The organism is Marivita sp. S2033 (assembly GCF_046592965.1).
In the GTDB taxonomy this organism is placed as follows: Bacteria; Pseudomonadota; Alphaproteobacteria; order Rhodobacterales; family Rhodobacteraceae; genus Marivita.
In genome coordinates, this window is record NZ_JBISBV010000010.1 from 1 (window position 1) to 57082 (window position 57082).

General features: G+C 64.2%; 54 protein-coding genes (1 of these 54 cut by a window edge). 28 read left to right on the forward strand and 26 right to left on the reverse strand.

Translation table 11 applies throughout. The features are described from left to right. Positions 1–113: 113 nt before the first annotated feature. From ACGKZZ_RS14530 to ACGKZZ_RS14560, 7 genes are read right to left on the reverse strand one after another with little or no spacing between them, the layout of a single operon-like run. A complete protein-coding gene (locus ACGKZZ_RS14530) occupies positions 114–1025 on the reverse strand; it encodes a DMT family transporter (RefSeq protein WP_411224305.1) in 912 nt (303 codons plus the stop codon). 1 nt (position 1026) lies between these two features. Next, entirely contained in the window at positions 1027–2553 is a 1527-nt protein-coding gene (locus ACGKZZ_RS14535; RefSeq protein ID WP_411224306.1) for a carboxypeptidase M32, read from the reverse strand. Further along, positions 2550–3569 carry an ABC transporter ATP-binding protein gene (locus tag ACGKZZ_RS14540; RefSeq protein ID WP_411224307.1) on the reverse strand — a complete coding sequence of 340 codons (1020 nt, stop codon included), beginning with the start codon at positions 3567–3569 and terminating at the stop codon, positions 2550–2552. Before ACGKZZ_RS14540 ends, ACGKZZ_RS14535 begins: the two co-directional genes overlap by 4 nt. Next, complete coding sequence (locus ACGKZZ_RS14545; protein WP_411224308.1) at positions 3566–4531, reverse strand: ABC transporter ATP-binding protein; 966 nt, start codon at positions 4529–4531, stop codon at positions 3566–3568. The genes ACGKZZ_RS14540 and ACGKZZ_RS14545 overlap by 4 nt, the downstream gene beginning before the upstream one ends. After that, the gene (locus ACGKZZ_RS14550) at positions 4528–5466 is read right to left on the reverse strand and encodes an ABC transporter permease (RefSeq protein WP_411224309.1); all 939 of its coding nucleotides are present in this window, start codon (positions 5464–5466) and stop codon (positions 4528–4530) included. The genes ACGKZZ_RS14545 and ACGKZZ_RS14550 overlap by 4 nt, the downstream gene beginning before the upstream one ends. Continuing rightward, complete coding sequence (locus ACGKZZ_RS14555) at positions 5463–6437, reverse strand: ABC transporter permease (RefSeq protein WP_411224310.1); 975 nt, start codon at positions 6435–6437, stop codon at positions 5463–5465. The genes ACGKZZ_RS14550 and ACGKZZ_RS14555 overlap by 4 nt, the downstream gene beginning before the upstream one ends. A gap of 55 nt (positions 6438–6492) precedes the next feature. Continuing rightward, complete coding sequence (locus tag ACGKZZ_RS14560) at positions 6493–8067, reverse strand: ABC transporter substrate-binding protein (RefSeq protein WP_411224311.1); 1575 nt, start codon at positions 8065–8067, stop codon at positions 6493–6495. Between the two features lie 164 nt (positions 8068–8231). On the opposite strand from ACGKZZ_RS14560, the gene ACGKZZ_RS14565 reads away from it, so the two are divergent. The 6 genes from ACGKZZ_RS14565 to ACGKZZ_RS14590 are packed head-to-tail and all read left to right on the forward strand — an operon-like array spanning position 8232 to position 13500. Next, positions 8232–9233 (forward strand): GntR family transcriptional regulator, encoded by a 1002-nt coding sequence (locus tag ACGKZZ_RS14565; protein WP_411224312.1) that lies wholly within the window; start codon positions 8232–8234, stop codon positions 9231–9233. Then, on the forward strand, positions 9230–9931 hold the full coding sequence (locus ACGKZZ_RS14570; RefSeq protein ID WP_411224313.1) for a creatininase family protein: 702 nt from the start codon (positions 9230–9232) through the stop codon (positions 9929–9931). Before ACGKZZ_RS14565 ends, ACGKZZ_RS14570 begins: the two co-directional genes overlap by 4 nt. Then, positions 9928–10944 (forward strand): ketopantoate reductase family protein, encoded by a 1017-nt coding sequence (locus ACGKZZ_RS14575; protein WP_411224314.1) that lies wholly within the window; start codon positions 9928–9930, stop codon positions 10942–10944. Before ACGKZZ_RS14570 ends, ACGKZZ_RS14575 begins: the two co-directional genes overlap by 4 nt. Continuing rightward, a complete protein-coding gene (locus ACGKZZ_RS14580; protein WP_411224315.1) occupies positions 10935–11684 on the forward strand; it encodes an SDR family NAD(P)-dependent oxidoreductase in 750 nt (249 codons plus the stop codon). Before ACGKZZ_RS14575 ends, ACGKZZ_RS14580 begins: the two co-directional genes overlap by 10 nt. Beyond that, positions 11681–12580 carry a polysaccharide deacetylase family protein gene (locus tag ACGKZZ_RS14585; protein ID WP_411224316.1) on the forward strand — a complete coding sequence of 300 codons (900 nt, stop codon included), beginning with the start codon at positions 11681–11683 and terminating at the stop codon, positions 12578–12580. Before ACGKZZ_RS14580 ends, ACGKZZ_RS14585 begins: the two co-directional genes overlap by 4 nt. Further along, positions 12577–13500, forward strand: a complete 924-nt coding sequence (locus tag ACGKZZ_RS14590) for an isoaspartyl peptidase/L-asparaginase family protein (RefSeq protein ID WP_411224317.1) — start codon at positions 12577–12579, stop codon at positions 13498–13500. The genes ACGKZZ_RS14585 and ACGKZZ_RS14590 overlap by 4 nt, the downstream gene beginning before the upstream one ends. 40 nt (positions 13501–13540) lie before the next feature. Here the strand turns inward: ACGKZZ_RS14590 and ACGKZZ_RS14595 are convergent, their stop codons facing one another. The 3 genes from ACGKZZ_RS14595 to ACGKZZ_RS14605 are packed head-to-tail and all read right to left on the reverse strand — an operon-like array spanning position 13541 to position 16279. After that, complete coding sequence (locus ACGKZZ_RS14595) at positions 13541–14413, reverse strand: oxaloacetate decarboxylase (RefSeq protein WP_411224318.1); 873 nt, start codon at positions 14411–14413, stop codon at positions 13541–13543. A gap of 13 nt (positions 14414–14426) precedes the next feature. Continuing rightward, positions 14427–15587: a 2-methylaconitate cis-trans isomerase PrpF family protein gene (locus ACGKZZ_RS14600; protein ID WP_411224319.1), complete on the reverse strand. Its 1161-nt coding sequence runs from the start codon at positions 15585–15587 to the stop codon at positions 14427–14429. After that, positions 15584–16279, reverse strand: a complete 696-nt coding sequence (locus tag ACGKZZ_RS14605) for a GntR family transcriptional regulator (RefSeq protein WP_411224320.1) — start codon at positions 16277–16279, stop codon at positions 15584–15586. The genes ACGKZZ_RS14600 and ACGKZZ_RS14605 overlap by 4 nt, the downstream gene beginning before the upstream one ends. 191 nt (positions 16280–16470) lie before the next feature. On the opposite strand from ACGKZZ_RS14605, the gene ACGKZZ_RS14610 reads away from it, so the two are divergent. Continuing rightward, positions 16471–16620, forward strand: coding sequence for a hypothetical protein (locus tag ACGKZZ_RS14610; protein WP_411224321.1), 150 nt, complete (start codon positions 16471–16473; stop codon positions 16618–16620). Between the two features lie 7 nt (positions 16621–16627). Next, a complete protein-coding gene (locus ACGKZZ_RS14615; protein WP_411224322.1) occupies positions 16628–17701 on the forward strand; it encodes an AbrB family transcriptional regulator in 1074 nt (357 codons plus the stop codon). A 36-nt stretch (positions 17702–17737) separates the two neighbouring features. On the opposite strand, the gene ACGKZZ_RS14620 is transcribed toward ACGKZZ_RS14615, so the two are convergent. From ACGKZZ_RS14620 to ACGKZZ_RS14650, 7 genes are all read right to left on the reverse strand, one after another. Further along, complete coding sequence (locus tag ACGKZZ_RS14620) at positions 17738–19270, reverse strand: tripartite tricarboxylate transporter permease (RefSeq protein ID WP_411224323.1); 1533 nt, start codon at positions 19268–19270, stop codon at positions 17738–17740. Beyond that, a complete protein-coding gene (locus ACGKZZ_RS14625; protein ID WP_411224324.1) occupies positions 19270–19728 on the reverse strand; it encodes a tripartite tricarboxylate transporter TctB family protein in 459 nt (152 codons plus the stop codon). The genes ACGKZZ_RS14620 and ACGKZZ_RS14625 overlap by 1 nt, the downstream gene beginning before the upstream one ends. A 69-nt stretch (positions 19729–19797) precedes the next feature. Next, positions 19798–20808: a Bug family tripartite tricarboxylate transporter substrate binding protein gene (locus ACGKZZ_RS14630; RefSeq protein ID WP_411224325.1), complete on the reverse strand. Its 1011-nt coding sequence runs from the start codon at positions 20806–20808 to the stop codon at positions 19798–19800. Positions 20809–20860: 52 nt separating this feature from the next. Continuing rightward, entirely contained in the window at positions 20861–23590 is a 2730-nt protein-coding gene (gene acnA, locus ACGKZZ_RS14635; RefSeq protein WP_411224326.1) for an aconitate hydratase AcnA, read from the reverse strand. A 2-nt stretch (positions 23591–23592) separates the two neighbouring features. After that, entirely contained in the window at positions 23593–24264 is a 672-nt protein-coding gene (locus ACGKZZ_RS14640) for a GntR family transcriptional regulator (RefSeq protein WP_411224327.1), read from the reverse strand. 134 nt (positions 24265–24398) lie between these two features. After that, positions 24399–25985, reverse strand: coding sequence for an ABC transporter substrate-binding protein (locus ACGKZZ_RS14645; RefSeq protein WP_411224328.1), 1587 nt, complete (start codon positions 25983–25985; stop codon positions 24399–24401). Between the two features lie 41 nt (positions 25986–26026). Beyond that, positions 26027–26632, reverse strand: coding sequence for a helix-turn-helix domain-containing protein (locus tag ACGKZZ_RS14650; RefSeq protein ID WP_411224329.1), 606 nt, complete (start codon positions 26630–26632; stop codon positions 26027–26029). Positions 26633–26774: 142 nt separating this feature from the next. On the opposite strand from ACGKZZ_RS14650, the gene ACGKZZ_RS14655 reads away from it, so the two are divergent. The 11 genes from ACGKZZ_RS14655 (at position 26775) to ACGKZZ_RS14705 (ending at position 36525) form a co-directional block, all read left to right on the forward strand. Then, the gene (locus tag ACGKZZ_RS14655) at positions 26775–27821 is read left to right on the forward strand and encodes an ABC transporter permease (protein ID WP_411224330.1); all 1047 of its coding nucleotides are present in this window, start codon (positions 26775–26777) and stop codon (positions 27819–27821) included. Between the two features lie 10 nt (positions 27822–27831). Continuing rightward, positions 27832–28728, forward strand: a complete 897-nt coding sequence (locus tag ACGKZZ_RS14660; RefSeq protein ID WP_411224331.1) for an ABC transporter permease — start codon at positions 27832–27834, stop codon at positions 28726–28728. After that, positions 28725–29561, forward strand: a complete 837-nt coding sequence (locus tag ACGKZZ_RS14665) for an ABC transporter ATP-binding protein (protein WP_411224332.1) — start codon at positions 28725–28727, stop codon at positions 29559–29561. The genes ACGKZZ_RS14660 and ACGKZZ_RS14665 overlap by 4 nt, the downstream gene beginning before the upstream one ends. Beyond that, complete coding sequence (locus ACGKZZ_RS14670; protein ID WP_411224333.1) at positions 29558–30292, forward strand: ABC transporter ATP-binding protein; 735 nt, start codon at positions 29558–29560, stop codon at positions 30290–30292. Before ACGKZZ_RS14665 ends, ACGKZZ_RS14670 begins: the two co-directional genes overlap by 4 nt. Positions 30293–30309: 17 nt before the next feature. After that, complete coding sequence (locus ACGKZZ_RS14675) at positions 30310–30804, forward strand: GAF domain-containing protein (RefSeq protein ID WP_411224334.1); 495 nt, start codon at positions 30310–30312, stop codon at positions 30802–30804. 135 nt (positions 30805–30939) lie between these two features. Next, positions 30940–32115 (forward strand): substrate-binding domain-containing protein, encoded by a 1176-nt coding sequence (locus ACGKZZ_RS14680; RefSeq protein ID WP_411224335.1) that lies wholly within the window; start codon positions 30940–30942, stop codon positions 32113–32115. 76 nt (positions 32116–32191) lie between these two features. Continuing rightward, positions 32192–32956 (forward strand): ABC transporter ATP-binding protein, encoded by a 765-nt coding sequence (locus ACGKZZ_RS14685; protein ID WP_411224336.1) that lies wholly within the window; start codon positions 32192–32194, stop codon positions 32954–32956. After that, entirely contained in the window at positions 32949–33671 is a 723-nt protein-coding gene (locus ACGKZZ_RS14690) for an ABC transporter ATP-binding protein (protein WP_411224337.1), read from the forward strand. Before ACGKZZ_RS14685 ends, ACGKZZ_RS14690 begins: the two co-directional genes overlap by 8 nt. A 4-nt stretch (positions 33672–33675) precedes the next feature. Continuing rightward, positions 33676–34707 (forward strand): branched-chain amino acid ABC transporter permease, encoded by a 1032-nt coding sequence (locus tag ACGKZZ_RS14695; protein WP_411224338.1) that lies wholly within the window; start codon positions 33676–33678, stop codon positions 34705–34707. Between the two features lies 1 nt (position 34708). Beyond that, positions 34709–35761, forward strand: coding sequence for a branched-chain amino acid ABC transporter permease (locus tag ACGKZZ_RS14700; RefSeq protein ID WP_411224339.1), 1053 nt, complete (start codon positions 34709–34711; stop codon positions 35759–35761). A 2-nt stretch (positions 35762–35763) separates the two neighbouring features. After that, positions 35764–36525, forward strand: a complete 762-nt coding sequence (locus tag ACGKZZ_RS14705) for an alpha/beta fold hydrolase (RefSeq protein WP_411224340.1) — start codon at positions 35764–35766, stop codon at positions 36523–36525. Between the two features lie 8 nt (positions 36526–36533). Here the strand turns inward: ACGKZZ_RS14705 and ACGKZZ_RS14710 are convergent, their stop codons facing one another. From ACGKZZ_RS14710 to ACGKZZ_RS14740, 7 genes are all read right to left on the reverse strand, one after another. Continuing rightward, positions 36534–36890 (reverse strand): phosphate acetyltransferase, encoded by a 357-nt coding sequence (locus ACGKZZ_RS14710; protein ID WP_411224341.1) that lies wholly within the window; start codon positions 36888–36890, stop codon positions 36534–36536. Next, positions 36887–37243, reverse strand: a complete 357-nt coding sequence (locus ACGKZZ_RS14715) for a MaoC/PaaZ C-terminal domain-containing protein (RefSeq protein WP_411224342.1) — start codon at positions 37241–37243, stop codon at positions 36887–36889. Before ACGKZZ_RS14715 ends, ACGKZZ_RS14710 begins: the two co-directional genes overlap by 4 nt. After that, on the reverse strand, positions 37236–38723 hold the full coding sequence (locus tag ACGKZZ_RS14720; protein ID WP_411224343.1) for an AMP-binding protein: 1488 nt from the start codon (positions 38721–38723) through the stop codon (positions 37236–37238). The genes ACGKZZ_RS14715 and ACGKZZ_RS14720 overlap by 8 nt, the downstream gene beginning before the upstream one ends. Beyond that, positions 38716–39486 carry an enoyl-CoA hydratase/isomerase family protein gene (locus ACGKZZ_RS14725; protein WP_411224344.1) on the reverse strand — a complete coding sequence of 257 codons (771 nt, stop codon included), beginning with the start codon at positions 39484–39486 and terminating at the stop codon, positions 38716–38718. Before ACGKZZ_RS14725 ends, ACGKZZ_RS14720 begins: the two co-directional genes overlap by 8 nt. Continuing rightward, positions 39483–40091 carry a TetR/AcrR family transcriptional regulator gene (locus tag ACGKZZ_RS14730; RefSeq protein WP_411224345.1) on the reverse strand — a complete coding sequence of 203 codons (609 nt, stop codon included), beginning with the start codon at positions 40089–40091 and terminating at the stop codon, positions 39483–39485. The genes ACGKZZ_RS14725 and ACGKZZ_RS14730 overlap by 4 nt, the downstream gene beginning before the upstream one ends. A 139-nt stretch (positions 40092–40230) precedes the next feature. Then, positions 40231–41343, reverse strand: a complete 1113-nt coding sequence (locus ACGKZZ_RS14735; RefSeq protein ID WP_411224346.1) for a ParB/RepB/Spo0J family partition protein — start codon at positions 41341–41343, stop codon at positions 40231–40233. 46 nt (positions 41344–41389) lie between these two features. Continuing rightward, entirely contained in the window at positions 41390–42718 is a 1329-nt protein-coding gene (locus tag ACGKZZ_RS14740; RefSeq protein WP_411224347.1) for an AAA family ATPase, read from the reverse strand. 500 nt (positions 42719–43218) lie between these two features. Between ACGKZZ_RS14740 and ACGKZZ_RS14745 the strand changes: the two genes are divergently transcribed. The 9 genes from ACGKZZ_RS14745 (at position 43219) to ACGKZZ_RS14785 (ending at position 54164) form a co-directional block, all read left to right on the forward strand. After that, a complete protein-coding gene (locus ACGKZZ_RS14745; protein WP_411224348.1) occupies positions 43219–43905 on the forward strand; it encodes a hypothetical protein in 687 nt (228 codons plus the stop codon). Positions 43906–43986: 81 nt separating this feature from the next. Further along, a complete protein-coding gene (locus ACGKZZ_RS14750) occupies positions 43987–45003 on the forward strand; it encodes a GSU2403 family nucleotidyltransferase fold protein (protein ID WP_411224349.1) in 1017 nt (338 codons plus the stop codon). A gap of 194 nt (positions 45004–45197) precedes the next feature. Further along, on the forward strand, positions 45198–47405 hold the full coding sequence (locus ACGKZZ_RS14755) for a serine protease (RefSeq protein ID WP_411224350.1): 2208 nt from the start codon (positions 45198–45200) through the stop codon (positions 47403–47405). Then, the gene (locus ACGKZZ_RS14760) at positions 47393–47632 is read left to right on the forward strand and encodes a hypothetical protein (protein WP_411224351.1); all 240 of its coding nucleotides are present in this window, start codon (positions 47393–47395) and stop codon (positions 47630–47632) included. Before ACGKZZ_RS14755 ends, ACGKZZ_RS14760 begins: the two co-directional genes overlap by 13 nt. Beyond that, complete coding sequence (locus ACGKZZ_RS14765) at positions 47626–48426, forward strand: transporter substrate-binding domain-containing protein (protein ID WP_411224352.1); 801 nt, start codon at positions 47626–47628, stop codon at positions 48424–48426. Before ACGKZZ_RS14760 ends, ACGKZZ_RS14765 begins: the two co-directional genes overlap by 7 nt. Before the next feature lie 85 nt (positions 48427–48511). Next, entirely contained in the window at positions 48512–50323 is a 1812-nt protein-coding gene (locus tag ACGKZZ_RS14770; RefSeq protein WP_411224353.1) for a di-heme-cytochrome C peroxidase, read from the forward strand. Positions 50324–50332: 9 nt separating this feature from the next. Next, positions 50333–51580 (forward strand): cytochrome P450, encoded by a 1248-nt coding sequence (locus tag ACGKZZ_RS14775; protein ID WP_411224354.1) that lies wholly within the window; start codon positions 50333–50335, stop codon positions 51578–51580. A 61-nt stretch (positions 51581–51641) separates the two neighbouring features. After that, on the forward strand, positions 51642–53546 hold the full coding sequence (locus ACGKZZ_RS14780) for a trypsin-like serine protease (RefSeq protein ID WP_411224355.1): 1905 nt from the start codon (positions 51642–51644) through the stop codon (positions 53544–53546). Positions 53547–53603: 57 nt separating this feature from the next. Further along, entirely contained in the window at positions 53604–54164 is a 561-nt protein-coding gene (locus ACGKZZ_RS14785; protein WP_411224356.1) for a hypothetical protein, read from the forward strand. Positions 54165–54205: 41 nt separating this feature from the next. Here ACGKZZ_RS14785 and ACGKZZ_RS14790 read toward each other — a convergent pair whose 3' ends face one another. Both ACGKZZ_RS14790 and ACGKZZ_RS14795 read right to left on the reverse strand, forming a co-directional pair. Next, positions 54206–56203: a CocE/NonD family hydrolase gene (locus tag ACGKZZ_RS14790; protein ID WP_411224357.1), complete on the reverse strand. Its 1998-nt coding sequence runs from the start codon at positions 56201–56203 to the stop codon at positions 54206–54208. A gap of 33 nt (positions 56204–56236) precedes the next feature. Continuing rightward, positions 56237–57082 carry the 3' portion of an ABC transporter ATP-binding protein gene (locus ACGKZZ_RS14795; RefSeq protein WP_411224358.1) on the reverse strand. It continues 795 nt past the right edge of the window, so only the last 846 of its 1641 coding nucleotides appear in the window; its start codon lies off the right edge, out of view; it ends in the stop codon at positions 56237–56239.

The window sequence follows — 57082 nt, forward strand, 5'->3', positions numbered from 1 at the left end:
CCCGCAGAGGTCTTCCGAGAAAAGATGATGGAAGAGATGGGTCGATGCCCCTACCCTCAAAAGGCATAGGAGTCGCAGTTCAGGTATCGCTCACACAGGGGCAACGCCAGCGCTCACCGATGCGGCGCGGTCAGCCCCTGGCGCATTTCATGGCGTACCGCAAAGATCGACGCCGCGACCACCAGAGCGGCGCCGAGCAGAAGCGCCGTGCCCGGCATCTCGCCGAAGAAAACCATGCCGACCACGGCGGCGACGACAAACCGGGTGTAGGGCACCGGAGCAAGCGCGCTGACCTCTCCGACACGGTAGGCCTCGATCGTCAGAAACATCCCGCCCGCGCCAAACAGGGCCGTCAGACAGACCAGAGCGGTGTCGCGCAGTGCAAGCGGTTCCCAGAAAACCCAGGCAAACGGTGCCGATCCGAGCGTGGTGACCACTCCGATCCATGCCATGATGGCAATCGTGCTTTCGGTCCGTCCCAGCAGCCGGTTCAGGATGACGATGGCCGCGCCGCCCGCCGCGGCGATCAGGCCGATGCCGACTCCGGTGATCGACACATCGGCGGCGGGTCCGACCGCAATGGCTATTCCGGCGAACCCGATGATCGTCGCGCCCCAGCGGACCCGTCCCACATGCTCGCCCAGTATGGGCGCCGCCAGCGCCACGACAAACAGCGAGGTGGCGAATGTCAGTGTCGTCGCGAGCGCGAGGTCGAGCATGCGAAAGCTGGTGTAGTACAGTCCCCACATCGCCAGACTGGTTAGTCCGCGCAGGATGTGCAACGCGGGCCGGGATGTCGCGAGGCGCGACCAGTTGCCGATCCGCCAGACGATCAGCACCGAGAGGACGAGCTGTGCCGCAGATCTGAAGAACACGATCTGCGCTTCGTTCGCCACCGGCGCAGAGACCCGCACGAGCGTCGCCTCGGCGGTGAACAGAACCGCAGCCAGAGCCAAAAGGATCGCGCCGCGCAGATTGTCTGCGGTGGCGATCCCCGCATCCGCGTTCGAGGGCGCGTCCGGCATGTCAGACGCTGACGGAAGACATGGCCGGGGCAAATTTCCCCGAAAGGTAGGCAAGATAGGCTGATGGATTGTTCGGTGCCGCGCCGATGGATTTCAGGATGTCTCCCCTGCTGCGCGACCGTCCGTGACGCCAGACCAGATCGCAAAGCGCCTTGCGCAGCGCCGCTGTGTCACCAAGGTCCAACGCCTGCCGGATCTCGGGCCGCGTTGCGTCAAGATGCGCCATGATCTGTGCCGCGGTGACATTGCCGATGGTGTAGGTGGGGAATGATCCGATATAGCCCGAGGACCAATGCACGTCCTGAAGACAGCCCATGTCATCTGCGGGCACTGTCAGACCGAGATCACGCTTGATGGCGGCGTTCCAGATTTCGGGAATGTCGGCCACGTCAAGTGAGCCGTCCATCAGCGCCATCTCGATCTCGACGCGCAGCACGATGTGGATGTCATAGCTCAACTCGTCTGCCTGCACGCGAATGAAGCCCGGCTCGACCCGGTTCACCGCCGCGACGAATTCGGCCTCGCTCACATCGGCAAGCTGGTCGGGGAAAGTATCGCGCAGCCTTGCGTAGTTCCGCGCCCAGAAGGCCGGGCTGCGGCCAACGTGGTTTTCCAGAAGGCGCGACTGGCTTTCATGCATGCCGAAACTGGTTCCGGCCACCGCGTAAAGCCCGATCATGTCGGTCGCATGCGCGGTTCTGGTGAGGGCCGGGTCTGCCCCCAGTTCATAAAGCGCGTGGCCGGTTTCGTGGATCGAGCCGAAGATCGACATCGGCAGATAGTCGCGAACCCAGCGCGAGGTGATGCGGACATCGTTGCGGGTAAAGCTGATCTCGAACGGGTGCACCGTGGTGTCGAGGCGGCTGCGACTGTCATCAAGCCCCAAGAGGCGCGCGGTTTCGGCGGCAAACGCCTTTTGATCCTGCTCGGGATAGTCCCGATAGAGAAAATCGGTGCGCGGCTTGGGCCGGCCCTTGGCTGCGTCGAGGATGGGCAGGATGCCGCGGCGCAATTCCTTGAAGAACGCGCCGAGCGACGCGGCGGTCTCTCCCGGCTCGAAGATCGCCACCATCGGGTCATAGGGATGGTCCTCATACCCAAGTGCGGCGGCCTGCTCGCGGGCCAGCGCAACCGTGCGTTCGAGATAGGGGCGGAAGATCGTGAAATCCGCCGCCGCACGGGCCTCGGCCCAGGCCGCCCCGGCCAGTGTGCTTTGCTCGGCCTGAGCGCGCAGCAACTCGGCCGGAATGCGCTCGTGATGGGTGATGGCGGCCTGCACCGCCTCGGCGGCACGGCGCTCGGGGTCGAAGGGATCGCGGTCGGCTGTCCGCTCCAGCGCGGCGGCGACCGCGTCGCGCATGTCGGGTGCGAGGATCATCGTTCGGGCGATGCCCTTGAGCGTCGCGATCTGGTGCCCGCGCGTTTGCGCACCGCCTTTCGGCATCATGGTGCGCGAATCCCAGACCAGCGTGTTCACGGCGCACAGCACGTCGTTCACACGGGCCACGAGGGTGGTCAGATCGCTCATGCCGCAGCCTCCTTGCCGACACCGCCATCGTTCAGGTGACACGCCACCGTGCGCCCTGATCCGGCGTCGGTGAGACGGGGAATCTCGACCCGGCATCGCGGCCCGGCAAACGGACAGCGCGGGTGAAACGCGCAGCCCGGTGGCGGGTCGATGGGCGAGGGAATCTCGCCCTCGATCGGGTGAAAGTCCCGCCGTCCGGTGCCAAGCGACGGGACCGAGGCGAACAGCGCCTGCGTGTAGGGATGCTTGGGATCGGCATAGAGCCGTTCCGCGCTGGCGAGTTCCACCACGCGCCCCAGATACATGATCGCCACCCGGTCGCAGACATGGCGCACAACGGACAGGTCATGGCTGATGAACAGCGCCGTCAGGCCAAGCGACTGGCGCAGATCGAGAAACAGGTTGAGCACCTGCGCCTGAATCGACACATCGAGCGAGGCCACCGCCTCGTCGAGAACCAGCAGATCGGGTTGCATCGCCAGCGCGCGGGCGATGGCGATGCGTTGCCTCTGACCACCCGAGAACTGGTGCGGCAGACGGTCGGCGTAATCGCCTTGCAAGCCCACCTGTTCCAGCAGTGCCCGCGTCTGCGCGCGCACCTCGGAAGCTGGCACGAGGCCGTGGGTGCGCGGCCCTTCGGAGATCGTCTCGCCGACCTTCATGCGCGGGTTGAGGCTTGCGAAGGGATCCTGATGGATCATCTGAACCCGCGTCGTCAGCTTGTTGACATGCTCCTCGCGGCCATCGGCGACCGGCTTTCCGTCAAGCGTGACGCGTCCTTCGGTCGGCGCATAGATGCCCGACGCGATCCGCCCGAGGGTGGATTTCCCGCAGCCGGATTCACCGACGATGCCCACCACCTCGCCGCGATCCACGCTCAGCGTTACATCGGTGACGGCATGCACCGCCCCACCGGCACGACGCCCGCCAAGCCGCGCCGCCAGTTTGTCGGCCAGGGTCGGCTTGAGCGCGAAACGCTTGGAAACCTGGGTCAGTTCAAGAAGCGGCGCGGTCATTGTGTCTCCAGCGGGTGATGGCAAAGGGCGGTGTGATCGCCGAACCGGACCAAGGGCGGCGCAGTGGCGCAAATCTCGGTCGCGCGGGGACAGCGATTGCGGAACGGGCAGCCCGAGGGCAGATGCGACAGTTGCGGTGTCGAGCCGGGGATCTGCGGCAGACGGGTGCCCGGCTCGTGTTGCCCCGGCACGGAATCCAGCAGGCCGCGCGTGTAGGGATGGCGCGGCTGGCCGATGACCTCCTCGGCGGTGCCGCGCTCGACGATCTTGCCGGCATACATCACGCAGATGTCGTCGGCGAGAGAGGACACCACCGCAAGGTCGTGGGTGATCCAGACAATCGCGGTATGGGTCTCGTCGGCAAGGCGGCGCACCTCGGCCAGAATCTGACCCTGGATCGACACGTCGAGCGCGGTTGTCGGCTCGTCCGCGATAATCACCGCCGGGCGGTGCAGCAATGCGATGGCGATCGCCACGCGCTGACGCATCCCGCCCGACAATTGGTGCGGATAGGCGGCAAGCCGTTCGCCGGGCGACGGGATGCCGACGGTGCCAAGCGCGTCGCGCGCGCGTTCCAGCGCCTTAGACTTGGACATCGGTTCGTGCACCCGCACGGCCATCGCCATCTGATCGCCGATCCGCAACACCGGATTGAGCGTCATCATCGGATCCTGAAACACCATCGACACCTTGCGCCCGCGCATCGAGCGCAAGTGATCCGGCGACAGGCCGCGCAGGTCCGTGCCCTCGACCATCACCCGACCGGCGGCCACGCGGCCCGGTTCGTCGATCAGACCGAGGATGGAAAAGCCGGTGACGGATTTTCCCGACCCGCTTTCGCCAACCAGCCCCATGATGCGCCCCCGGTCGACGGAAAAGCTCACGTCGTCAACGGCGGTCACGGTGCCGCGGCGGGTGTCAAAGCGTGTGGTCAGCCCCTGAATATCAAGCGCAGCGGTCATCGCGCGTGCCTTGGATCAAGAACGGTGCGAACCTGATCACCCACCAGATTGATGGCGACGACAGTGATCATCAGAAAAATCCCCGGATAGATGGACAGCCAGTAGCGGTCGGAATGGATATACTTGAACCCGTTCGAGATCAGCGATCCCAGCGACGGCTCGGTCAGCGGCAGGCCGACGCCGAGAAACGACAAGGTCGCCTCAAGCGCGATGGCCGAGGCCACCTGAACCGTCGCCACCACGATCAGCGGCGGCAGCACATTGGGCAGAAGATGCTTGAACAGCACCCGCCATGTCGGCAGCGGCGTCGCGCGCGCGGCCTCGATATAATCCTTGCCGCGCTCGACCGTGGCGGCCCCGTGGGTGGTGCGCGCGAAATAGGCGTATTGCGCCACCACGAGGGCGAGGATGATCTGGATGACCCCCTGCCCCAGCACCGCGACCAGAACGAGGGCCAGCAGGATCGCGGGCATGGAGAGTTGCAGATCCACGATCCGCATCAGCAGCGATTCCAGACGGCCGCCGAAATAGGCCGCCGTCAAGCCGACCGTTATCCCGATGACAAGCGCCAGCGCCCCCGCCGACAGACCGATGATGAAGCTGGTGCGCAGCCCGTAGAAAATCGCCGAGAGCATATCGCGACCGGCATTGTCCGTGCCCAGAACATGAACGTACCCGCCGGTTCCCACCTCGCCGGGACGCAGAAACGCGTCCAACCAGTCGAGCATCGCCATGTCATAGGGGTCTTGCGGTGCAACCAGCGGCGCGCCGAAAGCCAGCACGAGCAGTGTCAGGATCACCACCAGCGCGACGACGGCGACCTTGGACGCGCGGAAATCCGACCAGAAATTCCTGAGCCGCATCGCGCGGGTCTCGATCGGCGCGGCGGCCGGTTCGGCAAGGGTTTCGCCGGTGGTTGTGGCAACGTCGCTCATTTCGATCCTCCCAGCCGCACCCGCGGATCAAGCCGGGCGTAGACGATATCGACGGTGAAGTTGATGATGACGAACAGGATGACGACGAGGATCAGGTAAGTCACCATCACCGGGCGGTCGAGTTGCAGGATTGAATCGATGATCAGCTTGCCCACCCCCGGCCAGTTGAACACGCTTTCCGTCACCACCGCAAAGGCCAGCGTCGAGCCAAGTTCAAGCCCGAACACCGTGACAATCGGGATCGAGATGTTTCGCAACACGTGGCGGAACACGATCTGCCGGTCAGGCAGCCCCTGGGCGCGGGCGAACTTGACGTAATCGGTCTGCATCGCCTCGACCATCCCGGCGCGCGACAGGCGGATCATCAGACCCATCTTGAACAGCGACAGGTTGAGCGCGGGCAGGATCACGTGGCTCCAGCCATTCGCGGTGGCCAGCGAGGTGGAAATGCCAAGGATGGTGCCCTCGTCGCCGCGCCCGCCCGAGGGCAACCAGCCCAGCTCGACGGCAAAGCCCATGATGAGCAACATGCCGATCCAGAAGGTCGGCACCGAGAAGCCCAGAATGGACAGCGCCATGATCGCCTTGGCGGCCACGCTGTCCGGGCGGTATCCGGCATAGACGCCCGCCGGGATGCCGATCACGCTGGCAATCGTGATCGCCACCAGCACCAGTTCGAGCGTCGCGGGAAGCCGCGAAAACACCAGCCCGGTCACCGAGGTGTTGTAGACCATCGACCGGCCAAGATCGCCTTGCGCGACATTGGTGACGAAGGTGATGTATTGCCGCCAGAGCGGCTGGTCGAGGCCGTATTGCCGGATCAGGTTCTCGCGGATTTCTGCCGTCGCGCCGGGGTCGATCATCACGTCGATCGGGTTGCCGATGGCATAGACGCCGACAAAAACGATGACCGACATCGCAAAGACCACGACAATCGCCTGCAAAAGCCGACTGATGATAAATCCGAGCATGGGACCTCGCTAAAGTGAAGGGAAGCGCCCCGAGACGGGGCGCTCGCTTGATATATCAGTTGCCGGCAGGCGTGATTTCATACGCGCGGGTTTCCTGATCGACACGCGGTGTGAAGGACAGCGTGTCGGCCTCGGCGGCCCAGACGGATTGCAGAATGACCGTCGGGATCAAGGCCCGGTCTTCCATCGCGATGAACGACGCTTCCTCGTAGAGCTTCCGGCGCTCGTCGGCATCGAGCGTCTGGGTTCCGCGCACGAACACTTCATCGAACTCGGGGTTGGAATAGCCGGTGCGGTTGAAGTTGCCAAAGCCCTTTTCCGGGTCCTTGCTGTGGATCATCGCGCCGTAGGTATAGGCGGCCTCACCCGTCAGCGTGCCCCAGGCGGACATCGCCATCGTGTATTCCTCGTTGGCTGCCGCCGGAAAGAACACCGTGCCGTTGAGCGCCTGCGCGTTCACCGTCAGGCCAAGGCGCGACCACATCTGCGCCAGCGCCTCGCAGACCACGGCATCGCCGGGCACGCGGTTGTTGGTGCAGGTGAAATCAACCTCGAACCCGTCGGGATAGCCGGCCTCGGCCAGCAAGGCGCGGGCCTGTTCGATGTCGTATTCCTTGGCCCCAAGCTGATCCGTATAGCCGAAAAAGCCCTCTGGCATCAGCTGGTTGGCCGGTGTGCCAAGCCCTTCGAGCACGACATTGACCAGCACGTCACGATTGATCGCGAGGTCAAGCGCCTTGCGCACGCGCAAATCCTGAAGCGGGTTGCCCTCGACCTCTTCACCATTGACGCGGATCGGCTGCGGCTCCTCGTCCTTGACCGATGGCTGGACGTTCAGGATGTAGACCGAATCCGAAATGAAGGTCTCGATATCCGGGTTGTTCTGCATCGACAGATAGTCGGTCGCGGGCACATAGTTGATGAGATCGACCTGCCCCGAACGCAGCGCCGCAACGCGCGCGGCATCGTCCGGGATTTCCTTGCGCACGACGCGCTCCCACGGGGTTTCGCCGCGCCAGTGATCCTCGAAGCGCTCGAGCACCAGATCGCCCTTGGGCTCCCACGAAACAAACTTGTAGGGTCCGGTGCCGATTGCCGCATCACCGGCGTTGAACTCCTCGTTGCCGACCCCTTCGCCGGTTTCAGACGGCACGACGAACAGGCGTGTGAAATCGTTCGGCAGCGCCGGGGCAATGCCCTTGGTTTTCACACGCAGCGTGTAATCGTCGATCACTTCGACCGAATCGACGTATTTGGTGTAAAGCGTCATCGACATCGGGCCGGTGACTTCGGGGATACGGTCGATCGAATACTTGGCGTCCTCTGCTGTAAAAGGCGTGCCATCGTGGAACGTGACGCCTTCGCGCAGCTTGAAATCCCAGGTGGTGTCGTCGACGGCTTCCCAGCTTTCGGCAAGGCCCGGCTTGAGTTGGAGGGTTTCATCGACATCGACCAGCGTGTCGTAGATGTGGCGCAGCGCTTCGGCCTGACTGCCAAGCGTGGACCAGTGCGGGTCAATCGAATCAGGACCGGCACGCAAGCCGATCACCAGTTCCTGCGAGAAAGCCGCGGGCGCCAAAGACAGCAATACCGCGGTGGCGACCCCGGTCTTGAGTGTATATCTGAGCATGTTTCCTCTCCGCTGAAATGTTATAGTTGTATGATACACTACGGAAGCATCTGGCCCAATCCGTCAACCAAAATCTCGAAATAAAGACATAAAAAGCCATAAATTCGCAGCTTCACGACATAAATTTGCTTGAGCGGTCAACTGTTATCCGTCAATGATACAGTATGGATCAGAGCGCGACATATATTGGCAATACGTTCGAGCGGTTGGCGCTGGCGCTCGACAAGACGTCATCGGTCTCTGTCTCGGTCCAGCTGCGCGGTGCGCTGGAATACGGAATCGCGACGGGCGATTTTCCCCCCGGCACCCGCCTGCCCTCGGTGCGGCGTCTGGCGAGCCACCTGGGATTGTCGCCCGTCACGGTGAGCAATGTCTATGCCGCGCTGCAAGAGGCCGGCCATGTTCAGGGGCGCGTCGGCACCGGCACCTTCGTCGCCGATGGCGGCGTATCGCATCACCAGGCGAAATCGCTGCGAGAGGTCGAACGGCTGATCGGCGATCTCGTCCGTCTCGGCGCCGATGTGGGTCTGTCGCGGGCGGAACTCGCCTACCGCGTCTCGACCGCGACGGAGCGGTCGGGATCGGTCCGGCTCCTCATGCTGGGGACGTTTCCGGACGCCACCGAAGCCTATGCCGACGACATTCGGCCCTACCTGCGACCCGGCGACGAGATCATCGCGCGCACGACCGACCAGATCGTCCGCGATCGGCCGGACGGGATCAGCCTTGTGGTCGCGCCGCGCACGCTGCGGGCCGACGCGCAGTCCCAGTTTCCGGGCCTGCCGGTTCTTGGCATCACGCTGATTCCGAAAGAGGCGACACGGATCGCGCTTGCGGCGATCTCGCCGCAGTCGGAAGTGGCGATTGTATCGTATTTTCCCGAATTCCTGCCGGTCATGCGGGCCGGCATCCTGCGCTTTGCGCCGCATGTGACGCGGATCAATTCGGCCGTCTGGAAAGACGAGACTGTTGCGGCGGTGATTTCCCGCGCCAATGTGGTCATCCACTCGACCGGGACCGAAGAGTTGCGCCGCGACCTGCGCCCCGATCAGACCGCCATCGAATACCGGCACACGCCGGACAGCCACGCCATTGAAACCGACCTGTTGCCGGCCATCGAGGCCTGCCGCGGGCGGCCACCAGGCCATAGGGGGCACATATCTTGAAAATTTCCCAAAGCAACTGGTTCGAGATCGAGAAATATCTGGAGACGGATGACCGCTGCGTCCTGCCGCTGGGATCGACCGAGCAGCACGCCTATCTGTCGCTGTCGGTCGATTCGATCCTGTCGGAAAAGGTCGCGGCCGATGCCGCAGAACCGCTTGGCGTGCCGGTGTTCCCGGCGGTCGCCTACGGTCTCACCCCGTATTTCATGACGTTCCCCGGCACCGTGTCGCTCAAGCTCGCGACCTATGCGGCGCTTCTGCGCGACATTCTCGACAGTCTTTATGCCACCGGATTCCGCCGCATCCTCATCGTCAACGGGCATGGCGGCAACAGCCCGGTCCAGCCCGTGACGATGGAATGGATGGAAGCGCATGAAGGCGCGCGCTGCCGGTTCCATGACTGGTGGCGCGCACCCAAGACCTGGGCCTGCGTGCAGGAGATCGACCCCGTCGCATCGCACGCATCCTGGATGGAGAATTTCCCCTGGACACGGCTTCCGGGCCGCGACCTGCCGGACACGCAAAAGCCCTTTGTGCCGTTCGACCGCCTGCGCGACCGCAATGCAGCCGGAGTGCGCGACCTGATCGGAGACGGCAATTACGGTGGTGTGTATCAAAAGCCCGACGCCGACACCGAAAAACTCTGGGCCATCGCGGTAGAGGAAACGCGCGCCCTGCTTGAGGGCGACTGGGCATGAGCGAACCGATCCTGATCTGGGGGGCCGGAGCCATCGGTGGCATCCTCGGTGCCTATCTCGCCCGCGCCGGTCATGCGGTTCATATGGTCGACATCGTCGAAGATCATGTCGTCGTCATGCGCGAAAGAGGGCTGCACATCGAAGGCCCGGTCGAGACCTTTACCCAGGTGCTGCCGGCCAGCACGCCAGAGGAATTGTCGGGGCAGTTCCCCTGCATCATCCTCGCGGTCAAGGCGCATCACACCGAAGCGGCGCTCGACATGCTGGTGCCGCATCTTGCGCCAGGCGGCTATGTCGTCTCGGCCCAGAACGGTCTGAACGAGGTGGTCATCGCCGAACGGATCGGCGCGGAAAACACGGTGGGGTGCTTTGTCAATTACGGGGCCGACTGGCTGGAACCCGGGCGCATTCTCTATGGCAACCGGGCCGCTGTCGCCGTCGGCGAACTCGATGGCCGGATCACCGACCGCGTGCGCGAGATCCACGCGCTGCTGCGCATTGTCGAGCCGAACGCGGTGCTGACCGACAACATCTGGGGTTATCTCTGGGGCAAGCTGGGTTACGGCGCCCTGCTGTTCGCCACCGCGCTCACTCCGTTGTCGATGTCGGACGCGATGGCGCAGCCTGACCACCGCAGCGTATATCAGGCGCTGGGGCACGAGGTCATGCGGCTTGCCGATGCGCAGGGTATCCGCCCGCTGGGCTTCAACGGATTCGACCCGGAGGCGTTTCTGGCGGCAGACCGGGCCGGGATGGACGCCTCCCTGGCCGCGATGGTCGAACACAACCGCCACACAGCCAAGACCCATTCGGGGATCTGGCGCGATCTGGCGGTGCGCAAACGGCGCACCGAGGTCGATGCGCAGGTCGGCCTTCTTGTCACGCTTGGAAAGAAACATGGCGTGGACACTCCGGCGCTGGCACGGCTTGTGGAGTTGATCCACGACATCGAGGACGGCCGCCGCGCGCAGTCGACCGATCTTGTCGATCTGATGGTGCCGCTATGCAGTTGAGCTTTGAAAACCGGGTCTTTGCCGTCACCGGCGCAGCGCAGGGGATCGGGCGCGCCATCGTCGCCACTCTGGCCGATGCCGGTGCCACCGTGGCCGCCATCGACATCGACGCCGACGGTCTTGAAGCCGTCGCGGATCACGCAACCCCGCATGCCGCCGATCTTGGCAGCCGCACCGGCGCGCAGGCGGTCATGGCTGACATCGAGAAACGGCACGGGCGCATCGACGGGCTTGTGACAGCCGCAGGCGGTGTGCGCGGTCAGGTGGGGCGCCCGATCGAGGACATCTCGGAGGAGGACTGGCAAGCGATCTTTGCGGCGAATGTCGATGCCGCGATGTGGTGTGCGCAGGCCGTCGCGCCGGGCATGAAGGCGCGCGGATGGGGGCGGATCGTGACCATTTCCTCAGGCGCGGGCCTCCGGCCAAGCCTGACCGGGATTCAGGCCTATGCCTCGGCCAAACACGCGCTGGTCGGCCTGACCCGCCAGTTGGCGCTGGAGCTTGGGCCGCATGGGATCACCGTCAATTCCGTGGCCCCCGGTTTCGTCCTGTCGAACCCGGCGACGGAACGTCAGTGGGATGCGTTCGGGCGCGACCGGCAGAAGCAGATCGTCACGGGCATACACATGCGCCGCCTTGGCCGGGCCGAGGATATCGCGAATGCGGTCGCCTTTCTGGCCTCGGACCGGGCCGACTGGATCACCGGGCAAATCCTGTCAGTCGATGGAGGCCACGAATGAGCGAGCCGCATGAATGGGACGAAGCGACCTGGCGGGCAACGGTCGGGCAGGTGCGCGCGGGGCGCAACCTCAAGCCCGAGGCGTGGCCCGATGGCGCACGCTGCGCAGTGGCCCTGTCCTTTGACAGCGACCACGAAACCAACGAATTGCGCGATGGCGGCCTGTCGCCCGCGCGCCTGTCATGGGGGCAATACGGCAGCCGACGCGGCATTCCGCGTATCCGCGCCGCGCTGGATCGGCATGGCTACAAGGCGAGCTTCTTCGTGCCTGCCGTCTCGGCGCTGCTGCACCCGGAAGAGCAACGCGAACTGGTGCAGGAGGGACACGAGATCGGGCTGCACGGCTGGATTCACGAGGTCAATTCCCGCCTTGATGCCGCGACCGAGCGCGACCTGTTGCTGCGCGCCGCCGATACGCTGGAAGACATCACCGGCACCCGTCCGGTCGGCATGCGCACGCCGTCATGGGATTACAGCCCCAACACGCTGAGCATCGCCCGCGAGATGGGGCTGCTCTATGACAGCTCGCTGTTCGCCGATGACGATCCTTACGAGATTGTCGCCGATGGCACGCCTACCGGCATCGTGGAATTGCCCGTCGAGTGGATTCGCGATGACGCGGTCTATTTCATGATGAACCGTTTCGGCGCGCAGCGTCCCTATACGCCCCCCGAGGCCGTTCTCGACATCTTCACCCGCGAGTTCGAGGGTGCCTATGCCGAGGGTGGATTGTTCCTGCTGACCATGCATCCGCATGTGATCGGCTATCGCAGCCGCATGTTCATTCTCGAACATCTCCTCGACCGCATCGCCGCCAAGGGCGATTGCTGGGTCGCCACACATGCCGATATCGCGCGCCATTGTGCCCGGTCGGCCGGACTGAAAGGACAGATATGACCTACGCTCTTGCCGTTCATGGCGGTGCCGGAACCATCCTGAAATCACGGATGACGCCCGAGCTTGAAACCGCCTACCACGCCGGCCTCGCCCGCGCGCTTGAAGCTGGACAGGCGGTTCTCCGCGACGGCGGGGCCGCGCTTGATGCCGTGACCGCGGCCGTGTGCGCGCTTGAGGACGAGCCGTTGTTCAATGCCGGTCGCGGCGCGGTGTTCACCGCCGAGGGCAAGCAGGAAATGGATGCCGCAATCATGGACGGGGCCACGCGCGCTGCCGGGGCGGTGGGCGGTCTGTTCGGGCCGCGCAACCCGATCCGCGCGGCGCGCGCCATCATGGAGCGCACCGAGCATGTCATGCTGATCGGCGAAAACGCGCTGCGCATCGCCCGCGAGGTCGGCCTGCCCTTCGAGGATACGGAGTATTTCTTTACGCAGAGCCGCTGGGACGCGTTGCAGGAGACCCTTGAGATGCGCGCCAAAGGTGAGGAAAACGACGACCCCGCCCGCCGTCATGGCACCGTCGGGGCGGTTGCCTGTGACACGCAGGGTCATGTCGCCGCTGCCACCTCGACGGGTGGCATGACGGCCAAGGCACCGGGGCGGGTTGGCGACACGCCGGTCATCGGTGCGGGTACGTTTGCCGACGACGCGAGCTGCGCGGTCTCGGGAACCGGGCATGGCGAAATCTTCACCCGCTGGACCGCCGCCGCCGAAATCAGCGCGCGGATGCGGCATCTGGGGGAAACGGTGGCAGAGGCCGCGGAGCATGTCGTGATGAACGATCTTGCGCCGAATGACGGATCGGGCGGCGTGATCGCGATCGATGCCAAGGGCCGGATCGCGATGCCGTTCAACTGCGAAGGCATGTATCGCGGATCGGTCGGAAGCGACCTGCCGCTCAGCACGTTGATCTATCGCTGACGCGGCGCGCGTTCGAGACCGACGCGCCGGGTCAGCCGCGCTACTCCTTGTAGCGGGTTTCCAGCGCGTCGAACATGGATTTGCGCACCATGCGCTGGCGTTCCTCGAAGCCGGCCAATGGCCCGTCTTCGTCCATGCGCCCCTTCTCCTTCAACTGACCCAGCGCCGTCTGCATTCCATGCAAGGCGGATTGCAGCGCGACATTGGCGTACAGGATCAGCGAAAAGCCCATTTCGCCCAGTTCGTCGAGGCCAACGATCGGCGTCTTGCCACCCACCACAAGATTGACGAGTTGCGGAGTGCCGGGCAGCGCCGTCGGGATGCCGCGCATTTCCTCGACCGATTGCGGAGCCTCGACAAAGGTGATGTCGGCGCCTTCCTCGACAAAGGCCGCGGCGCGGTCGAGCGCGGCGTTATAGCCATCAGTGGCGCGGGCATCGGTGCGCGCGACGATCAGCATGTTCTCGTCCTGCCGTGAATCCACCGCGGCCCGGATGCGGATGCGCGCCTCGGACAGCGGCACGACCTCCTTGCCCGAAAAATGCCCGCAGCGCTTGGGCGATTTCTGATCCTCAAGCTGCACCGCGCTGGCACCGGCGCGTTCCAGCGTGCGGATGGTGTGGCGCACGTTCAGCGCATTGCCGAACCCGTTATCGGCATCCACCACGATAGGCAGATCGGTCGCGTCGCGGATCGTCGAGGTGTGCTGCGCAATCTCGGACAGGCCGACAAAGCCAAGATCAGGCAATCCCAGATAGGTGTTGGTCAGCCCCGCGCCGGTCAGGTACACCGCCTCGAAGCCTTGATCCTCGATCACCCTTGCGGCAAGGGCGTTGGGCGCGCCGGGCATAAGGAGCGGGCGGTTTTCGGACAGGCGTGCGCGGAAGGCGCGGTTGATTTCATGATTGAGCATCGGGTGTCTTTCTTCAATTCGTGTCCTGAGGACGGGTGTCGGGGATGTAGACGAAACCGTCCATGAGCCGACGTTGCGTGCGCAGGATCCGCGCCGCGGTGATCTCTCCGGTCCGAGCGTCGCGTTTCGCGCCAACCGTGACGATGCCGCTCGGCGTGCCGATGCGCAGGTTGAGCGGGTCAGCGCCATCGGGCAGACAGGCCGCCACGACCGACCCTTCGCCCTGCGCCGCACAGGCCAGCGCCAGCGCCCCTGTCACCGGCACCGCGCGATGCGCCTGTCCGGCAGAGATCATGCGGATTTGCAGATCGTGGCTGTCGGGCGCGTGGGTCTGGCCCGCAAGATCGCTGTAGGTCGCAGGCGGCGCCACCATCGCGACCTTGGGCGTGGCCATGCGCACCGCCGCGGCGTCGGGATCGGCGGTCATGCCCATCGCCACCGAGGCCCGGCAGCGAATGTCTTCGAGCCGCGCCATCAGCGTGGCGTCGGCGTCGATGGCTTCGGGCAAGGCCGTCGTGTCGCCACCCACATCCCCGGCACGAACAAAGACCGAGGGCATCGCCGCATCGATCATCGTGGCTTTGATGCGCCTGCCATCCGTCAGCTCGATCGGGGTGATTACGCCGCCTGCGGGAAAGGCGCCGCGCCCGTCGGTATCGGTCGGGTCGAGGAAATCCAGCGCGACGGGCGCGCCGGTGCCCGCGACGCCGGGGATCTCCAGATTGCCGCTCACCACCGCCTGCCCGTCCCTCACCGCAAAGCGCGCCTCGATCAGCTTGCCTGAATTGGTGTTGTGGATGCGAACCAGCGCCCCGCCATCGCGCGGGCCGCTCACGAGGCCTTCGTCATAGGCAAACGGCCCCACGGCCGAACTCATGTTGCCGCAATTGCCGCTGAAATCGACAGTGGTGTCCTTGATGCCGACCTGCGCGAATGTGTAGTCGAGATCGGCATCGGCGCGCGTTGCGGGTCCGATGATGCAGATCTTGCTGAGTGAGGATACCCCGCCGCCCATGCCGTCAAGCTGGCGCATGTTCGGATCGGGGCTGCCCATGATCGCGGCGAACAGCGCCGGCCATCCGGTTTCGTCTGCGGGCAGGTCGGCGCGCTTGAGCACCACGGCCTTGGAGGTTCCGCCGCGGATGAAGGCGGCGGGGATTCGGGTCTGGCTCATGTCTGGCTCTCAATGTCCTGTTCGGTCTGGCTCAATTGCGTTTCCAGCGCGGTCCAGCTGTTGCGGATATGGCGACGCATCAACAGCCCCGCGACTTCGCCGTCGCCCTCGATGATGGCGGCGGCGATGCGCTCGTGTTCTGCCAGTGCGTCGGCACCGCGTCCGGTGACATTGCGGTGCTTGACCCGCAGCAGCGACACTTGCGGATAGAGCTCGTGGGTGAGGTAGCGCAGGATCAGCGGATTGCCCGACAACTCGGCGATCACCACATGGAAATCGCGGTCGCTCGAAACCTGCAGATACGCGCCCTCGGGATGGGCCGCGATCTGCTCTGCATGGTGGTCAAGCAATTGCCGAAAGCGCGGTGCGGCGTTCCGGCCCGCATTCGAGGCGGCCAGCATCGCGGCCTCGGCTTCAAGAGCCGCGCGCACCTGATAGAGCGCGCGCGCGTCGCTGCGCTCGATGACCCGCACGCGGGCCCCGCTGTTGGGCACGATCTGCACGATGCCCGAATCCGCCAATTGGCCAAGCGCCGCGCGAACCGGGCCACGGCTGACAGCGAACCGTTCCGCCAGTGCCATTTCGCCCAGCCGACTGCCCGGCTCCAGTGCGCCGCACAGGATATCGTCGCGCAGTTGGGCGGCCAGGCGCTCTGATACAAGAGCGCGGGATTCGGTTGTGATTGTAGACAATATCCCCCTCCAAGCGGGCCTTGGCTTCGCACTGCGCCTTAAGCGGTGGGCGTAAATTCCCTATAAAACGCTAGAATGTCAAGAGTTCGATAACTGTTGACAGATGCCGTTGGCTGCCGTTACCACCTTTATTTATCCAGATTGCACTACAATTCACGGATTTCAATCCATCCTGACATGGAGCATCAGACATGAAACGACGCCAGTTTTCTGCCGTGGTGAACCAGAACGGCGGCGGCGGTCATGTCGGGCAGACCTATTTCACCAACATGCCGAAGGTGTTGGGAGCGCCCGCGCTCACGGCCTATCGCAACCGCAAGACCGGCGACATCGCCGGCTGACCCTCCGGTGCTGCGCAATCCATATGTGCGCGGTGGGGCCACCATCGCGATCGGGGCGGCGGGTGGCGCGGTGTTTTTCGTCCTCAACCTGGCGCTGCCCTGGGTGCTGGGCAGTCTGGCCGCCACGTTCATCACGCGGCAGATCACCGGCTTCAGAACCGACCTGCCGCGGTCCTGGCGGGGATACGCGATGGTGGCCATCGGCACGATGCTGGGCACCAGCTTTACCCCGGAGGTGGTGGCCCATGCGGGGGGATGGGCGGTCAGCATCGTTGCGATGTTGCTGCTGTCGCTGGGGTTCGGCCTGTTTGCCTACATGGTGTTCCGCCTCTTTGGCGGCATGGACCGCGGCACTGCCCTGTTCGCCGCGACACCGGGCGGGCTGACCGTCGTCAGCATGCTGGCCGAGCAATACGGCGCCGCGGTCAATCGCGTGGCGCTCTGCCACACCGCGCGGCTGGTGGTGCTATTGGCCAGCGCGCCTTTCATCATCGAGGCGATCTCGGGCATCGACCTGTCGGACGCCAACAGCGCCTTTCTCAATCCGGTCGAGCCGCTGGACCCGGTGCGGCACGGCGGACTGGTGCTGGTGGCGGTGGCCAGCTGGGCAGTGGCGCGCCGGTCGAGCCTGCCTTCGGCGCTGCTGCTGGTTCCGCTGCTGAGTTCGGCGGCGCTGCACGGGGCGGGGCTGGTGACGGTGCATGTGCCGCCGGTTCTGTCCAGCCTGGCGCAGATCGTCATCGGCGCCGGGATCGGCGCGCGTTTCGCGGATTACACGCTGCGCCAGATCCTGCGGGACGGCTGGCTTGCCGCGCTTGTCGGGCTGGTGCTGGCACTTGGCGCGCTGGCGGCGGCCTGGGCGATGGTCCGTGTCACCGGTGACGAGATCGCGCCGCTGTTTCTGGCCTACCTGCCGGGCGGCGCGCCTGAACTGGGTGTCGTCGCGCTGGCGCTGATGATCAATCCGGCGATGGTGGCCGCGCATCACGTCTCGCGCGTGTTCCTGATCGTGGCGATCCTGCCGGTTCTGGCGCGGCGGCTGACGGTTCCAAAGCAGGTTACCGACAGCGCGCCGAAGTGACGGCGGGGCCACACCGGCCCCGCCCCGCTGCGTTCCTCAGCCGTCGGCGTCCTCGCGAGTGACCGGATCACCCTCCATGCGCCGGGCGCGGCGTTGGAGATAGACCGGGATGGCCACCACCAGCACCGCCAGCACATACAGCGTGACGCTCTTGTAATCCTCCAGCAGGATCATCCAGTCGCCGCCGGAAATCGACAGCGCGCGGCGCAGGTTGTTCTCGAACAGCCCGCCCAGCACGAAGCCGAGGATGACCGGTGCCAGCGAGAATTCCATCTTGCGCAGGAACCAGCCAAAGACGCCCAGCCCGGTGACCAGCAAGAGGTCGAACGGGTTGCCGACGATGGTGTAGATGCCCACGAAGGCCAGGATCGCGATCATCGGCGTCAGGTAGTGTTGCGGGATCGTCAGCATCCGCGCGAACAGACCCACCAGCGGCAGGTTGATCAGCAACAAGGCCACGTTGCCCACATACATCGACGCGATCAGCCCCCAGGCGATCTCCGGCTGCTGGGTGAACAGCAGCGGACCGGGCTGGATGTTGAACATCAGCAACGCACCCAGAATGATCGCCGTGGTCCCCGACCCCGGAATGCCCAGCGTCAGCATCGGCACCATGGCCCCGCCCGCAGCGGCGTTGTTGGCGGTTTCCGGCGCGGCCAGCCCGCGCACGTCGCCGGTTCCGAACAGATGGCCCTCGGCGCCAGCCAGGCGTTTTTCGGTGCCATAGGCCACGGCCGAGGCGACCGACGCGCCGGTGCCCGGCAGCACCCCGATGAAGAACCCCAGGAACGAGCAGCGCACGATGGTCCATTTCGATTTCGCCAGATCGGCCATTTTGACAAAGGAGCTGTCCACCGGCAGCGAGTCGAGCTTGCCCGAGACCTGTTTTTCCACCAGCGTGAACAGTTCCGCCATGCCGAACAGGCCCACGATGACGATCAGGAAATCGATGCCCGCAAGGAAATCGGGAATGCCGAAGGTATAGCGCGGCACGCCGGTATTGGCGTCGATCCCGATGGTCGCCAGCATCAGGCCGATCAACGCGCCCAAAAGCGTCTTGGTGGGGTTCTTGCCCACCAGCGAGGCCAGCGAGGCAAACGCAAAGACCATCAGCGCGACGTAATCCGCCGGGCTGAAGGTGACCGCGAAGGTCGCCAGCATCGGGCCGAACAGCGTCATCAGGATCACCGCGAAGGTGCCGCCGATAAAGGACGAGATCGCAGACATAGACAGCGCCCGCCCGGCCTGACCGTTGCGCGCCATCGGGTAGCCGTCCAGCGTGGTCATGACAGCGCCCGCATCGCCCGGCACATTGAGCAGGATCGACGAAATCCGCCCGCCATATTCGGCACCGTAATAAATCCCCGCCAGCAGGATCAGCGCCGAGGCGGGCTCGAACCCCATGCTGTAGGCGATCGGCAGCAGGATCGCGACTCCGTTGATCGGGCCAAGGCCCGGCAAAGCACCGATCAGGGTGCCGAAAAACGCGCCCAGAAGCACCAGCATCAGGTTGAACGGGTCCAGCGCGACGGCAAAGCCGGTGCCTAGACCAGTGAGAATGGTATCCATCAGGTGTCTCCCATTTCAAGCAGCGCCTCGACCAACTCGCCCTCGGGCAGGTTGAGATCGAGAAGGATCGCGCAGAGCAGATAGCCGCCGATCCCGGCCGCCAGCCCGAACACCGCCGAATGTTTCAGCGTCGCGCCCAACATGCGCGCGGTCAGCGCACCGAACAGGATGGTCGAGATGATAAAGCCGACCGGCTCGTAAAGTTCGGCATAGACGATCATCAGCGCCACCATGAACAGCAGCCGGAAGATGGTCGGGCGGTTGACCTCCAGACCGTCCACATCCGGTTTCCACAGGATGTGGACCAGACAAAGCAGCGCGATGACCGAGAGGATCTGCGGCCAGCTTTCCGGTCCGAGCGGGTCGTATTGAAATGGCGCCGAGATGCTGACGAAGGCGATGATCGCATACGCGACCGTCACCAAAAACAGCACGCCGGCGAAAATCCGATCTGCCATAATGTATTCCTTGGGTGCGACGTGACGGGATGCCGGGGCGCGGCGCAACGCACCTGCCCCGGCCCGGTGTTATTGGATCAGACCGGCTTCGGTTGCGATCTCGCGCAGCTTGGCCATGTTCTCTGTCACCGCCTGGGTCAGCTCGTCCCCGGCGAGGTTGAGCGGCAGAAGACCCTTCTCGGCTTGCAGCGTGGCGAACTCCTCGGTCGCGTAGGCCGCCTTGAAGGCATCAACCCAGGTGTTGTAGGCCTCGTCCGACACGTCACCACCCATGTAGAAGCCGCGCATGATGGTCCACTCCACGTCATAGCCCAGTTCCTTGGCGGTCGGGACTTCGGCGAACGGATCGTCAAGACGCTCGTTCGACATGGTGGCCAGAACGCGCATGGTGCCGGCGTCCATATGCGGCACCATCTCGCCCACATCGCCGGTATAGACGTCGATGGAGCCGCCCATCAGCGCGGCGATCGCGTCACCGCCGCCGTCGAGCGCGACATAGCGCATGCCCTGCGGCGTGCCGCCGGCTTCGCGGATCAGCAGTGCGGCCTTCATCCAGTCCTGCGACCCGATGGAGCCGCCCGCGCCGACGACCACGGAGGCCGGGTCTTCGGTCAGCTGGTTCATCACGTCCGTGAGGCTCTCGAACGGGCTGTCGGCGGGCACGATCACGGCGCCGAAATCGGCCCCCGCAGTGGCGACCCAGCGCACATCGTCTTCGGAGAACTGGCCGTATTTGCCGGTCGCGATGTTCAGCAGCGATCCGGTGGAATAGGCCACGATGGCGGAATCGTCATCGGTGCGGGTGGTGTTGAACAGGTTGAAGGCCACCGCGCCGATGCCGCCGGGCATGAAGGTCACCTGGATGGTTTCCGACAGATGCGGCTCGAGCCCGCTCTGGGCGATCCGGCAGGTCAGGTCGAACCCGCCGCCCGGCTGGGCCGGAGCCACGCATTCCGGCTTGTCGATCTCGCCCTGGGCCATGGCTGGCGCGCCAAGCCCGGCGGCGAACACCGCAGCGGCCCCAAGCCGCAAAATGCCGCTCATTGCGCCGCTCGCGTTGGATGTGGTCGGGATTTGCATGGTTTTCCTCCTCTGGTTTTCATGCAGCGACGCTTGATCGCGCCGCGTTCGGTTATTTGTCGTGTCGTGCCGCCCCGGCATGGAGCCGCCGCAGGATCAGCCGTCCAAGGCCGCCCGCCGCGATCTGTTCGGCCTCCGGTGCGCTGTCGATGCGCAGTGTCACGTCTATCTCCTCGCGCCGGCCATCGGCACGGTCGATCACCAGCCGCGTCCGGCTTTGCGGCGCGATCGGATGTGTCAGGTCAGGAAGCGAAATCCGTTCGGTTCCGTCAAGACCCAAGGACCGCGCCGAGACGCCTTCGGGCCATTGGCACGGGATCACCCCCATGCCGACAAGGTTGGAGCGGTGGATGCGCTCGAAGCTTTGCGCGATCACCGCGCGCACGCCCAAAAGGTTGGTGCCCTTGGCCGCCCAGTCCCGGCTGGAACCGGACCCGTATTCCTGCCCTGCGACGATCACCAGCGGTCGCCCCATCGCGCGATAGGCCTCGGCAGCATCGAAGATCGGCAGCGGCTCGCCCCGTCCCTCGATCCGCGTCACCCCGCCCTCGACACCGCCGGCCACGTGATTGCGCAGCCGAGGATTGGAAAAGGCACCGCGCACCATCACCTCGTGATGGCCGCGCCGCGCGCCGTATGTGTTGAACTCCGCAGGCGCGACGCCACGGGCCTGCAACCACTGGCCAGCGGGCGAGTCCGGCGCGATCACTCCCGCCGGGCTGATGTGATCGGTGGTCACGGAATCGCCCAGAATGGCAAGGATCGACGCGCCGTCGATGGCCGCGCCAGCGTCATTGTCTTCGGCGAAATTCTCAAAGAAGGGCGGACGCGCGATATAGGTGGAGTCGGGCCATCCGTAGGTCGTTCCTTCAGGTGAATCGACCTGTTGCCACAGCTGGCCGCCGGGTTCGTTGACCGCATAGATGTCGCGATAGGCCTGCGCGTCCGCGGCATGAACCAGCGCCGCTTCGATCTCCTGCGCCGACGGCCAGAGGTCGCGCAGGTGCACCGGCTGTCCGTCACGCCCCTGCCCGAGCGGTGCGGAGGCCAGATCGACGCGGATGTTGCCAGCCAGCGCATAGGCGACCACCAGCGGCGGAGACATCAGGAAATTGGCGCGCACCGACGGATGGATGCGGGCCTCGAAATTGCGGTTGCCCGACAGCACGGAGGCACAGACCAGATCACCCGCCGAAATCGCCGCGTCCAGCGCCGGGTCGAGCGGGCCGGAATTGCCCGCACAGGCACCGCAGCCATAGGCCGAAATGTTGAACCCGAGCTGTTCCAAGGGAGCCATCAGCCCGGCGGCTGTCAGGTAATGCGCCACGATGCGCGAGCCTGGCGTGAACGAGGTCTTGATCCAGGGCGGCACCGACAGGCCTGCGGCGACGGCGTTGCGGGCCAACAGCCCGGCGGTCATCAGAACCTCGGGGTTGGATGTGTTGGTGCATGAGGTGATCGCGGCAATCAGGATATCGCCCTGCCCCAGATCCTCGGGCATGTCGGGTGCCGCCGCGACCGGGCTGCGCCGTTCCAGCGCCCCACCCCTGTCGTAGCCGCCGTCCGCGACAGGCTCCGCCATCAGGCGTTCGAAGGTGCCGCTCACGTCGGCCAGGTCAATCCGGTCCTGCGGGCGTTTCGGCCCTGCCACGCTGGGCACGATGCGGCCAAGGTCGATCTGCAAATGCTCGGAATAGTCGATATCGCCCGGCATCGGCATGCCGAACATGCCTTGCGCCCGATAGTAGGCCTCCAACATGGCAATGTCGTTTTCCTCACGCCCGGTCGCGCGGAAATAGTCGATTGTCCGGTCGTCGGTGGGGAAGAACCCGATCGTGGCGCCATATTCCGGCGCCATGTTGGCGATCGTCGCCCGGTCCGTGGCCGACAGCGACGCCGCGCCTGCGCCGAAGAACTCGACGAATTTGCCCACCACCCCATGTGCGCGCAGCCGCTGCGTCACCACCAGCACCGCGTCGGTGATGGTGACGCCCTCGGGCAGACGGCCGGTCAGTTCCACCCCGATGACATCCGGCGCGACCAGCGTCACCGGTTGCCCCAGCATGGCCGATTCCGCCTCGATACCGCCGACACCCCACCCCAGTATGCCGATGCCGTTGATCATCGTGGTGTGACTGTCGGTGCCGACCAGCGTGTCGGGGTGCCAGATGCCATCGGTTTCAGACACGCCCCTGGCAAGCGATTCCAGGTTCACCTGATGGATGATGCCAAAGCCGGGCGGAACCGTGGTGAAGTTCTCGAACGCGGCGTTGCCCCATTTGAAAAAAGCGTAGCGCTCCGCGTTGCGGGCATATTCCAGCTCCATATTGCGCCGCAGGGCATCGGCAGAGCGTGAGTGGTTGATCTGCACCGAATGGTCGATGACAAGCTGCACCGGGATCTGCGGCTCGACCAGGGCCGGATCGGACCCGGCACGGGCCATGGCGTCGCGCATCGCCGCGAGGTCGCAGACCAGCGGCGTGCCGGTGAAATCCTGCAACACCACGCGCCCGACAGACAGCGGCACCTCGGTGCGCTGGCCGTCCGGGGTCCAGTTCGCCAGCGCCGCGATATGTTCGGCAGTGGTTCCGGGCGTGTCGCATTTGCGCAGCGCGGATTCCAGCAGGATGCGGATCGATACTGGCAGCCGCGCGACGCCGGGGGACCCGGTGCCAGCCAGCGCCGGCAGGGAACAGAAGCGGTGCGCCTGTCCGTCTGCGGTCGTGAAACTGCCAACGTGGCGCGGGCCGGTCTGCGGGGCTGTCGGAGGTGAATCGATCATCGTCATTTCGCCGGCGTCTCTGTCCATAGCAGGTTTTCACGGGCGTTGGAGATATGCAGGCGCATCGCTTTCTCGGCCCTGTCGCGTTCGCCGGTTTCCAGCGCCCGCACGATATCGGCATGTTCGGCCAGCGCCGCCTCGGAGCGGCCGGGCTTTGACGATGAGCGATGACGGTACATGCGGATCTGGAGATAAAGCTCATCGCACAGCGCGCGGAACAGGCGCTGGCTGCCCGAGTGCTTGATGATGTAGAAATGGAAATCGTTGTCCGACGACACCTGTTTGTAATGTCCGGTGCTTGCGGTCTCGCTCTCGTGCCGCTCCAGCATCCGGGCAAGGACGCGCAGATCGTCCGCAGTCATGCGGGTCGCGGCAAGCCCGCAGGCCTGACCCTCTAGGGCTTCGCGCATGGTGAAAAGATCGTCGAGATCGGCAAGCGTCAGCGCGGTGACGAACACGCCGAGATTTGTTCGGCGCTCGACAAGGCCGTGGCTTTCCAGCCGGTTCATCGCTTCACGCAGCGGCCCGCGACTGATCCCGAAATCGCGTGCAAGCTCGGCTTCTTTCAGGCGTGCGCCGGGTTCCAGCTCGCCCTTGGCGATCCCGTCCGCAAGCGCCGCGAAGGCCCGGTCGGACAGGGACGGTGCGGGTGAGATGATCTTGCTTGACTGCACGGCTTCCCCGATCTGAAAACTGTTGACAGTTAGGCATCGGAAGTTTCGTTTGTCAACCGACCGGCAAATCCGACTGTGCAAAGCCACGCATGGCGGGGCCGCCCCGTAAGGCGGCCCCGGTTGGTTAAGCTGGCTCAGTCTTTCTCGACCAGACGGTAGAACACGAAGTCGGACGTGGCCCCGTTGACATAGCCGGACACGTCATCATCCATCGCCACCTGATAGGCCGCCTGGAACATGATCACGATCGGGCTTTCCTTCTGCACCGCGCGTTGCAGCTCGAGATACTGCTCAAGACGCGCATCCGCATCGGGTTCGGTCAGCGCCGACATGGTAAGCTCGTTCAGCTCGTCCGGCACCGCCCAGGCGTTGCGCCATGTGGTTGTTGCCTGATAATTCTCGTCCGAGTTGTCGGAGTTATAGGCAAAGGCCTTGGCGTTGGAATGCGGGTCCATGAAGTCCGGCCCCCAGTAAAGCAACATCGCCGCGTGCGTCCGCTCACGGTACTTGGTGATCACCTGTGCGCCCGTGCCCGGCAGGATCTCGAAGTTGATGCCGGCCTCCGCAAAGCTCGCCTGAAGCGATTGCGCCATGTCGGTGAAGGGCGCGGAATTGATCACGTCAAGTTCGACGGTGATCGGCAGATCGACCCCGGCATCGGCCAGAATTTGCTCGGCCTTGTCCGGGTCATAGCTGTAGGGCGTCTCCTCCAGCGCACCGGGGAAACCCTTGGGCCAGAACGCCTGATGGATTTCCATCTGACCGTTCAGGAAGCTGTCGGTCATGCCGGTGTAATCCACCAGATAGCGGGCAGCTTCCCACACGGCGGGATCGGTCAACGCCTCGTTCTTCTGGTTGAACGACAGGAAATGCACCGCGGCCTGCGGGAAGGTCTCGACCTTGATGTCGTCGCTGGACAGTCCGGCGATCTGGTCCGGCGTCAGGTTGCGCGCCATATCGACATCGCCCTGTTCCAGCAGCAATTGCTGGGTCGCGGCCTCGGCCACATGCTGAAGGATCACGCCTTCCATCGCCGGAGCGCCCTTGAAGTAATCGGGGTTCGCGGCCAGGCGCACCAGTTCGGCAGGCCGGAAGGTTTGCAGCGAAAACGGCCCCGACCCGGCGCTGTTTTCGTTCAGCCATGCGTTGCCCATGTCGCCGTCAACCTCGTTGGCCATGACGGTTTCCATATCGACGATGGATGCAGGCCGCGACGCCAGCACGTTCAGCACGAAGGCCGGTGAGAAATCGCCGTCATATTTGACGGTGATCGTGTTGCCATCAGCGGTGATCATGTCGTCCACGTTCTCCGGCGTCCAGCCAAGCTGCGCGAGGATGAAGGCAGGTGTCAGGTTCAGCTTGATGACCCGCGCAAGGCTGCCGGTCACGTCCTCGGGGCGCACCGGATTGCCGGAATGGAACGTCGCCCCTTCGCGCAGCGTGAATGTCACGGTCTTGGCGTCCGGGTCGGTCTCCCAGCTGTCGGCAAGGCCCGCCGCCAGCACGGTGGGGTCTTCGGCGTCGTATTGCACCAGGCGGTCATAGATGTTCGTGACCAACTCACCGCTGGTGAATTCATAGGCCTGCGCCGGGTCGATCGCGACGATGTCGTCGATGTTCTGCGCCACGACCAGAAGGCTGTCTGGCGTGTCCGCCAGCACGGGCGCGGCCAGTGGCAGCGCCAGAACACTGGCGAGAAGGGCCGTTCTTAAGCTTTTCATTGTCTCTCTCTCCTGTTGGTTTCGTGTGGTATGACTTGAAGTTATTTTCGCAAAAGCACGCTCAGGGTGCCGGTCCAGATCATCCGCGCAGGGGCATCGCTGCGGTTGGCCCAACTGTGCGGGGTCGCGCCGCTATAGTGCAGCGCGTCCCCCTGCCCCATGACCAGCGTTTCGTCGCCAAGGGTCTGTTCGATCTCTCCCTCCAGCACCATGACGATCTCCTCGCCCTCGTGGGTCGTCACCTCGGACGCATAGCCGGGCGGCACCAGGAGGATATAGCTGCTGAGTTCGGAGCCGGGATAATCGTTGCTGACCATCTCGTAGGACATGGCCGATCCGGGCAGGGAAAACTGCGCCCGTTCGCTGGCACGCGACAGCGCCGTCGCGGCGCGGGGGGTGGTGATGAAATGGTCAAGATCAACCTCGAGCGCCTGCGCGATCTGCGCCAGCGTGCCCAGGGACGGCACCGCCTTGTCGGTCTCGACCTGACTGAGATAGCCGACCGACACCCCGGACCGTTCCGCCAGCGTCTTGAGGGTCAGGGAGAGCTTGCGCCGCCGTCCGCGTATCCGCGGACCCAGAACGGCGGGCGTCTGCCGCGCTGGTCTGGACGCGCCCTGCGCGATCTTGCCCGGCGACTCCTGCACGCACTCTCCTCCCGGTCCGGCTAAAAAACTTTTTTAGATGTAAGCAAAACTTTTTGCATTTGCCAAGCTCTTTCCCTAACGTCTGGTGAAACCACGCCCTGTCCGCCGCACGGGGGCCGGAGTTGTGAGGGACCGCCGCGCCATGTCATTCAATCCCAACGCCCCGCCGATGCGACTGACACGGTTTGCCCGCTCTCTCGGCGGCTTCGCGGTGATCACCGCGCTCACCTTCCTTGGCCTGCTGGCGATCACTTTTTTCATTGGCCGCGTGGTGCCGATCGATCCGGTGCTGGCCGTCGTCGGTGACCGCGCCACCAGCGAACAATATGAAACCGCGCGCGTTGCGATGGGGCTGGACCGGCCCTTGATCGTGCAGTTCTTTTCCTATGTCGGTGATGTCCTTCAGGGTGATCTGGGCATCTCCGTCTCCACCGGACGGCCTGTGGCGCAGGATCTGGTGCGCGTGTTCCCCGCAACGCTCGAAATGGCGACCATCGGCATCATCATCGGGGTGCTGCTTGGCGTGCCGATGGGGGTTTACGCCGCCGCCCGCGCCGGAAGCTGGTCGGATCAGGTGATCCGCGTGCTTGCCCTGCTGGGCTATTCGGTGCCGGCCTTCTGGCTCGGGCTGGTTGGACTGGCGGTGTTTTATGCCGGCCTCGGCTGGGTCGGCGGGCCGGGGCGGATCGATGTGTTTTACGACGGGCTGGTCGAACCTGTCACCCGGCTGTTGCTGGTCGATTCGCTGCTGGACGGGAACATGCAGGTCTTTCGCAACGCCCTGCACCGGATCATCCTGCCCGCCACGATACTTGGGTTCTTTTCCCTCGCTTATATCGCGCGGATGACGCGCAGTTTCATGCTTGACCAACTGAGCCAGGAATACGTCACCACCGCCCGCGTCAAGGGCGTGAGCGAGACGCGCGTGATCTGGACCCATGCGTTCGGACCGATCCGCGTCCCGCTGATCACCGTCATCGGCCTCAGCTATGCGGGGTTGCTCGAAGGGTCGGTGATGATCGAAACCGTGTTTTCATGGCCCGGCATCGGCAATTACCTGACGACCGCGCTGTTCAACGCCGACATGAACGCGGTTCTGGGGGCAACGCTGGTCATTGGCGCGGTGTTCATCCTGATCAACAAAGTGTCGGACGTGCTCTACCGCGTCCTTGATCCACGCAGCAGATAAGGAGCCGGTGATGCACGCATGGTTGACCTCTGACAGCCCCGCATCGCGGATGCAGGCCAGTGCCGGGCGGTTCTATCGCGCCGGCGGGATGCTGCTGCGCAATCCATTGGCGGTGGCCGGGGCGCTGATCATCGGGCTGCTGATCGTCACCGCGATCGCAGCCCCGATGATCGCCCCCGAAAGCCCGGTTGGACAGAACCTCTCCAACCGGCTGCTGCCGCCCTCTGCCGATCACTGGATGGGCACCGACGAGCTGGGCCGCGATATCTTTTCGCGGGTCATCTACGGCTCGCGCATCACGCTGATGATCGTGGCGCTGGTCGCGGTGATCTCGGCCCCGCTCGGGTTGGTGATCGGGGCGATCTCGGGCTATTTCGGCGGCTGGACCGACCGGATCCTGATGGGGCTGACGGATGTGTTCCTGTCGATGCCCAAGCTGATCATGGCACTGGCCTTTGTCGCGGCACTTGGCCCCGGCATCGAGAACGCGATCATCGCCATCGCGATCACCGCATGGCCGTCCTATGCGCGGATTGCACGGGCCGAAACGCTGACCTTCCGCAACGCCGAATTCGTCTCGGCCACCCGCCTGCTGGGCGCGTCGCACGCGCGCATCATCTTTGCCCATGTGCTGCCGCTCTGCACCTCGTCGATGATCGTGCGGGTGACGCTGGACATGGCGGGGATCATCCTGACCGCCGCTGGCCTTGGCTTTCTGGGCCTTGGCGCACAACCCCCCCTGCCGGAATGGGGCGCGATGATCTCGCGCGGGCGGGTGTTCATCCTTGATCAATGGTGGGTCGCGACGATGCCGGGGCTGGCGATCATCCTCGTGTCGCTGGGGTTCTGCTTCCTCGGCGACGGGCTGCGCGATGTGCTTGATCCCAAGTCAGCGGGCAAATCATGACCGAACCGCTTTTGTCCGTGCGCAACCTTCATGTGAACTTCCCGACACCGCAGGGCCGTGTCGATGTGGTCAAGGGCGTGTCGTTCGACCTGGGTCAGGAACGGCTTGGCATTGTCGGCGAAAGCGGGTCCGGCAAATCCATGACGGGCCGCGCGATCCTGCGGCTGATCCGGCCACCGGGGCGGGTCACGGCGGACAGGCTGGAGTTTCAGGGGCAGGACCTGCTGTCCCTGTCCGAACGTGACATGCGCGCCCTGCGCGGCGCGCGGATTTCCATGGTGATGCAGGACCCGCGCTATTCGCTCAACCCGGTGATGACCATCGGTCGGCAAATCGCCGAAGCGCTGCGCGTGCATGAAAGACTGTCCCGCAGCGCCACCCGCGCGCGGGTGCGCGACATGCTGGAATCCGTGCAGATCAACGACCCCGACCGCGTGGCCAGGATGTATCCGCACGAAGTCTCGGGCGGCATGGGCCAGCGGGTGATGATCGCGATGATGCTGATCCCGAAACCGAAAGTCCTGATTGCCGATGAACCGACCAGCGCGCTCGATGTCAGCGTGCAGGCGCAGGTGCTTGACCTGATCGACACGCTGGTGCGCGAACAAGGCATGGGGCTGATCCTGATCAGCCACGATCTGCAACTGGTGGCACGCTATTGCGACCAGATCCTGGTGATGAATGCCGGTCGCGTGGTCGAACGCTGCGCCGCCGGAGAGCTGGACCGCGCCACGCATCCCTATACACAGGGTCTGCTGGCCGCCGTGCCGCGCATGAACGAGACGCGTGACATCCTGCCGACGCTCGACCGCAGCGCATGGGAGGGCACATGACCGCCGCGATTTCACTGAACAACCTCGATATCTCCTACGGCAGCACCCGCGTTGTTGAAGGCGTGACATTTGACGTCGCCGAAGGCGAAAGTTTCGCGCTTGTGGGCGAAAGCGGGTCCGGCAAATCGACGGTTCTGAAGGCCATCGCCGGTCTTGCGCCGGACTGGACCGGCGATATGTCGGTGCTGGGCCAGCCACGCGGCCACGGGCCGGACAAGACCCTCGCGCGCACCTGTCAGATGGTGTTTCAAGACCCCTACGGCTCGCTGCACCCGCGCAAGACCGTCGATGCGGTGCTCTCCGAACCGCTGGCAATTCACGGGCTCGGCGACCGGTCGGAGCGGATCGAGAAGGCGCTTGCGGATGTCGGTCTGGACCGGCGGTTCCGCTTTCGCTATCCGCACCAGATGTCCGGCGGCCAACGCCAGCGCGTTGCCATTGCGCGCGCCCTGATGCTGGAGCCGAAGATCATGCTGCTGGACGAACCCACCAGCGCGCTGGATGTCAGCGTGCAGGCGGAAATCCTCAACCTGCTCAAACGTCTGCGCGCCGAACACAACCTGACCTATCTGCTGGTCAGTCACGATCTGCCGGTCGTCGGTTTCATGTGCGACCGCGTCGCGGTGATGACCAAGGGCCGGATCGTCGAGATCGCGCCGGTGACGGCGCTGCATCACGGCGATTTCACCGATCCCTATTCGCGAACCCTCTATGCCGCCAGCGGCGGCTGACCCCGAAGGAAACCACCGTGACCACACCCCTCGCCCGCTTCAACGCCGACCTGTCCGCCGCCACCACCGCCGACGGCGCACAGGCCGCGCTGCACAGGCTGGCCGATACGCTGATCGGCGCCAGACTGTTCACGGTGATGACCGTTGACATGACCACCGAACTCGCCAGCCGCTCCTACACCAGCGATCCGGACAGCTATCCGACCTCGGGCACCAAGCCGATCACCCGCAACAGCTGGTTCAATCAGGTCCACGACCGCCACGAGATGTTCGTTGCCAACACGCTGGCCGACATCGCGGACGTGTTCCCGGACCATGAGTTGATCGGCAGCCTGGGCTGTGGCGCGGTCATCAACCTGCCGGTGATCCACAAGGGAGAGCTGATCGCGACGGTGAACATGCTCGACGCCGAAGACACCTACACGCCCGAGCGTCAGGAGATCGCGAAGGAGCAGTTGACCCTCCCTGCCCTCGCCACGCTGCTGACGGTGATGCAGTTGAACACAGCCTAGATCTGCGCTCCTTTCGCCCCGTGGCGGTGAGGGAAAACGGCGGGCAAACCCATGTGGGTCAGCCACGTCTTCCTTGACATGAATATTGATTCATGTCTCACCTTTGAGCAGAGATTCAAGGGAGGAAGTCTTGTGATGAAACGCACCGTTACCGCCGCGCTCTTGGCGTCGGCTCTGGCGGCACCGCTTGCCGCTGAAATTCGCATTGGTCATGTCTATGGTCAAACCGGCGCGCTGGAAGCCTATGCCGCGCAAAGCCATACCGGGCTGATGCTTGGTCTGGAATACGCCACCGACGGCACGATGGAGATCGACGGTGAACCGATCACCGTTCTGGAATATGACACCCAACTCGACCCGGCCCGTGGCCGCGCGATGCTGGCCGAAGCCTATGGCGACGACGACGTTCACATCGCCATCGGCCCGGTGTCGTCTGGTGTGGCGCTTGCCATGTTGCCGGTGGCCGAGGAATACGAGAGGCTGCTGATCGTCGAACCTGCGGTGGCGGATTCGATCACCGGCGAGAACTGGAATCGCTACATCTTCCGCACCGGTCGCAACTCGTCCCAGGATGCCATCTCCAACGCGGTCGCCCTGGGCAAGGAAGGCGTCGCGATTGCCACGCTGGCGCAGGACTACGCCTTTGGCCGTGACGGCGTGTCGGCCTTTGTCGAAGCCCTCGAAGGCACCGGCGCGGAGGTCGTGCATCAGGAATTCGTGCCCACCGACACCACCGATTTCACAGCCGCCGCAGAGCGTATCTTTCAAGCCATGAGCGACGTCGAAGCCGAGCGCAAGCAGCTGTTCGTGATCTGGGCGGGAGGCGGCAACCCGATGGGTGCGCTGAACGCGATGGACCCGTCGCGCTTTGACGTCGAGATCGCGACCGGCGGCAACATCCTGCCCGCGCTGGTGGCCTACCGTGATCTGCCCGGCCTCGAAGGGGCGACGTATTACTATTACGAAATCCCGAAAAACGATGTGAACGACTGGCTGGTCGAAACCCATTTCGACCGCTTCGGCACTCCGCCCGACTTTTTCACCGCAGGCGGCATGGCGGCGGGGATCGCCGCGGTCGAAGCGATCAAGGCCGCTGGCACGTTTGAAGATACCGAAGCGTTGATCGAAACGATGGAAGGCATGACATGGGACACCCCCAAAGGTCCGATGACATTCCGTCCCGAGGATCATCAGGCCATGCAGTCGATGTATCACTTCCGCATCGAAGTGCAGGACGGTGTTGACTGGGGTGTTCCGGTCCTGGTGCGCGAAATCGAAGCGTCCGAAATGGACGTCCCGATCCGCAACTGATCGACACCCACACCGGCGGGCACCACACGGATACGCCCGCCGGACTGACGCGGCACCGTTCAGGGCACCTAGAGACATGACACAAACCCTGTTGGAAACCACCGATCTCACGGTGCGGTTCGGCGGCCATGTGGCGGTGAACCGTGTGACGTGCAGTTTTCGCGCCGGAGAACTGACCGCGATCGTCGGGCCGAACGGGGCGGGAAAGACCACCTATTTCAATCTCATATCCGGTCAGATCGGCGTGACCGGCGGGCGGGTCAGGCTCAGGGGGCAGGACGTGACGCGGTTCAGCGTGTCGCGGCGGTGTCGGCTTGGTCTGGGCCGCGCCTTTCAGCTGACCAACCTGTTTCCCGAACTGACGGTGTTCGAGAATGTGCGTCTTGTGATGCAATCGCGGATGGGTCAGGGGTTTCGCCTGCTGTCGATGGCGCAAAGCCATCGCGAGGTGGCAGATGCGGCGATGGCGGTGCTCGAACGCGTCAGCCTTGACGCCCTGCGCGGGCAGAAGGTCTCGGAACTGAGCCACGGCAACCAACGCAAGCTCGAGGTCGCGATGCTGATCGCTCTGGAACCGGATGTCTACATGTTCGACGAACCCACCGCCGGGATGAGCGTCGACGAAGCCCCCGTGGTGCTCGACCTGATCGCCGAATTGAAACAGGACCGCGACCGCACGATCCTGCTGGTGGAACACAAGATGGATGTGATCCGCACGCTCGCCGACCGCATCATCGTGTTGCACAACGGCGAACTGGTCGCGGACGGGCCGCCGGCCGAGGTCATGGCGTCGGACGTGGTGCAAGAGGCCTATATGGGAAAGGAAATAGCGGATGCCTGATGCGATCCTGACCCTTGAGGATGTGGCGACAGACATCGCGCAATACCACATCCTGAAAGGCGTGAGCCTGAGCGTGCCGCGCGGTCAGGTCACGATGCTTCTGGGGCGCAACGGGGTCGGCAAGACCACGACGATGCGCACGATCATGGGGCTGTTGCGCAACAAGGCGGGCAGCATCCGGTTTGACGGCACCGAAATCAGCGGCCAGCTTGCGTCGGCCCGGTGCCGCGCCGGCATCGGCTTTGTCCCGGAGGACATGGGCATTTTCAGTGACCTGACGGTCGAGGAGAACATGATCCTCGCGGCGGTGTCGGGTGCGCCCGATCCGGCAAGGCTTGATTGGCTTTACACTGTTTTTCCACCGCTCCGGACGTTCTGGAAATCGCCTGCCGGAAACCTCTCGGGCGGACAAAAGCAGATGCTGTCGATTGCCCGCGCGATGATCGAGGACCGGCAGCTTTACCTGATCGACGAGCCCACCAAGGGGCTGGCCCCTGCGATCGTTTCCACGATGGTCGGCGCGTTGCGTGAATTGAAGCGTCAGGGCGCGTCGATCCTGATGGTCGAACAGAATTTCGCCGTCGCCCGCGCGTTGGGCGATCAATGCGTCGTGATGGATGACGGCCAGGCCATCTGGTCGGGCGCCATGACAGAGCTTGCAACCGATCCCGGCCTTCAGGAACGTCTGATGGGCCTGAGCATGGAGGCTGGATGACATCATGAGCGCCGCACCCGACCACACACCGACAATGACCCGCGCATCCTGGACCGACCGGCTGGGACACGCCGCGCCATACCTGCTTGTTCCGGTGTTGATCCTCATCGGCTTTGTCGCCGTCGGCGCACCGACAAGCTGGCTTACGCTGACCGTGTCCGGCCTTGCCATGGGAATGATGATCTTCATCATGGCATCGGGCCTGACGCTGGTGTTCGGCTTGATGGACATCATCAACTTCGGCCACGGGGCTTTCATATCGCTCGGAGCCTTTGTCGGGGTTTCGGTGCTGTTTGCCCTCTCCGGCTGGACCGACGCGGCGTCGCTGCCGCTGAACATCGCGGCGATCCTGCTGGCGATCCTGGCCGCGATGGCTCTGACCGGTGCGCTCAGCTGGGCGTTCGAGCGGGTGATCGTGCGGCCCGTCTATGGCTCGCACCTCAAGCAGATCCTGATCACGGTCGGCGCGCTTATCGTGATCGAGGAAGCGATCCATGTCATCTGGGGAGGCGAGGAAACGTTTCTCAACCGGCCCTATGCCCTGCGCGGCGCGGTGACCTTTGCCGGGGCGGCACTGGAAAAATACCGCATCCTTGCCGTGGTCGTGGGGCTGGCGATCTTCTTCGGGCTTCGCATGGTCCTGCGCCGGACCAGGATCGGGCTGATCGTGCGGGCCGGTGTCGAGAACCCGGACATGGTCGAAGCGCTGGGATACCGGTTGCGGCTGGTGTTTGTCGGCGTGTTCATCGCCGGGTCCGCCCTGGCGGGGCTGGGTGGGGTGATGTGGGCGCTTTACGAACAGGTCATCACCGCCGGGATGGGCGAAAGCATGATGGTGCTGATCTTCATCGTGGTCATCATCGGCGGCCTCGGCTCTGTCGAAGGCGCGTTCATCGGCGCTTTGCTTGTCGGACTGTTGCAGAACTACGTCGCCTTTCTGGAACCCAAACTCGCGCTGGTCTCCAACATCGGGTTGATGACCGTGATCCTGATGTGGCGGCCGCAAGGCATGATGCATGTTGCGAAAGGGAACTGATATGGTGCGCTGGCTTCTCTCGGGCGATTTGCCCCGGTCCCGCGTTCTTGCCGTGCTGCTGGTCGCGGTGCTGATCGGCCTTGCCTTTGCGCCGTTCATCTTTCCCGGCGTGCGAGCGCTGCACACGGCTGCGACGATCTGTATCTTCATCCTGCTGGTCGCCTCGTACGACCTGCTCCTGGGCTATACCGGCATCGTCAGCTTCGCGCACACCATGTTCTTCGGCCTTGGCGCATACGGCGTCGCGCTGGCGTCGGTGCATATGGGGCGCGGCTGGGATGCCTTGCTGCTCGGCACGCTGGCCGGAGCGCTGGCGGCCACGGTTCTGGCCTACCTGATCGGGCTGTTTTCGCTGCGGGTGCGGGCGATCTTCTTTGCGATGATCACGCTTGCCGTGGCCTCTGCGGTGGCGGTTCTGGTCAGCCAGCTCTATCAGCTCACCGGCGGAGAGGACGGGCTGACGTTTCACATCCCGCGCGCGCTGACCCCGGCGTTCCGGTTCGGAGAGGTTTTCGGCGTGAACCTGAACGGTCGCCTTCTGGCCTATTACCTTGTGTTCTTCAGCTGTCTTGTGCTGTTCCTGCTGCTGCTTCGGGTCGTCAATTCCCCCTTTGGCCGGGTGCTTCAGGCGATCCGCGAAAACGATTTCCGCGCCGAGGCGATCGGTTACCGCGTTGTCGCCTATCGCACGGCGGCAACCTGCATGTCGGCGGCCGTCGCGGCGCTGGCGGGCAGTCTCTACGCGGTCTGGTTGCGCTATGTCGGGCCGGACACGACGCTGAGCTTCGAGATCATGATCGACGTGTTGCTGATGGTGGTGATCGGTGGCATGGGCACGATGTATGGCGCAGTGATCGGGGCGACGATCTTCGTGCTGGCGCAGAACTACCTGCAAAACCTGATGGGTCTGGCCGCCGAGGCGACGGCCCACCTGCCGCTGATCCCCGATCTTGTCGATCCGAACCGCTGGCTGATGTGGCTCGGTGTCCTGTTCGTGCTCAGCGTCTATTTCTTCCCGACCGGCATTGTCGGACGGCTGCGGACAGCGCGCTGAGCATGGCGCAGCCGGTTCTGTTCCTGCACGGCTGGACGATGCAGGGCGCGATCTTTGACGATGCGATCACGCGGCTTGGCCCCGATTACGACTGCGCGGCCCCGGATTTGCCCGGTCATGGCTCTGCCGCGCACCAGCCCGCCACGCTGGATGCCTGCGCGGAGATGATCGCCGACACGCTGGGCCGTTGGCAGGGCACGAACCCTCTGGTCGTCGGATGGTCGATGGGTGCGGCGGCGGCCTGGCACTACATTGGCCGGTATGGATGCAGCGGGATCGGCGCGTTGATGACACTCGACATGAGCCCTCGCATCCGCCCTGCCCCGGACTGGCCGCACGGGCTGATCGGGCAGACAGCGTCAAGCATCGCCGCCACCACAGAGCGCCTTGTCGCGGATTGGGACGGCGCGACCCAGGGCATTGCCGCAACGATGTTCGCCGCCCCGGACGGGACAGCCGGCCTCAGTCGGACACAGGCGCGCGATCTGATCCTGACACAGGACCGGGAGCAGATGCACCGCCTGTGGCGCGATCTGGTCGCGATGGACGAACGCCCCGTCATTGACCGGATCGACTGCCCCTATCTGGTCTGTTCCGGCGCAAAAAGCCGGGTCTATCCGGCCTCTGCCGCCGATTGGATCGCGCAACACGCGCCGGACGCCAGACGTCATGTGTTTGAAAACTCGGGGCATTCGCCGCATCTTGAGGAACCCGACGCCTTTGCCCGGATCGTCAGGGATTTCACCGCTTCGGCCATCGCCTAAGGGCGCGCTCAGGCGCCGACGTCCTTTGCCTTCACCAGCGCGCGGCCTTCGCAGACCAGGGTTCCGTCCGGCATCACGCAGCGCGCCCACAGATCGACGATCTGCTTTTCGGGCCGCAGCCGGGTCACCTCGACCGTGGCCGTCAGCACCGTATCGAGCGGCGCTGGCGTCTGAAAGTCCAGTTCCTGCTTGAGGTAATTGGTGCCGGAGCCGGGAAGCTTTACGCCCAAAAGATAAGAGAACAGTGCCGCGATCAGCGGTTCGGGCACGTGATCCGTGGCGCGCACCCCGGACAATTCGCCAAAGGCGGCCAGATCCGCGGCGGTGTAACTGCGAGTGACTTTGGCTGTCTGTCCGAGTTTCATCGCGCCACCTCCGATTCCGCCAAAAGCAGTTCGGCCTCATCCGAACGGCGATAGGCAACCAGCGTCAGCGTTCCGGGGGCCGTGCCCGTCACCCGAAGCACCACCGGTTCCCCGGCAAAACAGGGGTTCGGGAACATCATTGACTGGCTCACCTGCCGCAGCGTCGGATGTTCGCGCCGCAACATGCCCCAAAGCTTGGTGTAGATCAGCATCCCGTGGCTGACCGTGTGGCCGAAGCCCGTGCGGGCGGCGAATGCCGGGTCCACGTGGATCGCGTTATTGTCACCGGAAACCTCGGCAAAGCGGTCGAACTCTGCCTGAGTGGGCAACCAGTCTTCGGTCAGATCAATCATCGAAAAGCGTCCTAAGGTCGGGTTTGCGGATTTTTCCGGCGGCGGTGCGGGGAAAGTCGTCAACGATCCGCACATGGGTCGGCACCTTGTACCCGGCAAGCCTTTGGCGGCACCACGGTGCCAGCGTATCGGGGTCAAGCGTGGCCTGCGGGCGCAGCCTCACGAAGGCGGCGCCGGTTTCCCCCCATCTGTCATCGGCCACGCCGATCACCGCAGCCTCAAGTATCGCGGGATGTGTATCGAGCACGCGCTCCACCTCTGCGGGATAGACGTTTTCACCGCCGGAGATATACATGTCCTTGATCCGGTCGACGATGTAATAATAGCCATCCGCATCCCGTCGCCCGATGTCGCCGGTCGCCAGCCAGCCATCGGCGGTGAAGGCGGCCCGTGTCGCCGTGTCGTTCCCGAAATACCCCGGAGTGATGTTGGGGCCGCGCAACTGCAATTCGCCTTCACCAAGGGTGCCATCGGCCACCCCGTCCAGCCGCACCTGCGTCAACACCTGCGCCTTGCCGACCGATCCGATCTTTTCACCGGCATGGGCCGGGTCCATCAGGAACACGGTCGGGCCGGTTTCGGTCATCCCCATGCCGTTGAGAACGTCAACGCCCCGATCCGCGAAGAAGCGGATCAACGGCTCCGCCAACGGCGCGCCGCCACAGCCACAGCGCAGGCCGGACCAGTCGATATCGTCGATCCCGTCCATCAATGAAAACGCCTGATAGATCGCCGGCACGCCGAAGAACTGCGTCACCGCGCCTGTGCGGATCAGCTCCAGCAGGGTTTCGGGCTCGAATTTGGGAAGGATCGTAGACGCCCCGCCGAACAGGAACACCGGCAGCGTATAGAGATTGATGCCCGCCGTGTGGAACGTCGGCAGGAAATTCACCGACACATCGGCCCCGGTCAACCCGATCGCCTGACCGATGTTGATCGCATTGGCCCAGGCCATGCGCGCCGTCTGGATGACCGCCTTGGGCCGCCCTGTCGTGCCGGAGGAGAACAGCAGATACCAGGGCCGCTGCGCGGGCACGGCACCGCGCAGGGCCGGACCACCGGCTTCGATCCAGCCGGCCAGCGTGGTGGCGATGCCGATGGTGTCGGCCCCGACCCCTCTGGCGACATCGCTGGCGGTATCGGCATGTTCGACATCGTGCAGGATCGCCCTTGCGCCAACCCCGGCCAGCGTCTCGATCAGTTCGGGTGCGGGTTGACGCCAGTTGAGCGGGCACAGGATCACACCGGTTTTCTGGCAGGCAAACAGCGTCAGAAAGAACTCGACCCGGTTCAGGCACAGGATCGCCAGCCGGTCGCCTTCCTCAAATCCGCTCGCCCGCAGCCCTTGGGCAATCGCGTCCGCCGCTGCGTTGACCTGTGCAAAGCTCCAGTCCTGCCCGCTGCCATGATCGCGAAACGCGGTTGCGGCGGGTGCAATTTCGGCCCGGCGCAGGGCACTGTCGGGAATGGCGTCAAACATCGGCGGCATCCAGCGCCTTGCCCAGAAACCGCGCCATGCCCGCCCGGGTGGCGGGCTGACCGATGAGGGCGCGGAACGCGTCTGTTTCGGCGCTCAGCCGACGCCGCAGGGCGTGCACCCTGTCATCGTCCCAGACCAGCCGTTTGATGGCCAGCGCAGAGGCGACATTCATGCCAGACAGGATATCGGCGGCGCGCTCTTCCGGTGACGCGTGAACCTCGCGCGCAAGCCCGATCCGGCACAGATCATCCGCGCCCACCCTGCGGTCGGACAGAAGCCAGTCCTGCGCCGCCCCGACGCCAAGACGTTCAGGCAACAGTGCGGCCCAGCCACCATCGGGGGCGAAACCGACACGGGTGTAATAGGGCTGCACGAAGACATCCGGGGCGAGTACCGCCAGATCGGATGCAAACAGCAGACCCGCCGATCCGCCGGTGATCGCACCGCGCGCGGCCACGGCAAACAGCACCGGCATCTGAACCATCCGCAGGACACAGCGTTGCAGCACTGGCACGACCTCGGCGGCATAGGCTTCGGCGCGGTTCTCCGTGGCGGCCTGATGGAACCGCTCCACATCTCCACCGGAGGAAAAGTTGCGCCCGCCCGCAAGGATCGCGCGCTCGCACCCCGATGCGGCGAGCGCGTCGAGGCCGCGATCCAGTTCCGTCAACACGCGCGGTTCAAGCGCGTTTGATCGCGGTGCGCAAAGGGTCAGGCGAAACAGTCCGTCATCGCCCTGGCTCGTGGTGACCAATCCCGTCATGGTTGCAGACCCTGGCAAATCAACTTGTGGGCTTCGTCAACGACATGGGTGATGTCGGGTGTGTCGCCCCACAGCACGTAGCGGTCGCCAAGCGCCTTGGCCATGCCCATCAGCGCCCAGGCCCGGATCTCGGGATCGCCGGGGGACACCTCGCCGCGCTTCTCGGCCTCGCTCAGTCCGGCACTGTAGGCTGCGCCGAAGCCGTTGAAATAGTCGCGGTAGGCATCCGGATCGACAAACCGCGCTTCTTCGACAATGCGATAGAGCGCCGGGCGCTCGGTCACGAACCGCAAAAAGGCCTCCAGCCCGGCGCGCTCTGCCGACAGGCGGTCAGGCGTCTTGGCAATCGCCCCGGCCACCATCGCGCGGGTCGTCCGGCCCATCTCGAGCACAAGCTCGTGGAACACTTCTTCCTTGCTCGAAAAGTAGATGTAAAAGGTGCCAAGCGCGGTGTTGGCCTCTCGGGTGATGTCTGCGATCGACGCGGTGGAAAACCCGCTTTTGCCGATCACCTTTTCGGCGGCACTGAGGATCTGGGCCCGTCGGGCCTGACCGCGTTTCGTCTTTGGTCGGGTGAGCTTTGCCATCAAGACATGAATAACCATTCATGTTTCATTTCGCAAGACAGTTTCGCCGCTCCGCCTCCCTGCCGCCGCATATTCTTGCGCTCCGGGTTTTTGGCCCCTGCCCTGCCGGTCAGCGCGACTGACCGGCTGCCACACCTTCCCCGTGGGGAAGGCGTGCTCAGGAAATGGAATCCAGCAGCTTGGCGATGCCGTCCTCCAGCTTGCGCCGCTCCACGCGGCTCAGATCGCGGTCCAGCTTGAGCGTGAGCTGCCCCACCCCGGCGGTGCATTTCACCCGCTGCCCGTCATGCGACAGATCGAAGGTGGTGCGCGGGCGGCGGGTGGTGTCGGCGCCCTGCCCTTTCGCCGCTGGCGTTTCGCGCGGCTCGGGTGTGGCCTCGGCTTGCGGATCGACCGGGACGAAGCTGCGCAGCACCTCCAACTCGTCGCGCGCGGTCTGCCGTGTTGCGGCCTCCAGCCGGTCGCGAAGCTGCTCGATTCGCAGATCATCGTCCTCGAGCTGCTTGAGCAGCGACAGGCCAAGATTGCGTGGAATCGCCTGCGGGAATGTCAACTGCGGCCCGATCAGATCCAGAAGCCGCGCGAAGGAGCGAATGTAGCTGCGCTTGTTATAGGCCGCCGAGCGAAACAGTTCGGACACCGCATCATCGACATTCTTCGGCACGGTCTCGGGATCGGCGGCATAGGCCTGCGCGACGGTGGCCATTTCGGCAAAGGACAGGTTCCGGCGCACGAGGTTTTCATCCACCATCCGCCGATACATGCCCGCAAGACCTTCCCCACGGGGAAGCAGCCCCGCCGGGATCGCGGCCCAGTCATTCGACCCTGTTTCGGCGTATAGAGCCTTATAGGCCGACAGGCGACGCCAGCCCTGAACCAGCTCATAGCGGCCATCCCCGCGCTCCTCGACGCGGATCGGGTTGGAGAGACCGACCTCGCGAATCGAGGCGACGAGTTCCGCCATGTCCGGGTCCGGCCCCGGCGCGCGGTCGCGCACCAGCGCTTCGGTCACGATCTCGTCGAGCGGGATCAAGCGCGTGATCAGACCGGCGCGCTTCAGCCCGACAAATTCATGCGCCAGCGCGTCATTCTCGGCGCGGATACGCGCCTCGGCCTCGGCGCGGCTGCTCAGGGCGCCGGCGTTTTCCGCAATGGCGCTGGCCATCGGAGATCGGCGCGGCACGCCCGATGGTTCGGGCGAGGGCGGCGCCTCAACGGTCGGGGTATCCTCCGGCATCTCGATATCGAACATGCGTCTCTTGCGGCTCATGCCTGCCTCCTCATTCCAGATCCTTCCCCGCGGGGAAGGCCGTGCCTCATGCCGACCGATCCACGTCTTGCGCGTCCTGCTCGGACAACGCAGCCCAGGCGGGCAGCAACGTCGCGTGGTATTCCGACCACGCCTGATCGAAGGTCGCCCGCGCCCGCCGCCATGTCTCGCGCGTCATCTCGCGATAGTCGATCTCGTAGACGGAACTCAGAAAACGGTTCGACTGCTCGACCGCGCGGGTGGATTCGATCGGATGTTTCGCCAACTTGTCGCCGAAGACCTTGCCAAAGGCTTCATACATCGCCCGGTGCAGATCGTTGCCGCTCTCGAACCGGGTGAGCAGGAAGCGCACGTCCTGAAACGCCTTGGGCAGCGCCATCTTGCCTGTCGGCATCGCGCCCTCGAACCCGGCCGACAGATCCTCGAGCGCCTCGGACAACTGCCCGATGAAAGAGGTGGTGCTGTCATATTCCCAATAGCCCGGCCCCGACGGGATGCAGAGCATGTCGGCAGCAAAGACCGCGTTCATTGACTGGTAGCCGATGGCGGGCGGGCAATCGAAAAAGATCAGATCCCATTCATCATCGGGCAACTGATCGAGATAGCGCGACACGGCGGCAAAGAACGACCATTCGGGATTGAGGTGCCGATACTGCGCCGAGGCGAATTCGACAAAGGCGGCGTTGGCGCAGGACGGGACGATGTCGATGGTCGGCCAGTTGGTCGGGCGAATGAAATCCGAGATGCGCAGCTCTTGCAGGCCAAGGCCGCGCACGCTGTCGGGGATGGCGCGGCGGGGCAGGGCGGTGCCCGACTCCGCCGCCACCGGGGCGGCGTTCATGCGGTCGGTCTCGCGTATCAGATCGCGGGCCATGATGCCCCAGACGGTCTGTTCCTCGCTCACATCGGTCAGGCCCATCGAATGCGACAGCGTCGCCTGCGGATCGAAATCGACGACCAGCACGCGATAGCCATCAAGCGCGGCGGCATGGGCGAAGTGCAGCGCCACGGTGGACTTGCCCGCGCCGCCCTTGAAATTGGCGATGGCAGAGCGGAAGGCGCGACCCTTGGGCCGGGCGGGCATCAGGTTCTTGCCCTTCACCTTGATCTTGCGCCGCAGCGTGTTGACCTCATCCAGAGAGAACCAGCGCTGCCGCCCCTCGGGCTCGACCTTCCCCGCGGGGAAGGACGGATCGGCAGCCAGGCGGCCGCGAAAGGTGGACTGGTTCATGCCCAGGATCAGCTCGGACACCTCCCACGAGGAGAAGCGCCGCAGGCTCTTGATCTTCTCGGGGGAAAAGGTCTGTTCGCGGATCCAGCCCTGCATCTTGAGCGATCGGCCCTGTATCTCTCGGAGTTCTTCGTGCGTAATCATCAAAACCGCCGGACGTTAATTCTGTGCTTTTTCCCAATTACGCCGAATTTGGTGGATCTGTCCAGTCATGTTACGTCTGCCCGATGATCCGCGCGACATCCGGCACAACGCATCCCACACTGGCTCCAACGCGTGTCGGAACCGGAGTGCATGCGAATCGGGCATGTCTGGGCGGACGCGGCCCATCAGACCCCATATTGGGGGACATCCGTCGCCGCCCCACAACCCTTTGGGGGGACATCCATGCGGTTTGGCGGGACATACAGAGCGTCCCCCAATACCAGATACATACCTTTTCTCTTTCCTTCGAAATTGGGACAGGCGGGCTGCGCCGCCCGAATCCTTGACAGGCGCTGCGTTTTCAACGCTAATCCGGGCAAGGCTTGGAAGAACGTTGTAAAAGTATGAATCGGGCGAGCGCAGAACAGCTCCGAACGCAACACCGCCAGGCCCCGAGGTAGAGTGACCGCCGGATCGGGCGAATCGGTAGGGTGAAGAGGATGCAGCAGGCAAAACCCGTAGGCCGCCTGGCCGCGGCTGTGAAATACGACATTCTGACCGCGCTGATGGCGCTGGCCTGTCACGACCGCGAGACCGAGGGTCGGCTGGCGGGGCGGCTGGTGTTGCTCATTACCGCGCGGTTCAACTGGCAGCGCGGCAGCTTTGCCTGCGGCCAACGCGAGATCGCCCGCATGTGGGGCGTGACCGAGCGCACCGCGAAACGCGAGTTGTCGGCGATGCGCGGACGCGGCTGGATCGTGCTGCGCCGACCGGCGGCGCGGGGCAGGGTGGCCGAACACGCCATCGATCTTGATGCGGTTCTCTGCGCCACGCGGGCGCATTGGGCTGCGGTTGGCCCGGATTTCGTCGCCCGGATGGGCGCGGGGCCGGAGGAAGCACAGCCCGACACAGCGCCCGACAACGTGGTGCCGTTCCGCGCGACGCAGGCGGTGGCGGGGCAGGGGCTCTGGGCGTCGGCCTCTGCGCGGCTGGGCCAGTCGGACCCGGCGATCCATGCCGCCTGGTTCGCGCCTTTGGTCGAATCGGGCCGCGACGGCGACGGGTTGACGCTGAAGGCGCCCAGCAAGTTCGCGGCAAGCTATATCCAGACGCATCTCGCCGGTCGTCTTTTGGCTGCCGTCACCGCCGAGGATGCAGCGATCCGATGGGTCAATGTGACCGGGTAGGGCCGGGGGGTCCACTCATGCCTAGCAATTTAGAGTTTTGATTGGTATAAGTATGCCAAGCAAAACCTGAAAGTGATTGGCATGACCCCACTCAGCAGCATCGCGATGAGCGCTTATACCGATCTGGTGCGGCTGTTGAAGGATGACGCGCTGTCGGCAGTTCCCGGCAAGCCGATGCTGAAACAGCGCGGCGACAAGGCCTATTGGTACGCGCCGCGCCGCGTTGGCACGCAGATGCGGTTCATCTATCTGGGCGAAGACAACGAGGACACGCGCGGGCGGATCGAGCGGATCGAGGAATTGCGCGCAACCGCCAAGGAACGGCAGGCCGAGCGGTCGCGCCTTGTCCGCCTGCTGCGCGCCGAGGGCATGACCCCGACCGACCGCGCCACCGGTTCGATCCTGTCCGCGATGGCACGGTCGGGAGCCTTCCGGCTGGGTGGCACCATCGTCGGGACCAATGCGTTTCGGCTCTACGAAGGCGAATTGGGTCTTCGCCTGCCGCTTGGCGGGATGGCCAATACCGGCGATATCGACATCGCGCAGTTCGAGAAGTTGAGCATTGCGCTGGAGGATCAGGTCGATCCCGGTCTGGCGGAGACCTTCACGGCGTTGAAGTTCGACCCCCTGCCTGCCCTCGACAGGGGCCGGACGTGGCGGTGGGCGCAGGGTGGCAGCGGTCAGCTTGTGGAGTTCCTGACGCCGGCCTTCGGCAATGAGAGCCTGCGCGACTTGCCGGCCTTGGGCGTAAGCGCGCTGGGGCTGAACTATCTCAACTTCCTCATTGCCGAGCCGATCCATGCGGCGGCCATTTACAGATCGGGCATATTGGTGCAGGTGCCGCGCCCGGAGCGATATGCGATCCACAAGCTGATCATTGCGGATCGACGGCGCGACGGCGCAGGCAGTCTCAAATCCGCGAAAGACCGCGAACAGGCCGCCTTCCTGATCGACGCGTTGGCCGAGGACCGGCCCGATGACCTGTTGAGAGCCTATGCAACCGCCCGTGCCGTCGGACCGCGCTGGCGCGAACATATCGCCAATTCCCTTGCGCGGCTGCCACAGACCAAGGCTGTTCTCGACGGCCTGGGGGCGTGACGCGATTGCCTTGCCGACCGGGAGTTTGACGACACCCCTGCCTTGACCTGTCCAAAAAGACTTTTGACAGAAAAGGTACATTTGTGCTAAATTTAACATATTACTTTTTGATTTAGCTAATTTCGCACCAGTTTCTTTCAGGGCGATTTATCATGGACAAAGGGCTTTTTTGGCGCGTGCTTACGTGCGCTTGGATGTTATGCGTTGGCTCTTTTGCGAATGGCCAAGTTGATCCGTCGCAATCCATCGTATTTATCGCGTGCACCGATGCGTCTGGTACGCAATCGCAGGGCAGTGGATATATCTTTTCCGAATCCGGGCATGTGCTGACGGCGAAACATGTCGTGCCGGAGGACAGCACCTGTGCCGGTCTGATCGGTCGTGCGGATGAACCCCCAAGTCGCGAATTGGTTATCCGGTATCGGGCGGATGAATTCGATTATGCGGTCCTGCAATTCAATCCCGTGTCCTCTGATGATTTCAAGGCCGCCGATATTGCCCCGTCAGTAGACTCCTTTCTGGGCAGCACCGCCCAGGCGATCGGCTTTCCCAAGGGTATCACGACGCTCACCATCAGAACCGGCACGGTCGCCAACACCGCGCTGGATGACAGGGGCCATTTCGACATCGGCACCGAGACGACGCAGGGCATGAGCGGCGGGCCGGTCATCGCCAATGGCATGATCATCGGGCTGGTCGCGGGGGCCGACCCCGATCCGGGCACCGGGTTCGTGCGGCGCTACGAGGCGCTGGCCTCGGACGTGTTTTACGAAAAACTGTCAAGCTTGCGCCGCGATATCGCGCGCGACCGGCGCGAACAGGAACTGGCCGTGTTCGTGCAGGATCTCAAGCAGGACGACGTGTGCACGGAGCTTTTGCGAGAGGCGATCCAGCGGCGCTATCCCGACGCTGTTCCCGGCTTGCAGGCGAGTGTCATGGAGCCGCCCTCGAACGAGTTGGGCGAGATTGCGGATTACTGGGTCACGATCACGACCGGCCCTGCGCGCTGGCTGGATTGCACCGAAGGCAGGCTGCAAAAAAGCCATTACTTCCCGATGGGCCTGATCCTGCGTCCGCTGCGCGATCTGACGATCCCCGACAATGCCGGTGAGGACAAGGTCTGGACCGTGTTTCAGGCCGAATACGGCATGCTCGTCCTGATCGACCGGCGCGCGGTTGCGCCGGTGTCGCCCGATGTGGGCTATGTCTTTGCCGAGGGCACGTTCATTCACAAGCTCTGCGGTCCGAATGACAGCGCGTATTGCAACCCCGGTGAAAACCTGCCGCCGCTGAACACCTCGAGCGATGCCTGGCCGGTCCTGACGGCGTGGTATTCCTATTTGCGCACGACAGATGTCGCCGCGCTGGAAGCGACCTACAAGGAATATCTGGCCTTCAAGCAGAACCAGCGCCGCGCGGCGATCTTCGCGCGGGACGGCGGCGCGCCCTTCATGTTCAGCGCAAGAGAACCGCAATCGCTGGAGGACGACCCGGCCTGCGTGCCGCAAAGCGCGAAGCTTTATCGCTATATCCGGCAGTTTGATGCGTATGCGCCAAACGACGGATCGGAATATCGCACGCCGGTGCGCTATACATTCTGCGTCGTGCCGCCCGACGGCGCACCTGACCGCACCGTGCGCTGGCGGCCGATGAAGGTGGTCACGCAGACGATTGCCGCCGAAACCTTCGCGCAATTGTGGTGGGCCGCGGTTGAACCGGGGGTCACGGACATCACGGTGCAGGCGCTGCAATTGCTGGAAAACCGCGCCGATCATATGGTGACGCGGCTTGCGTGTTTTCGCAACGGAACGACTGCGGGCAACCAGCTGATCCCGGCGCGCGATGCGGGGCTCGACCCGCTTGATGTCGCGCTGGAAGAACCGCGCCTGCAATGGAGCAACACAGACCCGAGCGCGGCCTATCATTTCCGCATGTACCGCCCCGCCAGGGGGCTGTCGCCCAGCGTCACATTCGCCGAAGTGCCGCTTTACCAGGACATCGACCTCAAGATTTTCTGCGGCGATGACCGCAGACCCGAAAGGGCGACGGATATTCGCGTGCATCTTTATCCGGTGTTTCCCGAACCCATCGTCCTTGACGTGGTGGAAATGGAAAACTGGTATCTCAACAAATATCAGAACTGGGGCTTTGAGGGCAGGCGGCATCTGAGCAACGGCTTCATCGAACGGATTTGCGATTACCCGGAGTATTTCGGATGGCGCGATACTCTGGAGCGGTTTCTTTTGCAGGATGCGCAAATCATCACATGGAGCGAGTCACGCCTGCGCGTTTCAAAGGAAGTGACCGCACGCCATTTCGCGCATTTGATCATGGCGGTTCTGTTTTTCACCGACGTGCAGCTTCAAATCAATGACGACACAGCGGGGGTATGTCCGATATGACTGGTCTTCTCGAATTACTCGTGGATTTGCAAATGATTGCGGTGGCGGGGTTCACGGCATTCACACCCATCGTCGACGTGGATGAACCGCCGCAATGCGAAAATATCGTTGTGGCACAGATGGCTCCGTTGCAAGACGGTGTGCCGCAACAACAATGGTGCTGCTGCGGATCGTGCTGCAACTGGGCGATCAGTTGTGATGCCATACCCGGTTGCGGGTCATGCTAGGACGGTGGCTTGCCCTTGCGCTTTGCGCGGCCTTTGCGCCACCGGCCACCGCCGATCTGCCGATCTGCGTGCGCGAAGACGCCGCGCCGTTTTCCGAACGGGGCGATGACGGCACGTTCCGGGGTTATAGCGTTGATCTTTGCAAACTCGTTGCCAAGCAGATGGGCGAGACTGTCACCTTTGTTCCGGTCACCGTCGAGACGCGGTTCGACGTGCTTCTGGCGGGCACATGCGACATGCTCTGCGGGGCAACCACGGTGACAATGCGCCGGCGCGAAACGCTTGGCTTTTCGCTGATCACCTTCGTGACCGATACGGCCTTCCTGTTTCCGCGCACATTGCTGAAAGGGATCGCGCCCAACCGCAAAAGCCTGTCGGTCGGTTATCTTTCGAACACGACGGCGCATGAATACCTCATGGACGACGACCTGTTCACCATGCGGCGCATACACGTTGAATTGCAGGACATGGACAGCCACGAGGCCGCCGCCGCAGCCTTGGCCGCAGGCGAGATCGACAGCTATATCGCCGACCGCGAGATCCTGCAAAACATGTTGCAGGACATGCCGGAGCTGGCCGAAAGCCATATCATCGGCACCCGTGGCCTGACCTACGAGCCTTATGCGATTGCCATGGCCAAAGACAATCTTGCCCTGCGCGAACGGGTCGATCAGGCGCTGGCACAGCTCTTTCGCGACAGCGTCATCTGGACGCTTGTCGAGCAATATATTCCAAGTCGCAGCAACGACGCGCTGCTCGCGTCGCTTTTAAAAATTCAATCAATTCCCGAATGACACAGGCGCTCCTCATAGCGCCCCGACGGGCATGCCAAGGCAATTCAGCAGACTTTTTGTAGCACCAATCTGACAGGGACCGAAGATGACACATTTCGCAAGACATCTCACCCGCCGCCCCGCTTTTGTGATCGTCGCGCTGTGCGGGATGCTGGCCACGGCATCCTGCCTGCGCGATGCGCAAGGCGACGAGACCGTAGCGCAGGGCTGGACCGAAAAGAACAGGTTCGACTGGTACTGGGCCACGCAAGGATCGCGGCTGATGCCGGAAGACTGGTTTACGGCTTTGGAACGCGCCGACAGTGCAGAGCCGTTCAGCGATGTGTCCTACCTGACCTCGTTCGGCTTTGTCGCTCCGCCTGCGGGGTCCGACACCGATCGCCCCGTCGGCTTTGCCATAGATTCCCAGGCCGATGCGATATTCGTCAATTCCGGCCTGCGATGGTACGAGGGCCAGCAGGGCGGAGAGACGACAGCCGAGCGTTGGATCGGCCTGAATTGCGCCGCCTGCCACACCGCGCGGATCAGCTATGAGGGCCGCGATATGATCGTTGATGGCGGCCCCAGCCTGCTGGATTTCCAGTCTTTCATCGAAGCCCTGGATCAGGCGCTGGAAACCACGCGCTCGGAGACCGGCAAATGGGAGCGTTTCAATGCCGCCGTTCTGGAGGGCAAGGATACCGCAGCCAACCGCGCCCTGCTGGCATCGGCCTATGACGACCTGCTCGAATGGCAGCGCAAGACCGATGCGATGAACGAAACGCCCGTGCGCTACGGATACGGGCGGCTTGATGCCGTCGGGCACATCTTCAACAAGATCCTGATGTTTGCGGGCGCGGATGTTCAAGACGGAAATCCGGCGAATGCGCCTGTCAGCTATCCGTTCATCTGGGACATCTGGCGGCAGGATCGGGTGCAATGGAACGGCGTGGCCTCCAACAGCCGCCTGAACCTGCCCGGCGACACGCTGGAATACGGCGCACTGGGCCGCAACGCCGGAGAGGTGATGGGCGTTTTCGGAGAAGTTCTGATGATCCCGCAAACCAGTGCGTCCGATGCCCTCAAGGGCTATCACTCCTCGGTTCGGACCAACAACCTGATGCGGCTGGAACAGGTGTTGCAGACGCTCGACGCACCCGACTGGCCAGCGGTCTTTCCCGAGATCGACACGGACCTTGCCGCGACGGGGGAAGGCCTGTTTCGCGACCGCTGTGCCAACTGCCACCTGTTGCCCGACATGCAGCAGGAGGGCGCGCCGACGGAACGGATGGTCTCCTTCCGCGACACGTCGGCCCAGGATCTGACCGACATCTGGATGGCCTGCAACGCGTTCGTCAGGGAAGGGCCGTCGGGCCCGCTGAACGGCACCAGGGACAACAACGGCACCCTGATCGGCGCGACGGCCCCGGTGGCCAACTTGCTGGGCGCGACGGTGAAGAATGCCATGATCGGTGCCAAGGGCGACATCGTGGCCGACGCGATCCCGACGTTTTTCGGCATCCGAAAGCGCCCCGTGGTCGAGGCGCTGCCGCTCGATCCGCGCGCCGCTGACAGGATGCGCTGCATGACGGAGCCGGATGTGCTGATCCTTGGTTACAAGGCCCGTCCGCTTGACGGCATCTGGGCCACGGCGCCCTATCTGCACAACGGCTCGGTGCCGAACCTCTATGAATTGCTGCTGCCCGCGTCCGAACGCTCGACCAGCTTTACCGTCGGCAATCATGAATACGACCCGGTGAATGTGGGCTATGTGACAACCGGCGGCGGGTTCACGCTTGAGACACGCGACGGGACTGGCGTGATCGAAGGCAATTCCAATGCCGGGCACGAATACGGCGCGCAAGGCTTCACAGAGGAGCAGCGCCGCGCCCTGGTCGAATTCATGAAGTCATTGTGAGGCGACGCCATGACAGATTTCCTCGCACAGATCGACGCCGCCCCGCCCGAGGCCCGCTGGAAACTGGCGCGCGGCTTCCTGTTCGGTGATCCGCTGCCGTTCTTCGCCGAACTGCGCGCACACCGGCCGGTGCTGGCGCTGAACGAGGTCACGCTTGTGAGCCGTGCGGTGGATTGCACCCTGATCCTTGATCGCCCCACCACCTTCGGTGTCGATCTCTACAAGCCCAAACAGGGCGATTACTTCATGGCGCAGGACGACACCGCGGAACACTGGCGCCACAAGTCGATCATGAAATCGGTGCTGGATGTCGAGGATCTGCCCGAGATCCGCAACTTCATCCGCGATGAAACCGACGAAACCCTGCACAAGGCCAATGGCGAGATCGAACTGGTGCGCGCCGTGACGCGCGGTATTCCGGTCCGGCTGGTGCAGGACTGGTTCGGCTATACCCGCTCCGATCCCGACAAGCTGATTGATTGGTCCTATTGGAACCAGCAGGACGCATTCTGGAACCAGCCCTTCGACAGCGTTGTCGACGGGCTGGATCAGGGCGCGGTTGTCGCGCATCGCAAGAAGGCGTCGGTGATGATGGCGATCTATCTGGGCCGTCTGGTGCTGCGGCGCAACATGGCCGTCAAACTGGGCAGCCGGCGCGACGATCCGGTGTCGCGGCTGCTGCGCCTGTCCTCCAGCGATGGCGTCACTTTCAACACGCGCGACGTGGTTTTCAATGTCGGCGGTTTGCTCATCGGCGCGATCGAGACGACCTCGCACGCGGTTTGCAACGCGCTGCGCCATCTGATGTCCGATCCGGCGCTATTCTCAAAAGCCCGCGATGCCGCCCTTGGTGGCCGGTTAGAGGATTTTGACGGCTACGTCTTCGAGGCGCTGCGCTTCAACCCGGCATTTCCCTATTTCTTCCGGACCTGCCACCGCGACACAGAGCTTTCCGGCGGCACCGCCCATGCCCGGATCGTGCCGAAAGGCGCGACGGTGCTGGCGGTGACACACAGCGCGATGTTCGACCCCCAGGCCTTTCCCCATCCCGAGCAGTTTGACCCGCATCGCGATTTCAGCGGCACCTACACCTTCGGCCACGGCATTCACAGCTGTCTGGGGCGGCACATCGCGGGCGTCATGGTGCCGGAAATCGTGCGCCAGATCCTGCAACTGAAACAGCTCGATCTGGGGTCCGGCCCCGATTTCAAGAACAGCGCGGTTCCGCAGGCGTGGCCCATTCCCTACGCCGCCTGATCGCCTGCGCGCCCCGACCCGTGGCGGGGCATTATTAGTAACCGCTTATGCGAGGTGACCCATGTTGCGCAAAATCAGATCAATCGCGTCCGCCCTGACAGTCGTGACGGCGACCTGTCTTGCGACCGGCGCACCGGCGCAGGATGCCTTGCTGACGCTGGAGGATGTAAAGCGCATCTCACCAAATGCGCAGGATGCGTTCGCTCAGGCGCTGGTGGATGCGTCCGAGGTGTTCGAGGATCACGGCATCACGACCCGCCTGCGGATGGCGCATTTCATCGCGCAGGTCATGACCGAAACCGGCGGGCTGAAACGGCTCGATGAAAACATGAACTATTCCTACGCAACCCTGATGCGGGTGTTCAGCCGCCGGACGATTTCCGAACCCAAGGCCCGTGCGATCGCCCGTCAGCCGCAGCAGATCGCGAATTGGGTCTATGGCGCGCGTCTGGGCAACCGGGGGCGCGACACGCAGGACGGCTGGAACTATCGCGGTTCGGGGTTCATCCAACTGACCGGACGGGCCAATTTTCGCGCGCGCGGGGCAGAGGTGGGCCTGCCGCTTGAAGACCAGCCCGAGATGGCGCGGCAGGCCCGCGAGGGGCTGGCGGCCGCGCTGGCCTACTGGAGCGCGCGCGACATCAACGCGGCGGCGGACGATCACGACAGGCTTCGCGTGCGCAAGCTGGTGAACGGCCCGGCGGCGCATGGCTACGACCAGTCGGTGATCTGGTTCAACCGCGCCTGGCTGCGGGTGTTCCGCGACAAGGAGGCGCTGGGGTTCGAAGGGGCAATCGCGCTGGCCGAAAACCAAACTCAAGCCCCTGATGACAGTGCCCTGTTCGACAACATTCTGGAACAATCGGGCATCGTTCCCAAGGACCAGCCCGCGACCGAGGCTGGATTGGAGGAACGGGAGGCCGCGCTTCGGCAGTTCCAGACCGAGCTTGGCCTGCCGGAAACCGGCGAGCTTGATGACGCCACGCAAGAGGCGCTTCTTGATCCGCGCGAGTGGCGGCACCTTGACGACACCGCCATCGCAGACGCCCCCCTGGTGCGAGACCCCGAAGCGTCGGTCACGTTCGATTTCTCCGACGAACCCATGACAGCCGGCGCGCCCGTCGCACTGACGGCCTTTGCCGGCACCGGCATCATGGCCGAAGCGACGCGCCTGTCACCGCAGGCGCTGTCCGGTCTGGGCGATGCAAGCGCGATCTATTCGGAATATGAGATGGGCGGCCGCTCTGTGACGCCCGAGATGTTCCTGCCCTTCTCGGTCATCGGCGAGGACGAACGGGTGGCCGTCATCAACACCACCACGTTCCCCGAACGCGCGGTGGTTCAAATCCTGTTTGAAAGCGGGTTCGGGCAAAGCCTGTGCTCTGGCACGATGGTGTCGCCCGACACGGTGTTGACCGCGGCGCATTGCATTCACAGTGGTACGATCTCGGGGCGCACCTACAGCGATTTCCTGGTCATCCCGGCGCGCAACACCGGGTCCAGCCCGTTTGGCGAATGCCGTGCGCAGCAAGCCTATGTTCTGGCGGGCTGGACTGAATCGCTGTCTCCCGAGGATGCGCGTTATTACGATCTGGGCGCGCTGAAGCTGGATTGCGAGGTCGGCGAGGCGACCGGCTGGATGGGTGTGGCGCTGCTGGATGCACAGCAGGAGGGCGCGCAGACCGTCGTGCGGGGCTATGCCGCTGACAAGTCTCCACCGGGACGGCAGTGGAAAAGCGAGGACAGCCTGCGCGTTCTCTGGGACCTCAAGGGGTTTTACCAGAACGACACCTTTGGCGGAACAAGCGGCGCGCCGGTCTATCTTGCCACGGAGGACACGGTGCTTGTCGGTGTGCATACCAACGGCCTGCACGGCGCGGCCCCCTGGTCGGACCACAACGCCTTCACCCGCATCACGCCCGAGCGACTGGAGCGGGTCCGCCAATGGATCGGAGGCGGGCGATAGGGGGTCGTCCGGTTTTGGCGGATAGGTCTCAAATAATGCCCTGGAAAGGAGCATGACATGGCCGGATTTCGAAGCTCGTTGGCAGGCCAAGCCTTGGCTGCATTTCTACGCGGTGTCGGGAAAGCGAAACAGGACGCCGACGCGAAACAATCGGCGCATGACACGCCGAAGGCAGACCACGACCCGCCGCCGAAGATCAGACATTCCCCGCTTCGATTGAGTGCATTTTCTCCGAGCCGGACCACGCCGCAAGTGCCCAACCTCGTGACCCTCCTGGAAACCGCCGCCGCTGCGCGGGAGGCCGAAGAGGAGAAGGCCCGTCACGCAGAACAATTGAAAACGCACATTCGCTTGCTGACAAGCGATCCTGAGTATCGCGCCAGGGATGCGGCACGCAAAGCGTGGCACGAAAAAGCTCAGGCGAGAATTCTTGCCAAGCGGGAGGCCGACCTTAAGAAGATCCGGGAACTGGCCGAGTATGGCCGCAGCCGTCCGTCACGCGAACGTCGGAAATGCTACACTTGCGGCGGTAACGGGCATTACCACAGCAACCGATTGGAAATCGAGGTGGATTGCATCGACTGCGGTGGCAAGGGCTGGCAACGTAGCCGCTACTGAGAGCCTGTTGCTTCGCTAGTTTTGCAGAACACGCCCCTGCGTCAGATCAAGTCACGCGGGATCACCTCGCGCCAGTCGCGCCGCCGCAGCTCGGTGCCGTTTTCCAGCACACGCAGCCAGCCCTCGATATGGAACTCCGTCTCGGTGGACGACATTTCGAGATGGCTTTCGGTGCGGATGCGCCAGCCCTCGCGCCCGGTGTCGTAGCTCTGGATCACGACCGAACGGGCCGAGAGCGGATCGTCGTCGCGGATGCGCAATTCGCGGCGCAGCGAATGGGCGATCTCGGTGCCGATCTCGTCGAACCGCAGCACGCCTTCGCCGAACACTCCGCCGACACCATCGGTGATGTAAACCGTCTCCCCGGTGACGTGATCCTGCGTCGATCTCCGCGCGACCGAACCGGGGTCAAGCTGGGTCATTGGCGTCAGCGGGCCATGCGCGGGGTCGGGAAAGGTCATCTCATGCGTCTCGCCGCCGGCGCGGCAGGGCAGGGACAGGCAGGCCTCGGCCATGTGCACGCTCAGCGTTGCCGCATGCGGAGCGGGCCAGACGATCGGCCAATAGGCGGTGCCGATGGACAGGCGGATTTTGTGCCCCGGCTCGAAACGGTGGCCACAGGTGTTGAGCGCGATGCGCAGCTTCACCGGCTTGCCCGGCTCCAGCGCTTGCGGGGTTTCATGCCCGTCGCGATGCGTGAGGTTGAGCACCTGATAGCTGACGCGCAGAACCTCGCCCGAAGAGAGCACGTCGCAAAGGCGCAGGACGATCTGGGCCACCGGGCTGTCGGAGGTGAGCGTCAGATCGAGATGCGGCCGGCCGAGGATCTCGACCGCCTGTTCCAGCACGTCCGTGTCGAAATTCAGCGATCCGCCATCGTCAAGCCGCTGGTCGGTGGGCATTTCCCCCGGCACACCGGCGGCCATCCATTCGCCCGACGCCTTGCCGTGGCTTTGCGGCGAGCGGATCGACATCTGCCCCGTGCCGCGCGTCTCGCCCAGCCCGGTTGCGGATAGCCAGAGCGGCCTGTCGGTGATCGCGGGCGACGGCCAATCGGCCTCGGCCACCCAGCGACCGGGCTGCTCGGCGCGGCTGCCGTCGGGGGGCAGCGCGTCGTTGATATAGGCGCGCAGCTTGGGTTCATTCATCACGCCGGTGTCGATGCCCTTGAGCCAGTGATCCCACCAGCGCACCGCCTCCTGCAACCAGCCCATCGCCGGGCCGGGCACGCCGTCATGCGGATAGACATGCCCCCACGGCCCGATCACGCCACGGCACGGCACCGAGAGGTTTTCCAGCATCCGCGGCACCGAATTGGTATAGCTGTCGGCCCAGCCGCCAAAGGCCAGAACCGGGCAGGTGATGGCGGAGTAATCCTCCTGCACCGAGCCGTGTTTCCAAAACGCGTCATAGCGCTGATGCGCGGCCCAGATCGCCGGAAAGAAGGGCAGGGCGTCGATCCGCGCCAGCCAGTCCTCGCGCCAGCTCTCTCCGACGATCTCGGGGTCGAGCGGGCGCGACTGGTAGGCCAGCATGATCGACCCCCACCACAGGTTGTCATTCAGCAGGCAGCCGCCCATGAAGTGAATGTCGTCGCGGAAGCGGTCATCGGTGAAATAGACCGGGATCACCGCCTTGAGTTCCGGCGGGCGGCGGGCGGCGATCTGAAGGCAGTTGAACCCGCCCCAGCTTTTGCCCATCATCCCGATATTGCCGCTGCACCAGTCCTGCGCGGCGATCCAGGCCAGCACTTCCAATGCATCGTCCTGTTCCTGGGTCAGGTATTCGTCGGCCATATGACCATCGGACTCGCCGGAACCGCGCATGTCGACGCGCACCGAGGCATAGCCGTGCTGCGCGAAATAGCCGTGCATGGGTTCATCGCGGGCGCGCGTGCCGTCGCGCTTGCGGTAGGGGATGTATTCCAGAACGGCGGGCACCGGGGCGGTGCGGGCGTCCTCGGGCAGCCAGATGCGCGCGCCAAGGCGGCATCCGTCGGACAGAGTGATCCAGACGTGTTCAATCACTTCGATGGCCATCACAGGTCTCCGGTCGGTCAGGGGTGTCGGGTTTCAGGGTTTGCTGACAAGGCCGCGCCGGGCCTGCACTTCGTCCAGCCAGCCGACCCGCAATTCGGGCACCGATCCGGCCAGCAGACGGGTATACTCCTCGCGCGGAGCCTCGAACACCTGTTCGGTCGGCCCCTCCTCGACGACGCGGCCATGTTGCATGACCATCGTTCGATCCGCGAGGCGGCGCACCACCGACAGATCATGCGTGATGAAGAGGTACGTCACATCGAGCCGGTCCTGCAATTCGCGCAGGATGCGCAGGATGCCTTCGGCCACCAACGGGTCGAGCGCCGATGTCACCTCGTCACAGATCAGCAGATCGGGTTTCGCCACCAGCGCACGGGCGATGCAGACGCGCTGTTTCTGGCCGCCCGAAAGCGCGCCGGGCAGGCGGTCGGCGAGATCGGGCGACAGGCCCGTCAGCTCCAGCATGCGCTCGATCTCGGCCCGGCGTTCGCGTCCGCGCGTGCCGAAGAAATGCCGCATCGGGCGGCCAATGGCCTCGGCGACGGTCTGGTTGGGGTTCAGCGCCACGTCGGGCAACTGGTAGATCAGCTGGATGCGGCGCAATTCGTCGGCGCTGCGCTTGCGGTAATCGCCGGCGATCCCGGTGCCGTTGAACGCGACCGTGCCCTCGCGCGGCGGCAGAAGCCCGGCGACGACGCGGGCGAGGGTGGATTTGCCGGACCCGGATTCACCGACAACCGCCAGCGTTTCGCCGCGCCGCAGGGTCAGGGACACGTCGCGCAGCACCAGTTGCTTGCCGTAGCCCGCGCTCAACCCGCGCACCTCCAGCAGCATGTCCGACGCGGCGTGATCGACGCCCGCCGACATCAGCGACTTGTG

Bases quoted from the DNA above. Each gene is read 5' to 3' on its own strand.
- ACGKZZ_RS14785 (WP_411224356.1), top strand. From the start codon at position 53,604: ATGGCCGGATTTCGAAGCTCGTTGGCAGGCCAAGCCTTGGCTGCATTT.
- ACGKZZ_RS14655 (WP_411224330.1), top strand. From the start codon at position 26,775: ATGTCATTCAATCCCAACGCCCCGCCGATGCGACTGACACGGTTTGCC.
- ACGKZZ_RS14670 (WP_411224333.1), top strand. From the start codon at position 29,558: ATGACCGCCGCGATTTCACTGAACAACCTCGATATCTCCTACGGCAGC.
- acnA (WP_411224326.1), bottom strand. From the start codon at position 23,590: ATGATCGATTCACCTCCGACAGCCCCGCAGACCGGCCCGCGCCACGTT.
- ACGKZZ_RS14735 (WP_411224346.1), bottom strand. From the start codon at position 41,343: ATGAGCCGCAAGAGACGCATGTTCGATATCGAGATGCCGGAGGATACC.
- ACGKZZ_RS14710 (WP_411224341.1), bottom strand. From the start codon at position 36,890: ATGAAACTCGGACAGACAGCCAAAGTCACTCGCAGTTACACCGCCGCG.
- ACGKZZ_RS14600 (WP_411224319.1), bottom strand. From the start codon at position 15,587: ATGAGCCAGACCCGAATCCCCGCCGCCTTCATCCGCGGCGGAACCTCC.
- ACGKZZ_RS14540 (WP_411224307.1), bottom strand. From the start codon at position 3,569: ATGACCGCGCCGCTTCTTGAACTGACCCAGGTTTCCAAGCGTTTCGCG.
- ACGKZZ_RS14685 (WP_411224336.1), top strand. From the start codon at position 32,192: ATGACACAAACCCTGTTGGAAACCACCGATCTCACGGTGCGGTTCGGC.
- ACGKZZ_RS14645 (WP_411224328.1), bottom strand. From the start codon at position 25,985: ATGAAAAGCTTAAGAACGGCCCTTCTCGCCAGTGTTCTGGCGCTGCCA.
- ACGKZZ_RS14580 (WP_411224315.1), top strand. From the start codon at position 10,935: ATGCAGTTGAGCTTTGAAAACCGGGTCTTTGCCGTCACCGGCGCAGCG.
- ACGKZZ_RS14725 (WP_411224344.1), bottom strand. From the start codon at position 39,486: ATGACGGGATTGGTCACCACGAGCCAGGGCGATGACGGACTGTTTCGC.
- ACGKZZ_RS14765 (WP_411224352.1), top strand. From the start codon at position 47,626: ATGCTAGGACGGTGGCTTGCCCTTGCGCTTTGCGCGGCCTTTGCGCCA.
- ACGKZZ_RS14625 (WP_411224324.1), bottom strand. From the start codon at position 19,728: ATGGCAGATCGGATTTTCGCCGGCGTGCTGTTTTTGGTGACGGTCGCG.
- ACGKZZ_RS14665 (WP_411224332.1), top strand. From the start codon at position 28,725: ATGACCGAACCGCTTTTGTCCGTGCGCAACCTTCATGTGAACTTCCCG.
- ACGKZZ_RS14790 (WP_411224357.1), bottom strand. From the start codon at position 56,203: ATGGCCATCGAAGTGATTGAACACGTCTGGATCACTCTGTCCGACGGA.
- ACGKZZ_RS14780 (WP_411224355.1), top strand. From the start codon at position 51,642: ATGTTGCGCAAAATCAGATCAATCGCGTCCGCCCTGACAGTCGTGACG.
- ACGKZZ_RS14585 (WP_411224316.1), top strand. From the start codon at position 11,681: ATGAGCGAGCCGCATGAATGGGACGAAGCGACCTGGCGGGCAACGGTC.
- ACGKZZ_RS14720 (WP_411224343.1), bottom strand. From the start codon at position 38,723: ATGTTTGACGCCATTCCCGACAGTGCCCTGCGCCGGGCCGAAATTGCA.
- ACGKZZ_RS14730 (WP_411224345.1), bottom strand. From the start codon at position 40,091: ATGGTTATTCATGTCTTGATGGCAAAGCTCACCCGACCAAAGACGAAA.
- ACGKZZ_RS14560 (WP_411224311.1), bottom strand. From the start codon at position 8,067: ATGCTCAGATATACACTCAAGACCGGGGTCGCCACCGCGGTATTGCTG.
- ACGKZZ_RS14555 (WP_411224310.1), bottom strand. From the start codon at position 6,437: ATGCTCGGATTTATCATCAGTCGGCTTTTGCAGGCGATTGTCGTGGTC.
- ACGKZZ_RS14745 (WP_411224348.1), top strand. From the start codon at position 43,219: ATGCAGCAGGCAAAACCCGTAGGCCGCCTGGCCGCGGCTGTGAAATAC.
- ACGKZZ_RS14775 (WP_411224354.1), top strand. From the start codon at position 50,333: ATGACAGATTTCCTCGCACAGATCGACGCCGCCCCGCCCGAGGCCCGC.
- ACGKZZ_RS14770 (WP_411224353.1), top strand. From the start codon at position 48,512: ATGACACATTTCGCAAGACATCTCACCCGCCGCCCCGCTTTTGTGATC.
- ACGKZZ_RS14620 (WP_411224323.1), bottom strand. From the start codon at position 19,270: ATGGATACCATTCTCACTGGTCTAGGCACCGGCTTTGCCGTCGCGCTG.
- ACGKZZ_RS14700 (WP_411224339.1), top strand. From the start codon at position 34,709: ATGGTGCGCTGGCTTCTCTCGGGCGATTTGCCCCGGTCCCGCGTTCTT.
- ACGKZZ_RS14610 (WP_411224321.1), top strand. From the start codon at position 16,471: ATGAAACGACGCCAGTTTTCTGCCGTGGTGAACCAGAACGGCGGCGGC.
- ACGKZZ_RS14545 (WP_411224308.1), bottom strand. From the start codon at position 4,531: ATGACCGCTGCGCTTGATATTCAGGGGCTGACCACACGCTTTGACACC.
- ACGKZZ_RS14575 (WP_411224314.1), top strand. From the start codon at position 9,928: ATGAGCGAACCGATCCTGATCTGGGGGGCCGGAGCCATCGGTGGCATC.
- ACGKZZ_RS14595 (WP_411224318.1), bottom strand. From the start codon at position 14,413: ATGCTCAATCATGAAATCAACCGCGCCTTCCGCGCACGCCTGTCCGAA.
- ACGKZZ_RS14755 (WP_411224350.1), top strand. From the start codon at position 45,198: ATGTTATGCGTTGGCTCTTTTGCGAATGGCCAAGTTGATCCGTCGCAA.
- ACGKZZ_RS14660 (WP_411224331.1), top strand. From the start codon at position 27,832: ATGCACGCATGGTTGACCTCTGACAGCCCCGCATCGCGGATGCAGGCC.
- ACGKZZ_RS14695 (WP_411224338.1), top strand. From the start codon at position 33,676: ATGAGCGCCGCACCCGACCACACACCGACAATGACCCGCGCATCCTGG.
- ACGKZZ_RS14680 (WP_411224335.1), top strand. From the start codon at position 30,940: ATGAAACGCACCGTTACCGCCGCGCTCTTGGCGTCGGCTCTGGCGGCA.
- ACGKZZ_RS14715 (WP_411224342.1), bottom strand. From the start codon at position 37,243: ATGATTGATCTGACCGAAGACTGGTTGCCCACTCAGGCAGAGTTCGAC.
- ACGKZZ_RS14760 (WP_411224351.1), top strand. From the start codon at position 47,393: ATGTCCGATATGACTGGTCTTCTCGAATTACTCGTGGATTTGCAAATG.
- ACGKZZ_RS14565 (WP_411224312.1), top strand. From the start codon at position 8,232: ATGGATCAGAGCGCGACATATATTGGCAATACGTTCGAGCGGTTGGCG.
- ACGKZZ_RS14550 (WP_411224309.1), bottom strand. From the start codon at position 5,466: ATGAGCGACGTTGCCACAACCACCGGCGAAACCCTTGCCGAACCGGCC.
- ACGKZZ_RS14740 (WP_411224347.1), bottom strand. From the start codon at position 42,718: ATGATTACGCACGAAGAACTCCGAGAGATACAGGGCCGATCGCTCAAG.
- ACGKZZ_RS14750 (WP_411224349.1), top strand. From the start codon at position 43,987: ATGACCCCACTCAGCAGCATCGCGATGAGCGCTTATACCGATCTGGTG.
- ACGKZZ_RS14630 (WP_411224325.1), bottom strand. From the start codon at position 20,808: ATGCAAATCCCGACCACATCCAACGCGAGCGGCGCAATGAGCGGCATT.
- ACGKZZ_RS14590 (WP_411224317.1), top strand. From the start codon at position 12,577: ATGACCTACGCTCTTGCCGTTCATGGCGGTGCCGGAACCATCCTGAAA.
- ACGKZZ_RS14530 (WP_411224305.1), bottom strand. From the start codon at position 1,025: ATGCCGGACGCGCCCTCGAACGCGGATGCGGGGATCGCCACCGCAGAC.
- ACGKZZ_RS14705 (WP_411224340.1), top strand. From the start codon at position 35,764: ATGGCGCAGCCGGTTCTGTTCCTGCACGGCTGGACGATGCAGGGCGCG.
- ACGKZZ_RS14535 (WP_411224306.1), bottom strand. From the start codon at position 2,553: ATGAGCGATCTGACCACCCTCGTGGCCCGTGTGAACGACGTGCTGTGC.
- ACGKZZ_RS14690 (WP_411224337.1), top strand. From the start codon at position 32,949: ATGCCTGATGCGATCCTGACCCTTGAGGATGTGGCGACAGACATCGCG.